This is a genomic window from Streptomyces sp. NPDC049585 (assembly GCF_040675615.1).
GTDB classification, from domain to species: Bacteria; Actinomycetota; Actinomycetes; order Streptomycetales; family Streptomycetaceae; genus Streptomyces; species Streptomyces luteosporeus.
The window spans coordinates 57672-114286 of sequence record NZ_JBFAPE010000017.1 but is presented as its reverse complement, the minus strand read 5'-3'; the positions used below and the strand labels follow the sequence as shown (position 1 = coordinate 114286).

Annotated in this window: 48 protein-coding genes and 1 riboswitch; of the genes, 33 read left to right on the top strand and 15 right to left on the bottom strand. The window is 72.7% G+C overall.

Annotated elements, in window-relative coordinates; translation table 11 throughout:
* Window positions 1-17 precede the first annotated feature (17 nt).
* From AB0K17_RS19110 to AB0K17_RS19085, 6 genes are all read left to right on the top strand, one after another.
* Window positions 18-326, top strand: coding sequence for a DUF2469 domain-containing protein (locus tag AB0K17_RS19110; protein ID WP_126916304.1), 309 nt, complete (start codon window positions 18-20; stop codon window positions 324-326).
* A gap of 94 nt (window positions 327-420) precedes the next feature.
* Window positions 421-822, top strand: a complete 402-nt coding sequence (locus AB0K17_RS19105) for a YraN family protein (RefSeq protein ID WP_365969170.1) — start codon at window positions 421-423, stop codon at window positions 820-822.
* Complete coding sequence (locus AB0K17_RS19100; protein WP_365983612.1) at window positions 822-2435, top strand: YifB family Mg chelatase-like AAA ATPase; 1614 nt, start codon at window positions 822-824, stop codon at window positions 2433-2435. Before AB0K17_RS19105 ends, AB0K17_RS19100 begins: the two co-directional genes overlap by 1 nt.
* The gene (dprA, locus tag AB0K17_RS19095; protein ID WP_365983611.1) at window positions 2432-3613 is read left to right on the top strand and encodes a DNA-processing protein DprA; all 1182 of its coding nucleotides are present in this window, start codon (window positions 2432-2434) and stop codon (window positions 3611-3613) included. Before AB0K17_RS19100 ends, dprA begins: the two co-directional genes overlap by 4 nt.
* 276 nt (window positions 3614-3889) lie before the next feature.
* On the top strand, window positions 3890-4726 hold the full coding sequence (whiG, locus tag AB0K17_RS19090) for an RNA polymerase sigma factor WhiG (RefSeq protein WP_365969173.1): 837 nt from the start codon (window positions 3890-3892) through the stop codon (window positions 4724-4726).
* Window positions 4727-4842: 116 nt separating this feature from the next.
* Window positions 4843-5382: a helix-turn-helix domain-containing protein gene (locus AB0K17_RS19085; RefSeq protein ID WP_365969185.1), complete on the top strand. Its 540-nt coding sequence runs from the start codon at window positions 4843-4845 to the stop codon at window positions 5380-5382.
* A gap of 188 nt (window positions 5383-5570) precedes the next feature.
* Here AB0K17_RS19085 and AB0K17_RS19080 read toward each other — a convergent pair whose 3' ends face one another.
* Entirely contained in the window at window positions 5571-6098 is a 528-nt protein-coding gene (locus AB0K17_RS19080; protein WP_365983610.1) for a M23 family metallopeptidase, read from the bottom strand.
* Between the two features lie 316 nt (window positions 6099-6414).
* On the opposite strand from AB0K17_RS19080, the gene rpsB reads away from it, so the two are divergent.
* The 9 genes from rpsB to AB0K17_RS19035 all read left to right on the top strand — a co-directional run bounded on the left by rpsB (window position 6415) and on the right by AB0K17_RS19035 (window position 16294).
* Complete coding sequence (gene rpsB, locus AB0K17_RS19075) at window positions 6415-7287, top strand: 30S ribosomal protein S2 (RefSeq protein ID WP_365983609.1); 873 nt, start codon at window positions 6415-6417, stop codon at window positions 7285-7287.
* 179 nt (window positions 7288-7466) lie between these two features.
* Window positions 7467-8303 (top strand): translation elongation factor Ts, encoded by an 837-nt coding sequence (gene tsf / locus AB0K17_RS19070; protein WP_365969176.1) that lies wholly within the window; start codon window positions 7467-7469, stop codon window positions 8301-8303.
* Between the two features lie 162 nt (window positions 8304-8465).
* Entirely contained in the window at window positions 8466-9245 is a 780-nt protein-coding gene (gene pyrH, locus AB0K17_RS19065) for a UMP kinase (RefSeq protein ID WP_365969177.1), read from the top strand.
* Between the two features lie 167 nt (window positions 9246-9412).
* A complete protein-coding gene (gene frr, locus AB0K17_RS19060; RefSeq protein ID WP_365969178.1) occupies window positions 9413-9970 on the top strand; it encodes a ribosome recycling factor in 558 nt (185 codons plus the stop codon).
* Window positions 9970-11097, top strand: coding sequence for a phosphatidate cytidylyltransferase (locus AB0K17_RS19055; RefSeq protein WP_365969179.1), 1128 nt, complete (start codon window positions 9970-9972; stop codon window positions 11095-11097). The genes frr and AB0K17_RS19055 overlap by 1 nt, the downstream gene beginning before the upstream one ends.
* 98 nt (window positions 11098-11195) lie before the next feature.
* Window positions 11196-12302 (top strand): 23S rRNA (adenine(2503)-C(2))-methyltransferase RlmN, encoded by a 1107-nt coding sequence (rlmN, locus tag AB0K17_RS19050; protein ID WP_344435943.1) that lies wholly within the window; start codon window positions 11196-11198, stop codon window positions 12300-12302.
* Window positions 12303-12384: 82 nt separating this feature from the next.
* Window positions 12385-12490: riboswitch (TPP riboswitch) on the top strand.
* The gene (locus AB0K17_RS19045; protein WP_365983608.1) at window positions 12486-13589 is read left to right on the top strand and encodes a thiamine ABC transporter substrate-binding protein; all 1104 of its coding nucleotides are present in this window, start codon (window positions 12486-12488) and stop codon (window positions 13587-13589) included. It overlaps the preceding riboswitch by 5 nt.
* Before the next feature lie 65 nt (window positions 13590-13654).
* Window positions 13655-15268 (top strand): iron ABC transporter permease, encoded by a 1614-nt coding sequence (locus AB0K17_RS19040; RefSeq protein WP_365983628.1) that lies wholly within the window; start codon window positions 13655-13657, stop codon window positions 15266-15268.
* Window positions 15269-16294, top strand: coding sequence for an ABC transporter ATP-binding protein (locus AB0K17_RS19035; protein ID WP_365969182.1), 1026 nt, complete (start codon window positions 15269-15271; stop codon window positions 16292-16294). It abuts the gene before it with no gap.
* 178 nt (window positions 16295-16472) lie between these two features.
* Here AB0K17_RS19035 and AB0K17_RS19030 read toward each other — a convergent pair whose 3' ends face one another.
* From AB0K17_RS19030 to AB0K17_RS19010, 5 genes are all read right to left on the bottom strand, one after another.
* Window positions 16473-17396 carry a hypothetical protein gene (locus tag AB0K17_RS19030; RefSeq protein ID WP_365983607.1) on the bottom strand — a complete coding sequence of 308 codons (924 nt, stop codon included), beginning with the start codon at window positions 17394-17396 and terminating at the stop codon, window positions 16473-16475.
* An 84-nt stretch (window positions 17397-17480) separates the two neighbouring features.
* A complete protein-coding gene (locus AB0K17_RS19025; protein WP_365983606.1) occupies window positions 17481-18695 on the bottom strand; it encodes a hypothetical protein in 1215 nt (404 codons plus the stop codon).
* Window positions 18677-19411, bottom strand: coding sequence for an ATP-binding cassette domain-containing protein (locus AB0K17_RS19020; RefSeq protein ID WP_365967463.1), 735 nt, complete (start codon window positions 19409-19411; stop codon window positions 18677-18679). Before AB0K17_RS19020 ends, AB0K17_RS19025 begins: the two co-directional genes overlap by 19 nt.
* Before the next feature lie 199 nt (window positions 19412-19610).
* Complete coding sequence (locus tag AB0K17_RS19015; protein ID WP_365967464.1) at window positions 19611-20993, bottom strand: aspartate aminotransferase family protein; 1383 nt, start codon at window positions 20991-20993, stop codon at window positions 19611-19613.
* The gene (locus AB0K17_RS19010; RefSeq protein WP_344435951.1) at window positions 20978-21466 is read right to left on the bottom strand and encodes an Lrp/AsnC family transcriptional regulator; all 489 of its coding nucleotides are present in this window, start codon (window positions 21464-21466) and stop codon (window positions 20978-20980) included. The genes AB0K17_RS19015 and AB0K17_RS19010 overlap by 16 nt, the downstream gene beginning before the upstream one ends.
* 183 nt (window positions 21467-21649) lie before the next feature.
* On the opposite strand from AB0K17_RS19010, the gene AB0K17_RS19005 reads away from it, so the two are divergent.
* On the top strand, window positions 21650-23101 hold the full coding sequence (locus AB0K17_RS19005) for a gamma-aminobutyraldehyde dehydrogenase (protein WP_365967465.1): 1452 nt from the start codon (window positions 21650-21652) through the stop codon (window positions 23099-23101).
* A gap of 88 nt (window positions 23102-23189) precedes the next feature.
* A complete protein-coding gene (locus tag AB0K17_RS19000; protein WP_365967466.1) occupies window positions 23190-24359 on the top strand; it encodes a spermidine/putrescine ABC transporter substrate-binding protein in 1170 nt (389 codons plus the stop codon).
* A gap of 10 nt (window positions 24360-24369) precedes the next feature.
* Here the strand turns inward: AB0K17_RS19000 and AB0K17_RS18995 are convergent, their stop codons facing one another.
* Together AB0K17_RS18995 and AB0K17_RS18990 are read right to left on the bottom strand one after the other, a co-directional pair.
* Window positions 24370-25059: a glycerophosphodiester phosphodiesterase gene (locus tag AB0K17_RS18995; RefSeq protein ID WP_365967468.1), complete on the bottom strand. Its 690-nt coding sequence runs from the start codon at window positions 25057-25059 to the stop codon at window positions 24370-24372.
* A gap of 7 nt (window positions 25060-25066) precedes the next feature.
* Window positions 25067-26089, bottom strand: a complete 1023-nt coding sequence (locus AB0K17_RS18990; RefSeq protein WP_365967469.1) for an adenosine deaminase — start codon at window positions 26087-26089, stop codon at window positions 25067-25069.
* Between the two features lie 116 nt (window positions 26090-26205).
* Between AB0K17_RS18990 and AB0K17_RS18985 the strand changes: the two genes are divergently transcribed.
* Window positions 26206-26958, top strand: a complete 753-nt coding sequence (locus AB0K17_RS18985) for a DUF4190 domain-containing protein (protein WP_365983605.1) — start codon at window positions 26206-26208, stop codon at window positions 26956-26958.
* On the opposite strand, the gene AB0K17_RS18980 is transcribed toward AB0K17_RS18985, so the two are convergent.
* Window positions 26907-27542 (bottom strand): NADAR family protein, encoded by a 636-nt coding sequence (locus AB0K17_RS18980; protein ID WP_365983604.1) that lies wholly within the window; start codon window positions 27540-27542, stop codon window positions 26907-26909. The two genes, AB0K17_RS18985 and AB0K17_RS18980, sit on opposite strands and share 52 nt — an antisense overlap.
* A 104-nt stretch (window positions 27543-27646) precedes the next feature.
* On the opposite strand from AB0K17_RS18980, the gene AB0K17_RS18975 reads away from it, so the two are divergent.
* The 5 genes from AB0K17_RS18975 (at window position 27647) to AB0K17_RS18955 (ending at window position 32680) form a co-directional block, all read left to right on the top strand.
* Window positions 27647-28096 carry a DUF4190 domain-containing protein gene (locus AB0K17_RS18975; protein WP_365967472.1) on the top strand — a complete coding sequence of 150 codons (450 nt, stop codon included), beginning with the start codon at window positions 27647-27649 and terminating at the stop codon, window positions 28094-28096.
* A 261-nt stretch (window positions 28097-28357) separates the two neighbouring features.
* Entirely contained in the window at window positions 28358-29539 is a 1182-nt protein-coding gene (locus AB0K17_RS18970) for an ABC transporter ATP-binding protein (RefSeq protein WP_365983603.1), read from the top strand.
* Between the two features lie 2 nt (window positions 29540-29541).
* A complete protein-coding gene (locus AB0K17_RS18965; RefSeq protein ID WP_365967535.1) occupies window positions 29542-30480 on the top strand; it encodes an ABC transporter permease in 939 nt (312 codons plus the stop codon).
* Window positions 30480-31265 (top strand): ABC transporter permease, encoded by a 786-nt coding sequence (locus AB0K17_RS18960; protein ID WP_344435960.1) that lies wholly within the window; start codon window positions 30480-30482, stop codon window positions 31263-31265. Before AB0K17_RS18965 ends, AB0K17_RS18960 begins: the two co-directional genes overlap by 1 nt.
* A gap of 5 nt (window positions 31266-31270) precedes the next feature.
* Window positions 31271-32680 carry an FAD-dependent oxidoreductase gene (locus tag AB0K17_RS18955; protein ID WP_365983601.1) on the top strand — a complete coding sequence of 470 codons (1410 nt, stop codon included), beginning with the start codon at window positions 31271-31273 and terminating at the stop codon, window positions 32678-32680.
* A 47-nt stretch (window positions 32681-32727) separates the two neighbouring features.
* On the opposite strand, the gene AB0K17_RS18950 is transcribed toward AB0K17_RS18955, so the two are convergent.
* Together AB0K17_RS18950 and gabT are read right to left on the bottom strand one after the other, a co-directional pair.
* Window positions 32728-33294, bottom strand: coding sequence for a phosphatase PAP2 family protein (locus tag AB0K17_RS18950; protein WP_365983600.1), 567 nt, complete (start codon window positions 33292-33294; stop codon window positions 32728-32730).
* Window positions 33295-33606: 312 nt separating this feature from the next.
* A complete protein-coding gene (gene gabT / locus AB0K17_RS18945; RefSeq protein ID WP_344435964.1) occupies window positions 33607-34959 on the bottom strand; it encodes a 4-aminobutyrate--2-oxoglutarate transaminase in 1353 nt (450 codons plus the stop codon).
* Window positions 34960-35179: 220 nt separating this feature from the next.
* On the opposite strand from gabT, the gene AB0K17_RS18940 reads away from it, so the two are divergent.
* Window positions 35180-37507, top strand: coding sequence for an ATP-binding protein (locus AB0K17_RS18940; protein WP_365983599.1), 2328 nt, complete (start codon window positions 35180-35182; stop codon window positions 37505-37507).
* Window positions 37508-37592: 85 nt separating this feature from the next.
* The gene (locus AB0K17_RS18935; protein ID WP_365967478.1) at window positions 37593-39185 is read left to right on the top strand and encodes a PucR family transcriptional regulator; all 1593 of its coding nucleotides are present in this window, start codon (window positions 37593-37595) and stop codon (window positions 39183-39185) included.
* 46 nt (window positions 39186-39231) lie between these two features.
* Here the strand turns inward: AB0K17_RS18935 and AB0K17_RS18930 are convergent, their stop codons facing one another.
* Genes AB0K17_RS18930 through AB0K17_RS18915 form a run of 4 tightly spaced genes read right to left on the bottom strand, consistent with a single transcriptional unit; the run spans window position 39232 to window position 45225 of the window.
* Window positions 39232-40416 (bottom strand): cytochrome P450, encoded by a 1185-nt coding sequence (locus AB0K17_RS18930; protein WP_365983598.1) that lies wholly within the window; start codon window positions 40414-40416, stop codon window positions 39232-39234.
* A 26-nt stretch (window positions 40417-40442) separates the two neighbouring features.
* On the bottom strand, window positions 40443-41666 hold the full coding sequence (locus tag AB0K17_RS18925) for a cytochrome P450 (RefSeq protein ID WP_365983597.1): 1224 nt from the start codon (window positions 41664-41666) through the stop codon (window positions 40443-40445).
* Complete coding sequence (locus AB0K17_RS18920) at window positions 41663-44770, bottom strand: amino acid adenylation domain-containing protein (protein WP_365983596.1); 3108 nt, start codon at window positions 44768-44770, stop codon at window positions 41663-41665. The genes AB0K17_RS18925 and AB0K17_RS18920 overlap by 4 nt, the downstream gene beginning before the upstream one ends.
* Window positions 44770-45225 carry a pyridoxamine 5'-phosphate oxidase family protein gene (locus AB0K17_RS18915; RefSeq protein WP_365983595.1) on the bottom strand — a complete coding sequence of 152 codons (456 nt, stop codon included), beginning with the start codon at window positions 45223-45225 and terminating at the stop codon, window positions 44770-44772. Before AB0K17_RS18915 ends, AB0K17_RS18920 begins: the two co-directional genes overlap by 1 nt.
* 339 nt (window positions 45226-45564) lie before the next feature.
* On the opposite strand from AB0K17_RS18915, the gene AB0K17_RS18910 reads away from it, so the two are divergent.
* The 8 genes from AB0K17_RS18910 (at window position 45565) to AB0K17_RS18875 (ending at window position 56442) form a co-directional block, all read left to right on the top strand.
* Window positions 45565-47010, top strand: coding sequence for an aldehyde dehydrogenase family protein (locus AB0K17_RS18910; RefSeq protein WP_365967483.1), 1446 nt, complete (start codon window positions 45565-45567; stop codon window positions 47008-47010).
* A gap of 175 nt (window positions 47011-47185) precedes the next feature.
* Window positions 47186-49120: an acyl-CoA dehydrogenase family protein gene (locus AB0K17_RS18905; protein WP_365983594.1), complete on the top strand. Its 1935-nt coding sequence runs from the start codon at window positions 47186-47188 to the stop codon at window positions 49118-49120.
* Window positions 49121-49219: 99 nt separating this feature from the next.
* The gene (gene dxr, locus AB0K17_RS18900; protein ID WP_365983593.1) at window positions 49220-50470 is read left to right on the top strand and encodes a 1-deoxy-D-xylulose-5-phosphate reductoisomerase; all 1251 of its coding nucleotides are present in this window, start codon (window positions 49220-49222) and stop codon (window positions 50468-50470) included.
* A complete protein-coding gene (locus AB0K17_RS18895) occupies window positions 50467-51768 on the top strand; it encodes a site-2 protease family protein (RefSeq protein WP_365983592.1) in 1302 nt (433 codons plus the stop codon). Before dxr ends, AB0K17_RS18895 begins: the two co-directional genes overlap by 4 nt.
* Window positions 51769-51942: 174 nt before the next feature.
* Complete coding sequence (ispG, locus tag AB0K17_RS18890) at window positions 51943-53100, top strand: flavodoxin-dependent (E)-4-hydroxy-3-methylbut-2-enyl-diphosphate synthase (protein ID WP_365967487.1); 1158 nt, start codon at window positions 51943-51945, stop codon at window positions 53098-53100.
* Window positions 53101-53226: 126 nt separating this feature from the next.
* Entirely contained in the window at window positions 53227-54072 is an 846-nt protein-coding gene (locus AB0K17_RS18885; RefSeq protein WP_365983591.1) for a GNAT family N-acetyltransferase, read from the top strand.
* 56 nt (window positions 54073-54128) lie between these two features.
* Window positions 54129-54698, top strand: a complete 570-nt coding sequence (locus AB0K17_RS18880) for a GNAT family N-acetyltransferase (protein ID WP_365967489.1) — start codon at window positions 54129-54131, stop codon at window positions 54696-54698.
* 43 nt (window positions 54699-54741) lie between these two features.
* A complete protein-coding gene (locus AB0K17_RS18875; RefSeq protein WP_365983590.1) occupies window positions 54742-56442 on the top strand; it encodes a proline--tRNA ligase in 1701 nt (566 codons plus the stop codon).
* Window positions 56443-56615: the final 173 nt, after the last annotated feature.

Genomic DNA, 56615 nt, shown 5'->3' with positions numbered 1-56615 from the left:
CTGAAGGGGAACATGCCATGAGCGCCGAGGACCTCGAGAAGTACGAAACCGAGATGGAGCTGAAGCTCTACCGGGAGTACCGCGACGTCGTCGGTCTGTTCAAATACGTGATCGAGACCGAGCGGCGCTTCTACCTGACGAACGACTACGAGATGCAGGTCCACTCCGTGCAGGGGGAGGTCTTCTTCGAGGTGTCGATGGCGGACGCGTGGGTCTGGGACATGTACCGGCCGGCACGCTTCGTGAAGCAGGTGCGGGTGCTCACGTTCAAGGACGTGAACATCGAGGAGCTCAACAAGACGGACCTGGACCTTCCGGGCACCTGATCGGGTCACCGGGTTTTCCCCAGGCGCGGGGTTATCCACCAAGATCCAACAGGTGCGGGCCGGGGCGGCACAGTCGGTGCCGGAGGTGGTGCCGATGTCCCGGAACCCGGCTGGAAAAGAGTGCGAGCGGACGTCCGCAGGGGCGCGCAGGGCCCTTGGGCGGTACGGCGAGGAGCTGGCGGCCCGCAGGCTCGCCGAGGCGGGCATGCGCGTCCTCGCCCGCAACTGGCGGTGCCGGTTCGGCGAGCTCGACATCGTCGCCGCCGACGGCGACGCCCTGGTGATCTGCGAGGTCAAGGCCCGCCGTGCGGGCCCCTACGAACACCCGATGGCGGCGGTCACCCCCGCCAAGGCCGAGCGGCTGCGCACCCTGGCCGCCCACTGGCTCCACCGGCACGGCGGGGCACCGGCGGGCGGGGTGCGCATCGACCTGGTGGGCGTCGTCGTGCCCGACCGGGGCGCGCCCCTGGTCGAGCACGTCCGGGGGGTGGCCTGATGGCCTTCGCACGGACGTGTTCGGTGGCCCTGGCGGGAGTCGAGGGCGTGGTGGTCGAGGTCCAGGCCGACCTGGAGCCGGGCGTCGCCGCCTTCACCCTGGTGGGCCTGCCCGACAAGAGCCTGACGGAGAGCCGCGACCGGGTGCGGGCCGCGGTGGCCAACTCCGGGGCCGAGTGGCCGCAGAAGAAGCTCACGGTGGGGCTGAGCCCCGCCTCGGTGCCCAAGGGTGGCAGCGGCTTCGACCTGGCCGTGGCCTGCGCGGTCCTGGGAGCGGCCGAGCGCATCGACCCCCGGTCCATCGCCGACCTGGTGATGATCGGCGAGCTGGGCCTCGACGGCCGCGTCCGCCCGGTGCGCGGCGTCCTGCCCGCCGTCCTGGCGGCCGCCGACGCCGGGTACCGCCAGGTCGTGGTGCCCGAGCGGACGGCGGCGGAGGCCGCCCTCGTGCCCGGGGTCTCGGTGCTGGGCGTGCGCAGCCTGCGCCAGCTGATCGCGGTGCTGACGGACGCGCCGGTGCCCGAGGAGGACGAGGAGCCGGCGAGGCAGGGCCTGCCGGATCCGGTGTCCGCCGGGCTCGCCCTGCCGGGCACCGGCATTCCCGCGGTCGCGCCGGACGGGATGGGCCGGCCCGACCTCGCCGAGGTCGCCGGGCAGGCCCGGGCCCGCCGGGCACTGGAGGTCGCCGCCGCGGGCAGGCATCACCTGCTCTTCCTGGGCCCGCCCGGGGCCGGAAAGACGATGCTGGCCGAGCGGCTGCCGGGCCTGCTGCCGCCCCTCACGCCGCACGAGTCGCTGGAGGTCACCGCGGTGCACTCGGTGGCCGGCGTGCTGCCCGCCGGGCAGCCGCTGATCGCCCGCGCGCCGTACTGCGCGCCGCACCACTCGGCGTCCATGCCCTCCCTCATCGGCGGAGGCTCGGGCCTTCCCCGCCCAGGGGCGGTGTCCCTGGCTCACCATGGGGTGCTTTTTCTGGACGAAGCGCCCGAATTCTCCAGCCGTGTCCTGGACACCCTCCGCCAGCCCCTGGAGTCCGGGCACGTGGTCGTGGCCCGCTCGGGCGGGGTCATGCGGCTGCCGGCATCCTTCCTGCTGGTGCTCGCGGCCAACCCCTGCCCCTGCGGGCGGCACGGGATGACGGGGGACGGCTGCGACTGCCCGCCGAGCGCAGTGCGGCGCTACCTGGGCCGGCTCTCCGGGCCGCTGATGGACCGCGTGGATCTCAGAGTGACCGTCGAGCCCGTGACCCGCTCGGAGCTGACCGGGCCCGGGGCCCGGCCCGAGTCGACCGCGGACGTCGCCGAGCGGGTGCGGGCCGCCCGCGAGCGCGCCGCCACCCGGCTGGCCGGCACCCCCTGGCACACCAACAGCCAGGTGCCCGGGCACGAGCTGCGCACCCGCTGGAGCGTCGTGCCCGGGGCACTGGCCGAGGCCGAGCGGGACATGGAGCGCGGGCTGCTGACCGCGCGCGGGCTCGACCGGGTGCTGCGGGTCGCCTGGACGGTGGCCGACCTCGCCGGGCACGAGCGGCCGGACGCCGACGACGTGATCCAGGCACTGGAGCTGCGCACGGGCGTCCGGCGTGGCGCGGTGCGGGCGGGCGGCTGGGAATGAGCGGCCCGGACGCAGCCGAGCGGCTGGCCCGGGCCGCCCTGACCCGCCTGACCGAGCCCGGCGACGAGCAGGTGGGGCGGTGGCTGCGGAAGCTGGGCGCCCACGAGCTGGTGCAGGCCCTGACCGGGGCCGGGCCACCGCCGCCCGGTGCCCGGGCGGACCGCCTCGCGGCATGCGCGGCCCGGGCCGCCGCCCTGGACGCGCGGCGCGACCTGGAGGCCGTGGCGCGGCTCGGAGGGCGCTTCCTGATTCCCGGCGACCTGCAGTGGCCCAGCCAACTGGACGACCTGGCGGACGCCCGGCCCGTCGGGCTGTGGGTGCGCGGCAGCCCGGACGTGCGGCTGTGGGCGCTGCGCTCGGTGGCGGTGGTCGGCGCCCGGGCCTGCACCGACTACGGCTCCCACGTGGCCTCCCTGCTGGGCGCGGGGCTGGCCGAGCGCGGCTGGGTGGTGGTCTCCGGCGCGGCCTTCGGGGTGGACGGCGCGGCGCACCGCGGCGCGCTGGCCGCGAGCGGGGCCACGGTCGCCGTGCTCGCCTCCGGCATCGACGTCCCCTACCCGCGCGGCCACGCCGAGCTGATCGACCGGATCGGGGAACAGGGCCTGGTGCTGGCGGAGCTGCCACCGGGCGGGCACCCCACGAGGGCCCGGTTCGTGCTGCGCAACCGCGTCATCGCTGCCCTGACCCGGGGCACGGTCGTCGTCGAGGCGCAGTACCGCAGCGGGTCACTGGTGACCGCGCGCCGGGCGCGGGCGCTGGGGCGGCACACGATGGGCGTGCCGGGGCCGGTCACCTCCGGCCTGTCGGCGGGCGTGCACGAACTCCTGCGCGAGGGGGCGTGTCTGGTCACCGATGCCGACGAAATCGCCGAGCTGGTCGGCACCATGGGGGAGCTCGCACCCGCCCGGCGCGGCCCCGTCCTCGCCCGGGACCTGCTGGCCCCGGCCGCCGCCGCGGTACTGGAGGCCGTGCCCGCCCGGGGCGGCGCGGATCTCGCCCTCGTCGCCCGGGAGGCGGGCCTCGGCACCGAACGGGCACTCGCCAGCCTGTACGAACTCCGGGCGCTGGGGTTCGTGGAACGGCTGGGCGATCGCTGGCAATTGGCTGACGAGCCGTCAACAGACGACGGTTCCAAGCCCCTCCAACGGCGCCCCCCTGCGCGGCGAGGCGGTTCTTGACCTGGGGTGATCGGGTGAAAGGGTTAAGAAGACGACCCGGCCGGCCGATACGGCGGGCGCCGAGCGGCCCCGTGCCCCGCGTCCCGGCCGCCGTCCCGCGGCGCGCCGCCGCCGGCGGACCGCATCTCCACCCACCGAAGGGAGTCCATCGCTCACCGCAGCGTCCCGGTCACGCTACGCTCACGGAAATCATCCCTTCGTACCGCCCGATCTCCCATCGACCGATCGTCACACCACCTGACCAACGTCCACGGCAGAACGGCTGAAGAACGACGAATGCCCCAGCACACCTCCGGGTCCGACCGCGCGGCGGTACCGCCCGCAGCGCGCGGCGCCGTGCGCCCTCCCGCACCCACGACGCTCGACGAGCTGTGGCGGTCGTACAAGGCCACGGGCGACGAGCGGCTGCGGGAGCAGCTGATCCTGCACTACTCGCCCCTGGTGAAGTACGTGGCGGGCCGCGTCAGCGTCGGGCTGCCGCCCAACGTCGAACAGGCCGACTTCGTCTCCTCCGGGATCTTCGGGCTGATCGATGCCATCGAGAAGTTCGACCCGGGCCGGTCCATCAAGTTCGAGACCTACGCCATCACCCGCATCCGCGGTGCGATGATCGACGAGCTGCGCGCGCTCGACTGGATCCCGCGCTCGGTGCGCCAGAAGGCGCGCGCGGTGGAGCGTGCGTACGCCACCTTGGAGGCGGCCCTGCGCCGCACGCCCACCGAGGCCGAGGTGGCGGCCGAGATGGAGATCTCCCTGGAGGAACTGCACGCCGTCTTCAGTCAGTTGTCCCTCGCCAACGTGGTGGCCCTGGAGGAGCTGCTGCACGTCGGCGGCGAGGGCGGCGAGCGGCTGAGCCTGATGGACACCCTGGAGGACACCGCGGCCGACGACCCGGTCGAGGTCGCCGAGGACCACGAGCTGCGCCGGCTCCTGGCCCGGGCGATCAACACCCTCCCCGACCGGGAGAAGACCGTCGTCACCCTCTACTACTACGAGGGCCTCACCCTCGCCGAGATCGGTCAGGTGCTGGGCGTCACCGAGAGCAGGGTCAGCCAGATCCACACCAAGTCCGTCCTGCAGCTGCGGGCCAAGCTCGCGGACGTCGGGCGCTGAGCCCGCCGGGGCCGACGTCGCTGAATCGTCCCTCCACCGTCGTCCGGGCCCGCTCCTGTCCGTAAAGTGGGAGCGTGCCCAGGATTCGAGCGGCCTCAGTGGCCGAGCACCGGACGATGCAGCGCAGCGCCCTGCTGGACGCCGCCCGCACCCTGCTGTCCGAAGGCGGGACGGAAGCGCTGACCTTCCCCGCGCTCGCCGAGCGCACGGGCCTCGCACGGTCCTCGGTCTACGAGTACTTCCGCTCGCGCGCCGCCGTCGTCGAAGAGCTGTGCGCCGTCGACTTCCCGGTCTGGGCCGCCGAGGTGGAGGCCGCGATGGCAGCCGCCGGCACCCCCGAGGACAAGATCGAGGCGTATGTGCGCCGGCAGCTGGCACTCGTCGGCGACCGCCGCCACCGGGCCGTGGTGGCGATCTCCGCCGGCGAGCTCGACGCGGGCGCCCGCGAGAAGATCCGCGCCGCGCACGGCGGCCTGATCGCGATGGTCGTCGAGGCGCTGGAGGCGCTCGGCCACGAGCAGCCGCGGCTGGCGGCGATGCTGCTGCAGGGCGTCGTCGACGCGGCGGTCCGCCGCATCGAGCTGGGCGCGGCGGAGGACCCCGCGACGATCACCGAGGCCGCGGTCGGCATGACCCTGCGGGGCGTGCGCGGCTAGCGCCCGACCGGCGGATCGTCGTCATGCGGCACCACGGCGCCCCGTGGGGGCGCGTGGCTGTGCCGATCTTGCGGTTGCCGCCGCGTGGGTGCGACACGGCACCCCGTCTGCGGGTGCGTCGTGGCTTGTCGCGCAGTTCCCCGCGCCCCTGACGGGGCACTGCACCAGCCCACGGCGCCCCGCGCCCCTCACGGTGCGCTCACCACCAGCGGCAGCAGTCGCGACGGTGGGCGTCGGAGGAGCCATGGGGGCAGCAGGCTCAGGGGATCGCGGTACTCCTGTCCGTCCCGCAGGCCCCAGTGCACGCACCCCGCCCCGCAATGCCATCCCGGCCCCGGCGCCACGAAACCGATCACCTGGCCTGCCCGCACTGGCTCTCCCTCCCGCACCACCGCCCGCACCGGCTCGTACGTCGTGCGCAGCCCCGGCGTGAGCTCCACCGCCACCACCCCCCGCCCCGCCACCTCGCCCGCGTAGGACACCCGCCCCGGCGTGGCCGCCCGCACCGGCGTGCCCGGGGCCGCCGCCAGGTCCACTCCGCGGTGGCCGGCGGCCCACCGCTGCGGGGGCGGCACCCAGGCCCGCAGCACCAGGGGCCGGGCCCCGTGGGCCCCGGGGACGGGCCAGGCCCGGTCACCGCCCGGCGGCTCGGCGGCAGCCGCCGGCGCCCATGCCAGCAGCACCGCCACCAGGACAAGAAGCAGTCGTCGTCGCATGCCATGACCATGGCCCCGATCACCGACTCGTGGGGATCTTGGCGAGGATCTGTGGACTACTCGGGGGTTGTGGACAACGCCGTCACCCGCGCCTTCTGCCGTCCCGTACACTTCTCATGGCGATCCGGGTCACCGGATCGACTTCGCACGCCCCGCCACCGGCGCTTATCGCCCTTTCGGGCAGCACGGTGGCCGTGTCCCTCGGTCCTCGGAACGGCTCCCCGCACGGGGCGCCGACCGCGGCGGACGCACCGGGGCGTCAGGCGCGGCGACCGCCCGGTCGTCGTGGAAACCGAATACCTCAAGGAGCACGGCCATGGCCGTCGTCACGATGCGGGAGCTGCTGGAGAGCGGCGTCCACTTCGGTCACCAGACCCGTCGTTGGAACCCGAAGATGAAGCGTTTCATCTTCACCGAGCGCAACGGCATCTACATCATCGACCTGCTCCAGTCGCTGTCGTACATCGACCGCGCCTACGAGTTCGTCAAGGAGACCGTCGCGCACGGCGGCTCCATCATGTTCGTCGGTACGAAGAAGCAGGCCCAGGAGGCCATCGCCGAGCAGGCGACCCGCGTCGGCATGCCCTACGTCAACCAGCGCTGGCTGGGCGGCATGCTCACCAACTTCTCGACCGTCTACAAGCGCCTGCAGCGCCTGAAGGAGCTCGAGCTCATCGACTTCGAGGACGTGGCCGCCTCCGGCCTGACCAAGAAGGAGCTCCTGGTCCTCTCCCGCGAGAAGGCCAAGCTGGAGAAGACCCTCGGCGGCATCCGCGAGATGCAGAAGGTGCCGAGCGCCATCTGGGTCGTCGACACCAAGAAGGAGCACATCGCCGTCGGTGAGGCGCGCAAGCTCCGCATCCCGGTCGTCGCCATCCTCGACACCAACTGCGACCCCGACGAGGTCGACTACAAGATCCCGGGCAACGACGACGCGATCCGTTCCGTCACCCTGCTCACCCGCGTGATCGCCGACGCCGTCGCCGAGGGCCTGATCGCCCGCTCCGGCGGTGCCGGTGAGGGCAAGGGCGAGAAGGCCGCCGGCGAGCCGCTGGCCGAGTGGGAGCGCGACCTGCTCGAGGGCGAGAAGAAGGCCGACGAGCCGGCTGCCGCCGAGGCCGAGGCCGCCCCCGAGGCCGACGCCGCCCCCGAGGCCGAGAAGCCGGCCGCGGACGCCGAGCAGGCCTAAGGCTCTGCCGCACCGGGCGTACGGCGGGGGCTCGCACCCCCGCCGTCGCCCGGCGGATCCACTGTCGGACCCCGTCAGCGGGACGGGAGCCGACAGGTGTGGTGACCTCAAGACGGACCAGCCTGCCCGAGGCCCCGCGTGGGGCCCGGCAAGGCCCAGTGCACGAGAAGGATTGAAGGATGGCGAACTACACCGCCGCTGACGTCAAGAAGCTCCGTGAGCAGACCGGCGCCGGCATGATGGACTGCAAGAAGGCGCTCGACGAGGCCGAGGGCAACCTCGAGAAGGCCATCGAGATCGTCCGCGTCAAGGGCCTGAAGGGTGTGGCCAAGCGCGAGAGCCGCACCACCGAGAACGGCGCCGTCGCCTCCCTCATCGCCGACGACAACACCTCCGGTGTCATCGTCGAGCTGAAGTGCGAGACGGACTTCGTGGCCAAGGGCGAGAAGTTCGTCACCGTGGCCGACGCCCTGGCCGCCCACATCGCCAAGACCGCTCCGGCCGACGCCGAGGCCCTCATGGCCTCCGAGATCGAGGCCGGCAAGACCGTCCAGGCGTTCGTGGACGAGGCCAACGCCACCCTCGGCGAGAAGATCGTCGTGGACCGCTTCGCGCACTTCGCCGACGGCAAGGTCTACGCCTACATGCACCGCACGGCCGCCGACCTGCCGCCGCAGGTGGGTGTCCTCGTCGAGCTCGACAAGGACAACGCCGAGGTCGCCAAGGACGTCGCGCAGCACATCGCCGCCTTCGCGCCGAAGTTCCTCTCCCGCGAGGAGATCCCGGCCGACGTCGTCGAGAACGAGCGCCGCATCGCCGAGGAGACCGCTCGCGAGGAGGGCAAGCCCGAGGCCGCCCTGCCGAAGATCGTCGAGGGCCGCGTCACCGGCTTCTTCAAGGAGCAGGTCCTGCTGGACCAGGCCTTCGCGAAGGACAACAAGAAGACCGTCCAGAAGGTCCTGGACGAGGCCGGCGTCACGCTCAAGCGCTTCGCCCGCATCCGCGTCGGCGCCTGAGCCGTCCGCGGGGCAGCGAATGACCCGCGACCCGCTAGGGTCGTATGCAGTCGGCCGCCCACCGGCCGACCGCTGATGTGACGAGGAGGCCATTGCCGCTGAGGGAACCGCAAGGATCCATCCGGCAATGGCCTTCTTGGTATGTGCACGAGGAGAACTCCAATGAACCAGGGTGCGGACGCCACACAGGCCGCCGACGACACACACGCCGAGCCGGGCACACGCCGTCGGTTCCTGCTGAAACTGTCAGGTGAGGCCTTCGCCGGCGGCGGTGGGCTCGGCGTCGACCCCGATGTCGTGCACGCCATCGCCCGGGAGATCGCGGCCGTCGTCCGCGAGGGCTACGAGATCGCCGTGGTCATCGGCGGCGGCAACTTCTTCCGCGGCGCCGAGCTGCAGCAGCGCGGCATGGACCGGGCCCGGTCCGACTACATGGGCATGCTCGGCACCGTGATGAACAGCCTCGCCCTGCAGGACTTCCTCGCCAAGGAGGGGGTCGAGACCCGGGTCCAGACCGGCATCACCATGGGCCAGGTCGCCGAGCCGTTCATCCCGCTGCGCGCCGTGCGGCACCTGGAGAAGGGCCGTGTCGTGATCTTCGGCGCGGGCATGGGCATGCCCTACTTCTCCACCGACACCACCGCCGCCCAGCGCGCCCTGGAGATCCATGCCGAGGCGATTCTCATGGGCAAGAACGGCGTCGACGGGGTCTACGACTCCGACCCGAAGAAGAACCCCGACGCCGTGAAGTTCGACGCCCTCGAGTACGGCGAGGTGCTCGCCCGCGGCCTGAAGGTCGCCGACGCCACCGCCATCAGCCTGTGCATGGACAACAAGCTGCCGATCCTGGTCTTCGAGCTCCTCGCCGAGGGCAACATCGCCCGTGCGGTGAAGGGTGAGAAGATCGGCACGCTCGTGAGCGACCAGGCCACGCGGGACTGACGACCCGCAGCCGTCCGCCTTGGCCGCCGAAATGAGGCGGACGGCAACTCCGCGCCGGGGGAAGACCTCGGCACGGGGATGGACAACTGCCTGCCGGTCGGACACCGTGCAGGAGAAGACGCGCGCAGGGGCGAGGCTCTGCTTACTGATAACACCAGGAGCAAGTGGTGATCGAAGAGATCCTCCTCGAGGCCGAGGAGAAGATGGAGAAGGCCGTCGTGGTCGCCAAGGAGGACTTCGCGGCGATCCGCACCGGGCGTGCGCACCCGGCGATGTTCAACAAGATCGTGGCCGACTACTACGGTGCGCTGACGCCCATCAACCAGCTGGCGTCGTTCTCGGTGCCGGAGCCGCGCATGGCCGTCGTCACCCCGTTCGACAAGACCGCGCTGCGCAACATCGAGCAGGCGATCCGCGACTCGGACCTCGGCGTCAACCCGAGCAACGACGGCAACATCATCCGAGTGACGTTCCCCGAGCTCACGGAGGAGCGCCGCCGGGATTACGTCAAGGTCGCCAAGACCAAGGCCGAGGACTCCAAGGTCTCGATCCGTTCCGTGCGCCGCAAGGCCAAGGACGCCCTCGACAAGCTGGTCAAGGACAAGGAGTCCGGCGAGGACGACGTCCGCCGTGCCGAGAAGGAGCTCGACGACACCACCGCGAAGTACGTCGCGCAGGTGGACGAGCTGCTCAAGCACAAGGAAGCCGAGCTCCTCGAGGTCTGATGAACGACGCATCCTGGGGAGCCCCGCCGCGCCCCGGTCACTGGGGGGCCACCGACGCCGGACCCCCTCCCGGCACCCGCTGGGAGGACGGTCTCCCGGCGGGTCCTGTGCACGACATGGGCGCCGCGGCGCAGACTCGCCCCATGCCCATTGTGCCCGGAGAAGGCGGATACCAGGACGACGATGCCGACCGTGATCAGGGGGCCCCGCACCTCGGCGGCCCCCTGTTCCGCGACGAACGCGATCACCGTGACACAGGGGAGCACGCCATCCGGCCGCACGAGCCCGCCCCCCAGGCACCCAAGGCGAAGAAGAGCGCCGGCCGGGACCTGCGCGCGGCGATAGGGGTGGGCGTCGGCCTCGGTGCTGTCATCCTCGCCTCCCTGTTCATCTACAAGCCCGTCTTCCTCGGCGTCGTCGTGATCGCCGTGGTGGTCGGGCTGTGGGAGCTGACCTCCCGCCTCGCCGAGCGCAAGGGCATCCGGGCCCCCCTGGTGCCGCTGGCGATCGGCGGCACCGCGATGACCGTGGCGGGGTACGTGAGCGGCGCGGAGGGCGCGTGGGTGGCCATGGCCTTCACCGCGCTCGCCGTGCTGGTGTGGCGGATGACGGAGACGCCGGACGACTACCTCAAGGACGTCACCGCCGGCATCTTCGCGGCGTTCTACGTGCCCTTCCTCGCCACCTTCGTGGCGTTGATGCTGGCCGCGCAGGACGGCGCCTGGCGGGTGCTGACCTTCCTGATCCTGACCGTCGTCAGCGACACCGGGGCGTACGCGGTGGGCTGGCGGTTCGGCAAGCACAAGCTCGCCCCGCGCATCAGCCCCGGCAAGACCCGCGAGGGCCTTCTCGGCGCGGTGCTCTTCGCCATGGTGGCGGGCGCGCTGTGCATGCAGTTCCTCATCGACGACGGCGTCTGGTGGCAGGGCCTGCTGCTGGGCCTGGCGGTCGCCGTCAGCGCCACCCTGGGCGATCTCGGCGAATCCATGATCAAGCGGGACCTGGGCATCAAGGACATGGGCGCCCTGCTCCCCGGCCACGGCGGGATCATGGACCGGCTGGACTCGCTCCTGCCGACCGCTCCGGTGGTCTGGCTGCTGATGGTGGCCTTCGTCGGGGCCGGCTGATCCTTTAAGGCCGCTCTGACCTGCGTCTTCACTGCGAGGGGGCCCGTCGTCCACAGGACGGCGGGCCCCCTCGCCGCGTCTGCGACACTGGTAGGACCATGCCTAAGCCCGGAGAACTCACTTTCGTCGCCCCGCGCGGAGCCAAGCTGCCGCCGCGGCACCTCGCCGACCTCTCGCCCGCCGAGCGCCGCGAGGCCGTGGCCGCGATCGGCGAGAAGCCGTTCCGCGCCAAGCAGCTGTCCCAGCACTACTTCGCGCGGTACGCGCACCAGCCCGAGGCGTGGACGGACATTCCGGCCGCGGCCCGCACCAAGCTGGCCGAGGAGCTGCTGCCGGAGCTGATGAGCGTGGTGCGCCACGTCTCGTGCGACGACGACACCACCCGCAAGACCCTGTGGCGCCTGCACGACGGCAAGCTCGTCGAGTCGGTGCTGATGCGCTACCCGGACCGGGTGACGATGTGCATCAGCTCCCAGGCCGGCTGCGGCATGAACTGCCCGTTCTGCGCCACCGGCCAGGCCGGTCTGGAGCGCAACCTGTCGACGGCCGAGATCGTGCACCAGATCGTCGACGGCATGCGCGCGCTGCGCGACGGCGAGGTGCCGGGAGGCCCTGCGCGCCTGTCCAACATCGTCTTCATGGGCATGGGCGAGCCGCTGGCCAACTACAAGCGCGTCGTCGGCGCCATCCGCCGGCTGACCGACCCCGAGCCGGACGGCCTGGGCCTGTCCCAGCGCGGCATCACGGTCTCAACCGTGGGCCTGGTCCCGGCGATGCTGCGATTCGCGGACGAGGGCTTCAAGTGCCGTCTCGCGGTCTCGCTGCATGCCCCCGACGACGAGCTGCGCGACACCCTGGTGCCGGTCAACACCCGCTGGAAGGTCCGCGAGGTCCTCGACGCCGCCTGGGAGTACGCGGAGAAGTCCGGGCGCCGGATCTCCATCGAGTACGCCCTCATCCGGGACATCAACGACCAGGCCTGGCGCGGTGACCTGCTGGGCCGGCTGCTCAAGGGCCGGCGGGTGCACGTCAACCTCATCCCGCTCAACCCCACCCCGGGCTCGAAGTGGACGGCCTCCCGCCCGGAGGACGAGCGGGCCTTCGTCGAGGCGATCGCCGCCCACGGCGTGCCCGTCACCATCCGCGACACCCGCGGCCAGGAGATCGACGGAGCCTGCGGCCAGCTGGCCGCCGCCGAGCGCTGAGCGGCCGCCGCGGGCCCGCAGGGGCCCGCGGCCGCCCTGGTACGGTTCCTTCGCGCAATGTCGCGTGACTTCGCACAAATGAACATTCCGACAGGGGAGCGCAGCGAGCGCTGAGAGTGCGGCACGGCCCGCAGACCCTCGGACCTGATCCGGTTAGTACCGGCGTAGGGAGTCAGCACCACCATGAACACCATCCTTCGGCGTGCCGTCGTGGCGACGGCCGCCGTGGCCCTCGGCCTGCCCGTCCTCGCCGCCTGCGGCAGCTCGGACTCCGGCTCCGGGTCGGGCTCCGGCAGCAGCGGTTCCGGCGACAAGACCGTCCGGCTCGTCTCCCACGACTCGTTCGTGGCCTCCGATGCGGTCCTGAAGCAGTTCACCGCGCAGACCGGCTACAAGGTCCAGGTGATCAAGGGCGGTGACGCCGGTGCGGCCGTCAACCAGGCCATCCTCTCCAAGAGCCACCCCCAGGGCGACGTCTTCTTCGGCGTCGACAACACCCTGCTCTCGCGTGCGCTCGACAAGGGCCTGTTCACGCCCTACCGGGCCAAGGGCGCGGACCGCGTCCCCGCCGAGCTGCGCAGCGACACCAAGGACCGCGTTACCCCGATCGACTACGGCGACATCTGCGTCAACTACGACCGCGCCTACTTCGCCGACAAGAAGCTCGCGCCGCCGCAGACCTTCGCCGACCTGGTCAAGCCGGAGTACAAGAACCTCCTGGTGACCGAGAACGTCGCCACCTCCTCGCCCGGCCTCGCCTTCCAGCTCGGCACCGTCGCCGCCTTCGGCGAGAACGGCTGGCAGGACTACTGGAAGAAGCTCAAGGACAACGGCGTCGAGGTCGTCGACGGCTGGGAGCAGGCGTACAACACCCGCTTCTCCGGCTCCGCCGCCGGCAGGAAGGCCAAGGGCGACCGGCCGCTCGTCGTCTCCTACGCCTCCAGCCCGCCCGCCGAGGTGATGGGCGTCACGCCCGAGCCGGCCGAGGCGCCCACCGGCGTGGCGACCGGCACCTGCTTCCGGCAGGTCGAGTACGCCGGCCTGCTGAGCGGGGCGAAGAACACCGAGGGCGGCAAGGCCCTGATCGACTTCCTGGTCGGCAAGACCTTCCAGGAGGACATGCCGCTGCAGATGTTCGTCAACCCCGCCAACCGGGACGCGCGCGTCCCCGAGCTGTTCACCAAGTACGGCGCGAAGATCACGCAGCCGGCGACGCTCGACCCCCAGCGCATCGCGCAGCACCGTGACCAGTGGATCAAGACGTGGTCCTCGCTCGTCCTGAAGTGACCGACGCACCCCCGGGTGCCGCCCCGCGCGGCGGCGCCCGGCGGACGGCGACGCGCCTGGCCCTGATGGCCGGGCCGCTCGCCTTCTTCGGGATCTTCTTCGCCTACCCCGTCGCCGCCATCGTCGTCCGTGGCCTGAAGGACGGCGACCAGTGGCAGCTCGCCCGCATCGGCGAGGTGCTCGGCGACCCCGCCACCGGCCACGTCCTGTGGTTCACCACCTGGCAGGCCGCCGCCTCCACGGCGCTCACGCTGCTGCTCGCGCTCCCCGGCGCGTACGTCTTCGCACGCTTCGACTTCCCCGGTAAACGGCTGCTGCGCGCCGTGGTCACCATCCCCTTCGTCCTGCCGACCGTCGTCGCCGGCTCCGCCTTCCTCGCCCTGCTCGGCCGCGGCGGACTGCTGGACGAGCTGTGGGGCGTCCGCCTGGACACCACGGTCTGGGCGATCCTGCTCGCCCACGTCTTCTTCAACTACGCCGTCGTCGTCCGCACCGTCGGCGGACTGTGGGCCCAGCTCGACCCGCGCCAGGAAGAAGCCGCCCGTGTCCTCGGCGCCGGCCGCTTCACCGCCTGGCGGCGGAGCACCCTGCCCGCCCTCGCCCCGGCCGTGGCCGCCGCGGCGCTCATGGTCTTCCTGTTCACCTTCACCTCCTTCGGCGTCGTGCAGATCCTCGGCGGCCCGCGCTACGCCACGCTGGAAGTGGAGATCTACCAGCAGACGGCGCAGCTGCTCGACCTGCCCACCGCCGCCGTGCTCACGCTGCTGCAGTTCCTGGCCGTCGCCGTGCTGCTCCTCGTGCACGCGCGCACCGTACGGCGGCGTGAGGCCACCCTGCGGCTCGTCGACGCCGCCCGCACCGCCCGCCGCCCCCGCGGCGCCGCCCAGTGGATCCTGCTCGCCTCCGTCCTGGCCGTCATCGCCCTGCTGCTGGTCCTGCCGCTCGGCGTCCTCGTCGAACGCTCCCTCGACGGCCCCGACGGATACGGCCTGACCTACTACCGCGCACTCGCCTCCGCCGGCGGCACCGCGGGCACCTTCGTCGTCGCGCCCCTCGAAGCCATCGGCAACTCCCTTGCCTACGCGGCCGCGGCCACCGCCGTCGCCGTCGTCATCGGCTCCCTCGCCGCGGCCGCGCTCACGCGCCGCGAGGGCAGGCTCGTCCGCGGCTTCGACGCGCTGCTGATGCTGCCCCTCGGCACCTCGGCCGTCACCGTCGGCTTCGGCTTCCTGATCGCCCTGGACGAGCCCCCGCTGGACCTGCGCACCTCCTGGATCCTCGTCCCGCTCGCCCAGGCCCTGGTCGGTGTGCCCTTCGTCGTCCGCACCGTGCTGCCCGTGCTGCGCGCCGTCGACGTCCGCCTGCGGGAGGCCGCCGCCGTGCTCGGCGCCTCCCCGCTGCGGGCCTGGCGCGAAGTGGACCTGCCCATGGTCGGCCGGGCCCTGGCCGTCGCCGCCGGCTTCGCCTTCGCCGTCTCCCTCGGCGAGTTCGGTGCCACCGTCTTCATCGCCCGCCCCGACAGCCCCACCCTGCCCGTGGCCGTCGCCCGGCTGCTCGGCCGGCCCGGCGCACTGAACTACGGGCAGGCCATGGCCCTGAGCACGATCCTGATGCTGGTCTGCGCGGCCGCGCTGCTGGTCCTGGAACGCGTGCGCACCGACCGTACGGGAGAGTTCTAGATGTCCATGCTCCGGCTGGAGGACGTCACCGTCCGCTTCGGCGCCCGCACGGCACTCGACGCCGTCGACCTGACCGTCGCCGCACACGAGACCGTCTGCGTGCTCGGCCCCAGCGGCAGCGGCAAGTCCACCCTGCTGCGCGTGGTGGCCGGCCTGCAGCCCGCCGACGAGGGCCGCGTGCACCTCGACGGCCGCGACCAGAGCGGCGTACCGGTGCACCGGCGCGGCGTGGGCCTGATGTTCCAGGACCACCAGCTCTTCCCCCAGCGCGACGTCGCCGGCAACGTCGCCTTCGGACTGCGCATGCGCGGCACGGGCCGCGCCGAGACCGAGCGGCGCGTCGCCGAACTCCTGGAACTCGTCGGTCTGCCCGGTGCGCAGCGGCGGGCCGTGGGTGCGCTGTCCGGCGGCGAACAGCAACGCGTCGCCCTCGCCCGGGCCCTGGCCCCCCGGCCGCGGCTGCTCATGCTCGACGAACCCCTGGGCCAGCTCGACCGCGGCCTGCGCGAACGGCTCGTCGTCGAACTGCGCGAACTCTTCGGGCGCCTGGGCACGACGGTACTGGCCGTCACGCACGACCAGGGCGAGGCCTTCGCCCTCGCGGACCGGGTCGTGGTCATGCAGGAAGGCGGACGGGTCGCGCAGACCGGCACGCCGCTGGAGGTGTGGCAGCGGCCGGCGTCGGAATTCGTGGCGCGGTTCCTGGGATTCCGCAACGTGGTTCCGGCGACGGTGAACGGCTCTGCGGCACGGACGCCATGGGGCGAGCTGCCGGTGCCGGAGGGTACGGCGGCGGGGGAACGGCAGGTGCTGGTGCGGCCGGCGGGCGTACGGATCGCTTCCGCGGGGGAGGGGCTGCGGTGTGTGGTGGGGGCGCGCACGTTCCGCGGGGACCACGTGGTGCTCGGGCTCCGGCCGGAGACCGGGCCGGAGCTGGAGGCGGCGTGTCCGCTGGGCGCGGCGCCGGAGGTGGGTGCGCACGTAGGCGTCGTCTTCGCTGCCGACGAGGTCGTGGTTCTCCCCTGACCCGCCCTTTCACCGTTTCCGAGCGGGGCTCCGCCCCCTCGCACCCCCGGCCCGCGCTTCGCGCGGTGTCCTCAGACGCCGGACGGGCTGCACATGCAGCCCGTCCGGCGTCTGAGGACCGCGGGGGTCCGGGGGCGGAGCCCCGGGAGACGGGGAGAGGGCGGGACCGGGGCGCCCCTCAGCCCACGGGTGACGGCACCCTGTCCTCGGTTTCCGGCGCCGCCGCGCCGTGCGCGTCCGGTTCGCCGAACCAGGCCACTGCCACGGCGCCGGCGACGGCGAGGAGGAAGCCGAGGACGGCGACCCATGCGAAGCCGTCCCGCGACGTGTCGCCGAGCCACATCACGCCGATGATGCCCGGCAGTACCGTCTCGCCGACGACCAGTGCCGCCGTTGCGCCGTTCACGGAGCCGATCTGCAGGGCCACGGTGTGCAGGTACATGCCGACGGAGCCGGAGATGAGGATGGCGTAGAGCGCGGGGTCCGCGAGGAGGGTCGGCAGGTCGAAGGGGTCGATGCCGTCGAGGATGCGCACGCCCACGCCGATGGCGCCGAAGCCGAGGCCGGAGAGCAGGCCGGCCAGGATCGCGGCCCGGGCGCCCAGCAGTCGTACGGCCACCGTGCCGCCGCCCATGAGGACGACGGAGATGGCGAGGAGCCACCAGTGCGTGGACATGGCGGTGGCGCCGCTGCCCTCGTGCCCGGCGGCGGTCGCCAGGAGCACCAGGGCCGAGCAGACGACGCCGATGGAGATCCATTCCCTGCCGCCCAGCCGTATGCCGAGGAGCTTGATGCTCAGCAGCGCGGTGACGATGAGGTTGGCGCTGATGACGGTCTGGGAGAGGAAGAGCGGCAGCATGCGCGCGGCGAGCGCGCCGAGGCCGAAGCCGAGGAAGTCCAGGACGGTGCCGACCATGAACTCCCACGTCACGGCGGCCTTGGCGGTGGAGGAGAGGCTGGGGCCGCCGTGCTGGGTGGTGCCCGTGGTGGAGGCCTTGGCGGCCTCCCTGCGGGCCGACTTGCGCGACCCCACGGCTTGCAGGACCGATCCTGTGCCGTAACACACCGAGGCCGCGACAGCCGTGACAAGGCCGATGATCACCAAGAGCTCCGTTCGCCTGAATTCCAGTCGCTCTTGAAGCAGACGTGGTTTCGGGCCGCGGAGTTGCCTTGGGTCAAGAAGTGGTCAAGAACGGGTCAGGGGCAGGGCGGTCAGCTCGGCGATCACCCAGGTGAGCGGTGCCAGGACGGCCACCAGGGCGCCCGTGCGCACGGCGGCGGCGCCGCGCAGCAGGGAGGCCGGGATGCCGAGGCGGGCCAGTGCGGCCGAGGTCTCCGCACGGGAGGTGCGGGTGTCGGCCGCCGCGGTGACCGCGGTGGCACTCACGCAGGCGATCACCACGCCCGCGCCCAGCCAGGTCAGCGGCCCGAACGGGCCGGGCCCGGTGGGGCGCCACATCGCGCCGTACAGCTCGACGGCCGCCACGGTCCCCGCGGCGACGGCGCACAGCACGCCGAGGGGACGTCCGACCCGCGTCGCCGCGTCCTGCAGTATCCGGCCGGCCAGCAGCCGTACGGGCCGCGGCCGGCCGGACGACAACAGGGCGCCGCACCAGTGGGTGAGCCCGGGGCCGGCCAGCACCAGGCCGACGAAGGTGAGCAGCCAGCCACCGATCAGGGCGGGGGAGGCGCCGCCGTCCTGGCCGGGCAGGGCCAGCAGGGCCTCGGGGGCGGGCGCCGGGGCGTGCCCGACGTACGCCTCCAGGGCCAGGCCGCAGGCGATGACGGCGATGCCCCAGGGCAGTCCGATGTAGGCGGGGCGGTCCTCGCGAGGCGTGGAGGGCGCGGGGTCGTCGGCGGGTGCGGCGTGGGCGCCGCGCGCCCTGCGCTCGCGGCTCGGGCGCAGCAGGAGGGCGCAGGCACCGGCGCCGAGCGCCGGCAGCAGGCCGAGCAGGGTCACGGCGGCCCCCCAGGGCAGGCCGGCCTGCCCGTCGAGGGCGTGGGCGGCCGCGCCGCTGAGCGGGGTGCCGCCCAGGTCGCCGCGCAGCTCCAGGTAGGCCAGCAGGGCCAGGACGCTGCCGGTGCCGCAGGACAGGGCGGTGGAGGTGGCGGCGAGCACCGACAGTCGTACGGGGCCGAAGCCGATGGCGTCCATGCCGTCCCGCGGCCGCGTCGCGGGGTCGTTGCGGGCCACGGCGACGGCGAACTGCACGACGGCGGCCAGCGGTGCCAGGCACCACAGCAGCCGCACGAGCGAGTCCTGCGGCGTGTCCGGGTGGGCCGCGGCGTACCCGAGTGCGCACAGCAGCAGGAAACCGGCCCCGGCCGCGGCGAGGACCACCAGCAGCCGGCGCAGCAGGACGAGCGGGTGGGCGCCGCGCGCTAGGCGGAGACTGAGCACGCGGCCCTGCCCTCCCCTTCGGACGCCTCGGGCGTGGGGATCGAGCCGCGGCGGCCGTCGACGAGGCCGACGGTGCGGTCGGCGAGCGAGGCGCTCTCCTCGTCCAGGGTGGCGAGCACGACGGTGATGTGGTGCGAGCGGGCCGCGGTGGTCAGGGTGCGCAGCACCTGCGCGCGGTCGGTGGCGTGCAGGGGCGCGGTCGGCTCGTCGGCGAAGACCACCGTCGGGTCGGCGGCCAGCGCCCGGGCGATGGCGATGCGCTGGCGCTGGGCCTGGGTGAGCGCCCCGGGCCGCTTGCGGGCGCAGTCGCCGACGTCGAGGCGTTCGAGCCACTCGGTGGCGGTCTGCTTGGCGGCGCGGTGGCCGGTGCCGCGCACGAGCAGCGGCAGTGCGGCGTTCTCCCAGCCGGTCAGTTCGGGCACGAGGTGCGGCCGGCTGTCGATCCAGCCGAACCGGTCGCGGCGCAGCCGCTCCCGCGCGGCGCGCGAGAGGGTGTGCACGGGGCCGCTGTTGAACCACACCTCGCCCGGGTCGGCCAGCAGCTGTCCGGACAGGCATTTCAGGAGCGTGGTCTTGCCGGAGCCGCGCGGTCCGGTGACGGCGAGGATCTCGCCCTCGCGGACACCGATGGACACCCCGGTCAGGGCGGGGGAGCCGTTGTAGGAGTAGTGGAGTCCGCGTGCCCAGAGCACGTCGTTGTCCGGCGGGGCCACCATATCGAGCACCTCGGGTCGCTTGAGAGGGTTCGTTCCCCCGACCGGGTGAACGAACCGGAGGCCATTGGGTCACTGGCACCGTACGGAACCGGGATCCTAGCCTCCGCCCAGGCTCGGCGCTGGGGTGCCTCATTTCCTCCCATCGGGCTCATCCGCCCTCGAGGCACCCCTGACGACGTCGAATCTTCGGCGGTCTCCGTCAGATCTTCGTCCACGCCTCCGTGAGGACACCGCGGATGATCTGCTCGATCTCGTCGAACGTGCCCTGGTCGGCGATCAGTGGCGGCGCCAGCTGGACGACCGGGTCGCCGCGGTCGTCGGCGCGGCAGTACAGGCCGGATTCGAAGAGCTTCTTCGACACGAAGCCGTACAGCAGCCGCTCGCACTCCTGCGGCGTGAACGACTCCTTGGTGGCCTTGTCCTTCACCAGCTCGATGCCGTAGAAGAAGCCGTTGCCGCGCACGTCGCCGACGATCGGCAGGTCGTGCAGCTTCGCGAGGGTGGCGTGGAAGGCGGCTTCGTTGTCGAGCACGTGCTGGTTGAGGCCCTCGCGTTCGAAGATGTCGAGGTTGGCCAGGGCCACGGCGGCCGAGACCGGGTGCCCGCCGAAGGTGTAGCCGTGCAGGAAGGTGTTCCCGCCCCGGAAGAACGGCTCGGCGATCCGGTCGGAGACGATCGCGGCGCCGATGGGGGAGTAGCCGGAGGTCATCCCCTTGGCACAGGTGATGATGTCGGGCACGTAGCCGAACTTGTCGCAGGCGAACATCGTGCCCAGGCGGCCGAAGGCGCAGATGACCTCGTCGGAGACCAGCAGCACGTCGTACCGGTCGCAGATCTCGCGCACCCGCTGGAAGTAGCCGGGCGGCGGCGGGAAGCAGCCGCCGGCGTTCTGCACCGGCTCCAGGAAGACGGCCGCGACGGTGTCGGCGCCCTCGAAGAGGATCTGCTGCTCGATCTGGTCGGCGGCCCACCGGCCGAACGCCTCGGGGTCGTCGCCGAAGAGGGGTGCGCGGTAGATGTTGGTGTTGGGCACCTTGTGCGCGCCGGGGACCAGTGGCTCGAAGGGGGCCTTCAGCGCGGGCAGTCCGGTGATGGACAGGGCGCCCTGCGGGGTGCCGTGGTAGGCCACGGCCCGCGATATCACCTTGTACTTGGTGGGGTTGCCGGTGAGCTTGTGGTACTGCTTGGCCAGCTTCCACGCCGTCTCGACGGCCTCGCCGCCGCCGGTGGTGAAGAAGACCTTGTTCAGGTCGCCGGGCGCGTAGTGCGCCAGGCGCTCGGCCAGCTCGACCGCCTTGGGGTGGGCGTAGCTCCACACCGGGAAGAAGGCGAGCTCCTGCGCCTGCTTGGCGGCCGCCTCGGCCAGCTCGGCGCGGCCGTGGCCGGCCTGGACCACGAACAGCCCGGCCAGGCCGTCGAGGTAGCGCCGGCCCTGGTCGTCGTAGATGTAGGTGCCCTCGCCGCGCACGATGACGGGCACGGGCGCGTTCTCGTACGACGACATCCGGGTGAAGTGCATCCACAGATGGTCGTACGCCGTCCTGCTGAGGTCCTTGCTGCTCACGGCTATCGAGTTCCCCATGTATAGGTCTGCTTGCGGAGCTTGAGGTAGACGAAGCTCTCCGTGGAGCGCACCCCGGGCAGCGTCCGGATCCGCTTGTTGATCGTGTCGAGGAGATGGTCGTCGTCCTCGCAGACGATCTCGATCAGCAGGTCGAACGAGCCCGCGGTCACCACCACGTACTCCACCTCGTCCATCGCGGTCAGGGCGTCCGCGACCGGGTCGAGGTCGCCCTCGACGTTGATGCCGACCATCGCCTGCCGCCGGAATCCCACGGTGAGGGGGTCGGTGACGGCGACGATCTGCATCACGCCCTGGTCGAGCAGCTTCTGCACGCGTTGCCGGACGGCGGCCTCGGAGAGGCCGACGGCCTTGCCGATCGCCGCATAGGGGCGGCGGCCGTCCTCCTGGAGCTGCTCGATGATCGCCAGGGAGACGGCGTCGATCGGCTGGGTGCCGGTCGTGCTCTTGGGGTCTGCGCTACGAGTGGCCACGCGTCCCACCATGCAACAGGACTCGGCTGTGCGGCAAGCCTTTGACGATGAAATTCGTCGTTCAGCGAGCGAGGAAGCACTGATTCCGTTGTTCTTGCTCTGCGGGTATGTCGAAAGCGCGGCCCCCCTGACTAGGCTGTGCGTCTCAGCCATTGGACGTCCGACACGAAGGGGTGGCACGACGTGACCACCGAGCTGCGCCGCCTGCGCAATTTCATCGACGGGGAGTTCCGGGACGCCGCCGACGGGCGGACCACCGAGGTGGTCAATCCCGTCACGGGCGAGGCGTACGCGACCGCCCCGCTCTCCGGTGCCGCCGACGTGGACGCCGCCATGGCCGCCGCCGAGGCCGCCTTCCCCGCCTGGCGCGACCTGGTCCCCGCCGAGCGCCAGAAGGTGCTCCTGAAGATCGCCGACGCCTTCGAGGCCCGCGCCGACGAGCTCGTCGCGGCCGAGGTCGAGAACACCGGCAAGCCGGTGGCCCTGACCGCCAGCGAAGAGGTCCCGCCGATGGTGGACCAGATCCGCTTCTTCGCCGGCGCCGCGCGCATGCTGGAGGGCCGCTCGGCCGGCGAGTACATGGCGGGGATGACCTCCATCATCCGCCGTGAGCCGGTCGGCGTCTGCGCCCAGGTCGCGCCGTGGAACTACCCGATGATGATGGCGGTGTGGAAGTTCGCCCCGGCGCTCGCCGCGGGCAACACCGTCGTCCTCAAGCCCTCGGACACCACCCCCGCCTCCACCGTGCTCATCGCCGAGATCATCGGCGGGGTGCTGGAGGAGCTGGGCCACCCCAAGGGCGTCTTCAACGTCATCTGCGGCGACCGCGAGACCGGCCGTCTGATGGTCGAGCACAAGGTGCCGGCCATGGCCTCCATCACCGGCTCCGTGCGCGCCGGCATGCAGGTCGCCGAGTCCGCCTCCCGCGACCTCAAGCGCGTCCACCTGGAGCTCGGCGGCAAGGCCCCGGTCGTCGTCTTCGAGGACGCCGACATCGCCAAGGCCGTCGAGGACATCGCCGTCGCCGGCTTCTTCAACGCCGGCCAGGACTGTACGGCCGCCACCCGCGTGCTGGTCCACGAGTCGATCCACGACGACTTCGTCACCGCCCTCGCCCAGGCCGCCGCCGAGACGAAGACCGGCCGGCCGGACGACGAGGACGTGCTCTACGGCCCGCTGAACAACGCGAACCAGCTCAAGCAGGTCGCCGGCTTCATCGAGCGCCTGCCCGGCCACGCCAAGGTCCACACCGGCGGCCACCGCGTCGGCGAGAAGGGCTTCTTCTTCGCCCCGACCGTCGTCTCCGGCCTCCAGCAGGACGACGAGATCATCCAGAACGAGGTCTTCGGCCCCGTCATCACCGTCCAGTCCTTCACCGACGAGACGCAGGCCGTGGAGTACGCCAACGGCGTCGAGTTCGCCCTGGCCTCCTCGGTGTGGACCAAGGACCACGCCCGCGCGATGCGCATGTCCAAGGCGCTCGACTTCGGCTGCGTGTGGATCAACACCCACATCCCGCTGGTCGCCGAGATGCCGCACGGCGGCTTCAAGAAGTCCGGCTACGGCAAGGACCTCTCCGCCTACGGCTTCGAGGACTACACGCGCGTCAAGCACGTCATGACCTCGCTGGGCTGACCTGCGGTTGACGGGGGCGGGCGGCACCTTCCCGCCCCCGGTATCATCGACCGCCGCCCCGCCCCGCCGGTCCGATTGCGAGACGCCCGTGAAGCCCCTTTCCCGCCGTACCCTGCTGCGCGCGCTGGGCGCCGGTGCCGGGGCCGCGGCCCTCGCCGGCTGCGGGGTGCCCGCGGCGTACGTCGCCCCGGGCGAGCGGGCCGCCGCCGACCGCTCGGGCGAGAAGAAGCTCGTCTTCGCCAACTGGCCGCTGTACATCGACGTGGACGAGAAGGACCCGCAGAAGCGGCCCACCCTTCAGGAGTTCGAGCAGCGCACCGGCATCTCGGTGAAGTACACCGAGGAGATCAACGACAACGACGAGTTCTTCGGCAAGATCAGCCCTGCCCTGATGAACCATCAGGACACCGGTCGCGACATCATCGTCGTCAGCGACTGGATGGCCTCCCGCTACGTCCGGCTCGGGTGGGTCCAGAAGATGGACCGCGCCGCCCAGCCCCACGTCGACCGCCACCTCGACCCGCTGCTGCGCAAGCCCTCCTTCGATGCGGGCCGGCTGCACACCGTGCCCTGGCAGTCCGGCATCACCGGCATCGCCTACAACCGCAGGAAGCTCGGCCGCGAGATACGCCACACCTCCGACCTGTGGCGCGACGACCTGCGCGGCCGCGTCACCCTGCTCTCCGGCATGGACGAGGCCTTCGCCCTGCTGATGATGGGCAACGGCGCGGACGTCACCCGCTGGACGGCCGACGACTTCCACACCATGACCGACCAGCTGCGCCGCCTGGTCCGCAGGCGCCACATCCGCCGCTTCACCGGCAACGACTACATCAAGGACCTCTCCTCCGGCGACGTCCTGGCCTGCCAGGCCTACTCCGGCGACATCATCCAGCTCCAGGCCGACAACCCCGACATCGAGTTCGTCGTCCCCGAGGAGGGCGCCGAGCTGTGGGCGGAGAGCCTGATGATCCCCGACCTCGCCCGCCACAAGCGCAACGCCGAGGCGCTGATCGACCACTACTACCGGCCCGAGGTCGCCGCCGAGCTCGCCGCCTCCGTCAATTACGTCTGCCCGGTGCCGGCCGCCCGCGACGTCCTGGCCTCCTCCGGGGAGAAGGAGACCGCCGCACTGGCGGAGAACCCGCTGATCTTCCCCACCGACGACATGCGCAAGCGGCTCGCCACCGCCCGCGACATGACCGCCCGGGAGCGGCCGGCCTTCGCCAAGGAGTGGAACGAGATCGTCGGCCTGTGACGGCCGGCGCTCACGCCGCCAGCAGGGAGCGCAGCGCGCCGATGCGGTTGGTGGTGATCGAGTCGACGCCGGCCCCCAGCAGCCGGCGCATCGTGCGCCGGGTGTCGGCGGTCCACGCGGAGACCAGCAGGCCGTCGGCGTGGTTGCGCGCGACGAGCTCGGGTGTGACCAGCCCGAAGCAGTAGTTGAGCCAGTGCGGCCGCACCGCGGCCAGCAGCGTCGCCCGCGGCGGCGCCAGTGTCGTCCACGTCAGCGCGATCTCCGCGTCCGCGTCCGCCCGGCGCACGGCGAGCATCGAGGCCGGCCCGCCGCAGTAGTACACATGCGCCCCCGCCGCGCTCTCGCGCACCGCGGCGACGGCCGCCGGGGCCGCCGCCGCGTCGGGCAGGTCCACGAACAGCCGCACGCCCTCGGCGATCTCCGCGAGCGCCTCGCGCAGCGTCGGCACGCCGCCCGCGGTGGCCTCGCGCACCTCGGCGGCCGTCAGCGCGGCCAGGGGCCGGTCCAGGCCCCACAGCCGCCTCAGCGTCGCGTCGTGCAGCAGGACGGGCACGCCGTCCCGGGTCAGCCGTACGTCGATCTCCACCGCCGCGGCCCCCGCCCGCAGCGCCGACCGGATCGAGGGCAGGGTGTTCTCGCGGTGGACGTAGGGGTCCCCGCGGTGGGCGACGGCGACGCAGGCGGGCGGCGGCAGGCTCATGGCGCCGTCAGCCCCGCCACGCGGCGGTGTACGCGTCGATCTCGGCGTTCAGGGCGGCCTTGCCCGCCGCGTCCATGAACGACGCCTCCACCGCGTTCTTCGCCAGCGCGGCGACGCCCCGGGCGTCGAGGTCCAGCAGCCGCGCGGCCACCGCGTACTCGGTGTTGAGGTCGGTGCCGAACATCGGCGGGTCGTCGCTGTTGATCGTCACCAGCACCCCGGCCGCGACCATCTCCTTGACCGGGTGCCGCTCGATGTCGGTCACCGCCCGCGTGGCCAGGTTGGAGGTGGGGCAGACCTCCAGCGGGATGCGGTGCTCGGCCAGGTGCGCCAGCAGCCGCGGGTCCTGGGTGGCGCTGGTGCCGTGCCCGATGCGCTCGGCCCGCAGCTCCGTCAGGGCGTCCCAGATCGTCTGCGGCCCGGTCGTCTCGCCGGCATGCGGCACGCTGTGCAGGCCCGCGGCGATCGCCCGGTCGAAGTACGGCTTGAACTGCGGCCGCGGCACGCCGATCTCGGGGCCGCCCAGACCGAAGGAGACCAGGCCGTCGGGGCGCAGGTCGCAGGCGATGCGCGCGGTCTCCTCGGCGGAGGCGAGCCCCGCCTCGCCGGGGATGTCGAAGCACCAGCGCAGCACCACGCCCAGCTCCGACTCCGCCGCCTTGCGCGCGTCCTCGATGGCCTCGACGAACGCCACGTCCGGGATGCCGCGCCTGGTGGAGCTGTAGGGCGTCACCGTCAGCTCGGCGTAGCGGATGTTCTGCCGGGCCATGTCGCGGGCGACCTCGTAGGTCAGCAGCCGCACGTCCTCGGCGTCGCGGATGAGGTCGACCACGGAGAGGTAGACCTCGATGAAGTGCGCGAAGTCGCGGAAGGTGAAGAAGTCCGCGAGCGCCTCGGGGTCGGTGGGCACGGGGGAGTCGGGGTGCCGGGCGGCCAGCTCGGCGACGATGCGGGGGGAGGCCGATCCCACGTGGTGCACGTGCAGTTCGGCCTTCGGCAGCCCTGCGATGAACGAGTCGAGTCCTGACATGCGGGCCTCCATGGCTGCTGGGCTTCGGGGCGACGGCGTGCCGATCATCGTATGCGCGATGGCCGCCGGGGCATCGCCCAGGGCTTAGCATGACGGGGTATCGACTGGGGAGGACCATGTCCGACAAGGACGACGCGCAGCACGACCAGCCGGGCCCGAACCCCTGGGCCCCGCCGGAGCCCGGTCGGGTGCCGCTGGAGAAGCCGGCCGCCCGGCCGACGCCCACCGTGGTCGAGCCCGCGCCCGGCCCCGCCGCAGCGGCTCCCGCGCCCGCGGCGCCCCCCGCACCCGCGCCCCCCGTCGTGCCGCCGCAGGCGGCCGCGCCCGGCGGCGCGGTGCCCCCGGTGCCGCCCGCCCCGACCGGGCCGGGCACCCCCAGCGCGTACCCGGGCGGCCCCTACGCGTTCGCCCCCGGCGCCGTCCCCCAGGGCGCGCCGTACGGGCAGACCGCCTACGGCACCGGCGCCTACGGCTACCCCGCGCCCGGCTACCCGCAGGGCTGGCCCGCACCGCCCCCGGTGCCCAACAACGGGCTCGGCACGGCCGGCATGGTGCTCGGCATCGTCGGCACGATCCTGGCGCCCAGCGTCGTCTTCAGCGTCATCCTCGGCGTCCTCGCGGTCGTCTTCGGGGCGATAGGCCGGGGCAAGGCCCGCACCGGCGAGGCGACCAACGGCGGTCAGGCGCTGACCGGGCTCATCCTGGGCCCCGTGGCCATCGTCGCCTCGGTGCTGATGCTCCTGCTGTACATCTACTCCAACGCCACCAGCAACGACTACAACGACAACGAGGACCCGGACGAGGCCACCTACGGCGCCTACATGCCGGCCCCGCCCGGCCCCGCACCGCTGGTGGCCGCCAGGCGCTGACGCGCCTCCATCAGCGCGAAGCCCAGCAGGTTCAGCCCGCACCAGCGGGCCGGGTCCTGCGCCCGCTCGTCGTCGGCGGCCAGCCCGATCCCCCAGATCCGGTCCACGGGGCTGGCCTCGACGAGCACCCTGCTCCCGGTGCCCAGCAGATACGCCCTCAGCTCGGGATGCTGCGCGAACTTGTGCACGCTGCCCTCGACCACGAGCCCGTAGCGGTGGCGCACCCACTCCTGCTCGTCGAAGCCGCGCACCGAACGCCCGGCGCCCTTGGCCTGCTTGGGGTGGCCCGCCGCCAGCGCCCGCGCCTCGGCCTCGGCGTCGCCGAACAGCCGGGCCTTGCCGGCCATCATCCAGTGCTCGGCCGTCGCGTACTGCACGCCCCCGACCGTGAACGGGGAGGGCCACCACTGGCTGAAGCAGCCGGACCCCACGCCACCGCCGCGCGGCGGCCGGTGCCCCCAGAAGAACACGTACTTCAGGCGCTCCCCGCCCGCAACGGCCTCCACGAGCTCCGCCACCGACCGCGGGCCGTCCGCCCCGTCGCCGGCCCGCGCCGCCCCCGCGCTCGCTTCGATCTTCGACATGCACGAAGTGTGGCATGCCGGACCGACAGCCGAATCGGGCTGCCCCGGCGGGTGATCTCCCCCTACGCTTGCCCGGCACCATTGACAGGAGGGGACTTTTCGCAATGTCGAACTACCAGAACAATCCGTACGCCGGTCAGCCGCCCTACCCGCCCCAGCAGCCGCAGCAGCCCCCGGCCGGTTACGGCTACCCAGGGCCGGCCGGGCCGGGCACCCCGCCCGCCTACCCCGCGGCGCCGCCCGTGCAGCCCTACCCGATGCCCGGCTACGGCGGCGGCATGCCGCCGCAGCCCAGCAACGGCATGGGCACCGCCGGCCTGGTGCTGGGCATCATCGGCGTCGTCTTCAGCCTGACCTTCGTCTTCTGGTTCCTGGGCGTCATCCTCGGCATCCTCGCGATCATCTTCGGTGCCGTCGGCCGTCACAAGGCCACCAAGGGGGAGGCCACCAACAAGGGCGCCGCCACGGCAGGACTGGTGTGCGGCATCGTCGCCACGGTCCTGCTCCCGCTGCTCGGCGTGCTCTTCGCGGCCAGCCTGTTCGGCCTGAGCTGACGCCCGCCGGTGACGGGGACGGCAGCCGACTCGGGCCGCCCCCGTCACCGAATCCGTTGCACGACCGAAAACTGCCGACGGAATCCCTTGTTGGAAGCGGAGGTCTCTGCCAGGATCGGCAAACCAATCCGGTGGAGCGGCCTGTGGGCACAGGTGCGCGAACGGCGGAGGAGTAGGCATGCGACACGGCCCGTTTCGTAACCAGGCCGCACCGTGTGTCACCCTTTCCTGTTTGCGTTCCCCGAACCCCTGGACCAGACCATGACGGCAACCGCCACCACCGGCACCAGCGGCACCGATGTGCGCCTCGCCGGCATCAGCAAGACCTACGGCGACTTCACCGCCGTGCACCCGCTCGACCTCGCCGTCCCCGCGGGCTCCTTCTTCGCCCTGCTGGGCGCCTCCGGCTGCGGCAAGACCACCACGCTGCGCATGATCGCCGGCCTGGACGAGCCCACCACCGGCACCGTCGCCCTCGGGGGGCGCGACGTGACCGCCCTGCCCGCCTACAAGCGGCCCGTCAACACGGTCTTCCAGAACTACGCGCTCTTCCCGCACCTGGACATCCACGAGAACGTCGCCTTCGGCCTGCGCCGCCGCGGCGTGAAGTCCGTCAAGAAGCAGGTCGCGGAGATGCTCGACCTCGTCCAGCTCGGCGACCAGGCCCGCCGCCGCCCGCACCAGCTCTCCGGCGGCCAGCAGCAGCGCGTCGCCGTCGCCCGCGCCCTGATCAACCACCCCGACGTCCTGCTCCTCGACGAGCCCTTGGGCGCCCTCGACCTCAAGCTGCGTCGTCAGATGCAGCTGGAGCTCAAGCGCATCCAGACCGAGGTCGGCATCACCTTCATCCACGTCACCCACGACCAGGAGGAGGCCATGACCATGGCCGACACGGTCGCGGTGATGAACGCCGGCCGGGTCGAGCAGCTCGGCACCCCCACCGAGCTCTACGAGACCCCGCGCACCACCTTCGTCGCCAACTTCCTCGGCACCTCCAACCTCATCACCACCGACGTCCTCGACGCCTCCGGCGACGACATCGTCCTGCGCGCCGGTGATACCAAACTCGGTCTGCCCCGGGCACGATGTACAGCCGGCGCCCGGCCGGGCGAGAAGCTCCTGCTCGGCATAAGGCCGGAGAAGATCACCCTCACCCACGCCGACGACGCCGCCGGCGTTGCCGCCGGCCGCAACGTCGTGCCCGGCCGCATCGCCCAGGCGAGCTTCACCGGTGTCTGCACCCAGTACCTCGTCGACAGCCCCGTGGGCACCGGTCTGTCCGTCTACGAGCAGAACGTCGAGCGCGACGCCCGCCTCGCCCCCGGCGCCGAGGTCGTCCTGCACTGGAACCCCGCGCACAGCTTCGGCCTGGACGCGTCCCAGGCTGTGTCCGCCGGAACGACGGGCGAGGCCGGCACCGACGCGCGAGAGGCAGGTACGTGACGATGACGACCGCCACCGACCACCCTCCCGCACCACCCGCCGCCCCCGCCGCCGACAGCGCCCTGCACAAGGCCGTCCGCCGCAGGAAGCGCGTCCCCTACTGGCTGCTCCTGCCGGGCATCGCCTGGCTCCTCGTCTTCTTCGCCGCCCCCCTCGTCTACCAGGCCTCGACCTCCCTGCAGACCGGCTCCCTCGAAGAAGGCTTCCGCGTCACCTGGCACTTCGCCACCTACTCCGACGCCCTCGCCGAGTACTACCCGCAGTTCCTGCGCTCCGTCGCCTACGCCGCCACCGCCACCGCGCTGTGCCTCGTGCTGGGCTACCCCCTGGCGTACCTGATCGCCTTCCGCGCCGGCCGCTGGCGCAACCTGCTGATGGTGCTCGTCATCGCACCCTTCTTCACCAGCTTCCTGATCCGCACCCTCGCCTGGAAGACGATCCTCGCCGACAGCGGCCCCGTCGTCCGCACCCTGGACTCGCTGCACGTGCTGACCGTCACCAACGCGCTCGGCATCACCGAGGGCCACCGCGTGCTCGCCACGCCGCTGGCCGTCGTGTGCGGACTGACCTACAACTTCCTGCCGTTCATGATCCTGCCGCTCTACACCTCGCTCGAACGCATCGACAGCCGCCTGCTGGAGGCCGCCGGCGACCTGTACGCCCGGCCCCTGACCACCTTCCGCAAGGTCACCCTGCCGCTGTCCATGCCGGGCGTCGTCGCCGGTACCCTGCTCACCTTCATCCCCGCCGCCGGCGACTACATCAACGCGGAACTGCTCGGCTCCGCCGACCAGAAGATGATCGGCAACGTCATCCAGTCCCAGTTCCTGCGCGTGCTCGACTACCCGACCGCGGCCGCACTCTCCTTCATCCTCATGGCGTCCATCCTCGCCATGGTCACGCTCTACATCCGCAAGTCCGGCACGGAGGAGGTCGTCTGATGCGCTGGCTGCGCCGCAACCTGGTCGTCATCGCGGGCCTGCTCACCCTCGCGTTCCTGATCCTGCCCAACGCCGTCGTGACGGTGTTCTCCTTCAACAAGCCCAACGGCCGCTTCAACTACGAGTGGCAGCACTTCTCCACCGACGCCTGGACCCACCCCTGCGGCGTCGCCGACCTGTGCGGCTCCCTCTCGCTGAGCCTGCAGATCGCCCTGTGGGCCACCCTCGGCGCCACCGTCCTCGGCACCCTGATCGCCTTCGCCGTCGCCCGCTACCGCTTCCGCGCCCGCGGCACCGTCGGCACGCTGATCTTCCTGCCCATGGCCATGCCCGAGGTCGTCATGGCCGCCTCACTGGCCACCCTCTTCCTCAACATGGGCGTCAGCTTCGGCTTCTGGACCATCCTCATCGCCCACATCACCTTCTGCCTCAGCTTCGTGGTGACCGCCGTCAAGGCCCGCGTGATGAGCATGGACCCCCGCCTCGAACAGGCCGCCCAGGACCTCTACGCCACCCCCCTGCAGACGTTCCTGCGCATCACCCTGCCGATCGCCGCCCCCGGCATCGTCGCCGGCGCGCTGCTGTCCTTCGCGCTGTCCTTCGACGACTTCATCATCACCAACTTCAACGCCGGATCGACCGTGACCTTCCCCATGTACGTCTGGGGATCCGCCCAAAGGGGCACGCCCGTTCAGATCAATGTCATCGGGACGGCGATGTTCGCCGTCGCCGTGCTGTGCGTCCTCGCCGGACAACTGGTCGGGAGACGCCGACAAAGGAGCTGAGAACCATGGCCACCGGCGCCATGACCCATGTGAAAGCACTCTCCGACGCAACTCCCCGCCCCTACTGGCTCGACGACCCCTCCCGGCCGGACCCCCTGCCGGCCCTCGTCGGCGACGAGCACTGCGACCTGCTCGTCGTCGGCGGCGGCTACAGCGGACTGTGGACCGCCCTCAACGCCAAGGAACGCGACCCCCGCCGGGACGTCGTCCTCATCGAGGGCCAGGAGGCCGGCTGGGCCGCCTCCGGCCGCAACGGCGGCTTCTGCGCCGCCTCCCTCACCCACGGCTGGGCCAACGGACACGCCCGCTGGCCCGCCGAACTGACCACCCTCGAAGACCTCGGCCGCCGCAACCTCGACGGCATCGAGGCCGCCCTCGCCCGCCACGGCATCGACTGCGACTTCGAACGCACCGGCGAGATCGACGTCGCCACCACCCCCCACCAGGCCCACGAACTGCGCCTCGCCGCCGACGAGGCCACGAAGCTCGGCATCACCGGCCACACCTTCCTCGACCGCGACGCCGTCCGGGCCGAGATCGACTCCCCGACCTTCCTCGCCGGCCTGTGGAACCGCACCGGCGTCGCCATGCTCCACCCCGCCAAGCTCGCCTGGGGCCTCAAACGCGCCTGCCGGAGCCTGGGCGTACGCCTCTACGAGCACACACCCGGCACCGAACTGTCCGTACGCCGCACCGGCGTCGCCGTGCGCACCCCCTACGGCCGCGTCTTCGCCCGCCAGGCCGCCCTCGCCACCAACGCCTTCTCCTCCCTGGTCAAGCGCCTGCGCCCGTACATCGCCCCGGTCTACGACTACGCCCTGATGACCGAGCCCCTCACCGACGGACAGCTCGCCGACATCGGCTGGCGGCGCCGCCAGGGCCTGAGCGACAGCGCCAACCACTTCCACTACTTCCGGCTCACCGCCGACAACCGCATCCTGTGGGGCGGCTACGACATCGTCTACCGCTACGGCGGCGGCGTCCGCGCCGAGTACGACCACCACCCGCCCACCTACCAGCGCCTGGCGGAGCACTTCTTCCGCTGCTTCCCGCAGCTGGAGGGCGTGCGCTTCACCCACACCTGGGGCGGCGCCATCGACACCTGCTCCCGCTTCTCCGCCTTCTTCGGCACCGCCCACCGCGGCCGCGTCGCCTACGCCCTCGGCTTCACCGGCCTCGGCGTCGGCGCATCGCGCTTCGGCGCGGACGTCATGCTCGACCTGCTGGCGGGCAGCCGCACGGAGCGCACGGAACTGCAGATGGTCCGCAGCAAGCCCCTGCCCTTCCCACCGGAACCGGTCCGCTCGATGGGCATCGGCATCACCCAGTGGGCGATGACGCGGGCGGACGAGAACGGCCGAAGAAACCTCTGGCTCCGCACCATGGACCGCCTGGGCCTGGGCTTCGACAGCTGACGCCCGGTGGTTTGCGGGCAATCGTCCCGCTTGGGGGCCCTCCGGCGTCAGCCGGGGGAGGGACGGGTGGGCACGAACCACCCACCGGCCCGCACCCGGGCAACGCACATCAGTAGTGCACCGGACAGCGCCCACGCCCCGACGACGTCGAGCGGCCAGTGATACCCGCACCGCACGAGGCCGAAGCCGACGGCAACGTTGAGGAGGGCGACAGCCCACAGCCACACCCGCCGGCGGCACAGGAGCAGCGCCGCCGCCCCGTACGCCACCGCCGCCGTGGCCGCGTGCCCCGAAGGAAAGAACTCGTGCGGCGCACCGGCCATGGCCGGCGGCCCCACCCGCCCGACGAGTGCCTTGAACGGCACGACGACGGCCGGTACGGCGGCCAGGGCCAGGGCGGCGGCAGCCGCCGTACGCCACTGCCGCCGCCACAGGGCGAAGCCCACCGCCACCGCAAGCACCGGCACGGCCACCGACGCATTGCCGAGGTCGGCGAAGAAGCGGGCCGCGCCGGACGGTGCGTACGCCGCCCGCCCCAGCCGCTCGTCGAGCGCCCGCAGCGGTCCGTGCGCGGCGACCTGCCAGGTCGTGACGACGAGCAGGACGAGAAACACGAGCGGCGGCCCCGGAACCGGGGGGATGGTTCCGAGGCCGCCGAACCGGCCGGTGCGCCGCGCGCCCCGGGGGGTGTGGGGCGGGCGGCCGTCCGATCGGTGAGAAGCGTGCGCGAAGGCACGGCCGTGCCCGTACTGGGGAGGTACCGGCACGGCGTCGCCCGCAGTCCCCTGCGGACGGGGTGTTTCATTCATCTGCAGAAACCGTACGGCAGCTACGGCCGATCCGATAGCCGGATCACCCGTCCGCCACCCGCCCCGCACAGGTTCTTCACCGGCTCACAGCAGGCGCACAGCCGGCGCGCAGGTGGCTCACAGGCGGCCGAGCGCACCCTCGATGATGTCGAGGCCCTCGTTCAGCAGGTCCTCGCCGATGACCAGCGGCGGCAGGAAGCGCAGCACGTTGCCGTAGGTGCCGCAGGTCAGCACCAGCAGGCCCTCCGCGTGGCACGCCTTGGCCAGCGTGCCGGCGGCCTCCGCGTTCGGCTCCTTGGTCGCCGGGTCCTTGACCAGCTCGATCGCGATCATGGCGCCGCGGCCGCGGATGTCGCCGATGACCGGGAACTTCTCCTGCATGGCGGCGAGGCGGGTCTTCATGACCTCCTCGATGCGCTTGGCCTTGCCGTTGAGGTCCAGCTCGCGCATGGTCTCGATGGCGCCGAGCGCACCGGCGCAGGCCACCGGGTTGCCGCCGTAGGTGCCGCCGAGGCCGCCCGCGTGGGCCGCGTCCATGATCTCCGCGCGGCCGGTGACCGCGGCCAGCGGCAGACCGCCGGCGATGCCCTTGGCGGTGGTGATCAGGTCGGGGACGATGCCCTCGTCCTCACAGGCGAACCACTGGCCGGTGCGGCAGAAGCCGGACTGGATCTCGTCGGCGACGAAGACGATGCCGTTGTCGTTGGCGAACTTCACGATCGCCGGCAGGAAGCCCTTGGCCGGCTCGATGAAGCCGCCCTCGCCCAGGACCGGCTCGATGATGATGGCGGCGACGTTCTCCGCGCCGACCTGCTTGGTGATCTGGTCGATGGCCTGGGCGGCGGCCTCCGGGCCGCAGTTCTCCGGGCCGGTGGGCCAGCGGTAGCCGTACGCCACCGGCACGCGGTAGACCTCGGGCGCGAACGGGCCGAAGCCGTGCTTGTACGGCATGTTCTTGGCGGTGAGCGCCATCGTCAGGTTCGTGCGGCCGTGGTAGCCGTGGTCGAAGACGACGACGGCCTGGCGCTTGGTGTACGCACGGGCGATCTTGACGGCGTTCTCGACGGCCTCGGCGCCCGAGTTGAACAGCGCCGACTTCTTCGCGTGGTCGCCCGGGGTCAGCTCGGCGAGCTGCTCGCAGACCTCCACGTAACCCTCGTAGGGGGTCACCATGAAGCAGGTGTGGGTGAAGTCGGCCAGCTGCGCGGAGGCGCGGCGCACGACGGCCTCGGCGCTGGCGCCGACCGAGGTGACGGCGATGCCGGAGCCGAAGTCGATCAGACGGTTGCCGTCGACGTCCTCGATGACGCCCCCGCCGGCCCGCGCGGTGAACACCGGCAGCACGGAGCCCACGCCGCCCGCGACAGCGGCGAGACGGCGAGCCTGGAGCTCCTGCGACTTGGGGCCGGGGATCGCGGTGACGACGCGGCGCTCCTGGGGGAGGGCGGCGCCTCCGGACAGTTCGGTCATGGAAGAGCTCCAGGGGAAAGTACGGGCTTTTGGTCGCAGGCTAGGGGCGGTGGGCGGGGCGTGGCATGTTCCGTTCGGGAGAAGTGCACGCGTCCGGTTGTCCGTATCGGACATGGTGGCCCACTAGATTGGGCCGGTCGGACAGTTCACACACGCGGGCGGGCGCGAGGGCCGGCTGGGGGCGAGGGCAACGATGGACACCGAAGGAATGACGGGCGACATGCCGGCGCCACCCGGTGGGCTGCCGCCCGGGCCCGGCCCGGCCGGTGCGCGGGGCACGCCCCCGGCCGTCCCCCCGGCTCCGCCCGGGGCTGCGCCCCCGGTCGCGCCGCTGCCCCGGCAGTCCGCACCCGCGCCCCGGCCGGGCCCCGACCCGGCGGGCCCGGACAGCGCGGCGGCGCCGCCGCCGCTGTACAAGACGGCCCGTGCCGCAGACGTGCCGTCGGTCCCGTCGCCGCCGGGCGCGCCGGCCGGTGCAGCGGCCAGCGGTTCGCCGGCCGCCCCGCCGTCGCTGCCGCGGGCGGCCGACCCCTACGGCACGGACGCTCATGCCTCGTCCTTCCTGACCTGGCTGCGGGCGCCGCGGGCGGACGCCGGGCCCGGGATCTGGGCCTTCGGGCACCGGCCCAAGCCGCCGGAGGAGCCCGATCGCATTCCGAGCCGCCAGTTGCTCAGCGGGGCCGTCATCGCGTTGCTGTGCGGCTGGCTGCTGTGGTCGCTGCTGTGGAACGGCTACCTGGGGCACTACTGGATCTGGCCGCTGTTCGCGCTGACCCCCGACTCCTGGCGGCAGGGCGGCATGCTGGCCGTCTGGGTCGTCTACGCCTACTACACGCTGTGCGCCCTCGTCCTCGTCGTCGTCTTCGGGCGCCTGGGCCGCTGGGGGCAGGTGTGGCGCCGCTGGGTGACGCCGGCGCTGCGCCGGCTGTGGGACGACGGCGGGGAACCCGCCCCCGAGACGCCGGGCACGGCGCACGACCCCGCCGCATGGCCGCACCTGCGCGCGGCAGGAGCGCACGCCGCCGCCGACCGGCTCGCGGCCGACGCGCGCGCCGGGATCATGAACGACGTGGACCACGCGCGCATCGAGCGCGCCTGGGAGGCGGCGCGCGCCCGGCCCGACCGGCTCGCCGCGTTCACCGACGCCGTGCTCGAACAGGGCGCCGCCGCCTGCGCCCACCCCTCCGGCGCCCGCGACCTGCCCGCGCGCACCGCGCGCCACGACCTCCTGGCCGGCCAGGTGCGCCTGGGCACCGCCGTCGACGACGAGCGCAACCCGTACGAGCACCGGGGCGCCGGCTGCGCCCTCGACGCCGGTCTGCTCGCCACCTCCCTCCTCGCCGTCGGCCCGCCCGGCTGCGGCAAGACCGAACGCCTGGTGCGGCCGGTCCTGGAATCGCTGTGCCTGCAGGCCCTGGCCGGGCGCGCCGCGGTCGTCGCCGTCGGGGCCTCCGGCGCCGCCCTGGCCCCGGACGACGCCTTCGACGTCGTCGTCCGCATCGGCCGCCCCGACTCCGCCTACGACCTCGACCTCTACGGCACCGACGACCCCGACGAGGCGGCCGCCGTCCTCGCCGAAGGACTCGTCGGCGACCTGACCACCGCCCTGCCCGGCGGGGACAGCCGGCGGGCCGCCACCGCGCTCGCCCAGCTGCTGGGCCCCTTCCGGGCCGTCCACGGCCGCTTCCCGTCCGTGCCTGAGCTGCGCGAACTCCTCGACGGTTCGCCCGCCGCCCTCGGCGCCCTGCGCGAGCGCCTCGCCGCCGGCGGCCACGAGGCGCTCGGCCGCGAGCTCGACGCCCGCGAACGCCAGGCCCACCGGCCCGGCGACCCCGCCCCCGCGCTCGCCGACCGGCTCGCCCTGCTCGACCGGCCGGCCTTCGCCCCCTTCTTCGACACCACCCGCCCCGGCCGCACCTTCTCCCTACGCACCCTCGAGCACCCGCTGCGCGTACGCATCGACCTGCCCGAACGCGGGCACGCCGAGGCCTCGCGCGTGCTGGCCCGGCTGATCCTCGCCCAGTTCACCGAGTGCGCGGCGGCCCGTGCCGACCGCTCGCTGTTCGCCTGCCTCGTCCTCGACGACGCGACGCACACGGTCACCCCCGAGTCCGTACGCGGGCTGCAGCGGCTGCGCTCCGCCCGCGCCGGCGCCGTACTGACCCTGCGCACCCTCGACGACGTGCCCGAGGCGCTGCGCAGCGCGCTGCTGGGCTCGGTCGGCTGCCGCATGGCGTTCTCGGGCGTGACCACCTGGGACGGCGCCCGCTTCGCCGAGGTGTGGGGCAAGGAATGGGTCGAGACCCGCGACGTCACCGACCGCCAGGTCATCGCCCACGAGCCGATCACCCGCGTCACCCACGTCGTGCGCCGCGTGATCACCGGCCGGGCCGTGACCGCCCAGTCCGTCACCGTGCGCAAGGTCGAGCGGGAACGGTGGTCCGCCTCGGAGCTCGCCCACTCGGTGCCCGCGGGCTGCGCGGTCCTCTCCGTGACCTCGGCGAAGGGGGACAGCGCACCACCAGTGCTGGTCGAGCTGTCGAACTGAGCCGACAACCCTCCACTGAGGCAGAATCGGTCACAGCCGTTCATACGAGACGGCAAGTGTCCGGCCCGGTTCCACCGAAGGTGTCATGCCTCTCACGCTCGCCTCACTCGTCCACCACTCCGCGCTGAAGCTCTCCGTTCTCGCGGGCCGGGACCGGCTGGACACGCCCGTGCGCTGGGCGCACGTCAGCGAGCTCGCCGACCCCGTGCCCTGGATGGACGGCGGCGAGCTGCTGCTCATCACGGCCATGAAGCTCGACGCCGAGGACCCCGAGGCCATGCGCCGCTACGTGCGGCGCCTGGTCGGCGCCGGCGTGGTCGGACTCGGCTTCGCCGTCGGCGTCAACTACGACGAAGTGCCCCGCGCCCTCGTCGAAGCCGCCGAGGCCGAGGACCTGCCCCTGCTGGAGGTGCCGCGCCGCACCCCGTTCCTCGCCATCACCAAGGCCGTCTCGGCGGCCATCGCCGCCGACCAGTACCGCGCCGTCACCGCCGGCTTCGAGGCCCAGCGCGAACTGACCCGCGCCGCCCTCGCCCCCGAAGGCCCCGCCGCCCTCATCGCCCGCCTCGCCGCCCACCTCGGCGGCTGGGCCGCCCTCTACGACGCCTCCGGCGCCGTCGTCGCCGCCGCACCCGAATGGGCCGCACGCCGCGCGGCCCGGCTCGGCGCCGACGTCGACCGGCTGCGCGAGCGGCCCGCCCCCGCCAGCGCCGTCGTCGGCTCCGGCACCGACGACGAGGACGGCGACCGCGTCGAACTGCAGTCCCTCGGCTCCGGACGGCGCGCCCGCGGCGTCCTCGCCGTCGGCACCGGCGCCCCGCTCGGCACCGCCGAGCGCTACGCCGTGCACTCCGCCGTCGCCCTGCTGACCCTGACCACCGAGCGCTCCCGCGCCCTGCAGGAAGCCGAGGCCCGCCTCGGCGCCGCGGTGCTGCGCATGCTGCTGGCCGGCGAACCGGACCACGCCCGGGCCGTCGCCGGCGACCTGTACGGCTCCCTGCTCGACGCGCCCTTCCGCATCCTCGTCGCCGAAGCGGGGGAGGAGAGCGCGCTCGGCGCCCTCGCCGACGCCGCGGAGACCGCCGCCGGCCGGGCGGCCGAAGCGGTGCTCGTCGTCGCCGACGGTACGCGGGTCACCGTCCTCGCCCCCGACGGCGGCGCGGCGGTGGGGGCGTGCGAGACATACGCGCGCGCCGCGGAGGAGCGGCGCAGCGCCGCAGGGGACGGCGCCGCCGCCCCCGCCGGGCCCGTCCTCGGGCTGTCCGGCCCCGCCGGACCGGCCGGCGCCGCCGCCGCCCACCGGCAGGCCGAACAGGCCCTGTCCGTCGCCCGGCGCCGGGGGCGCGTCCTCGTCGAACACGAGGAGGTCGCCGCCGGCTCCGTCCTGCCGCTGCTCGCCGACGACGCGGTCCGCGCCTTCGCCGACGGGCTGCTGCGGGCGCTCCGCGAGCACGATGCGACCGGGCGCGGCGACCTCGTCGCATCACTGCGGGCGTGGCTGTCGCGCCACGGACAGTGGGACGCGGCCGCCGCGGACCTGGGGGTGCACCGGCACACCCTGCGGTACCGGATGCGGCGGGTGGAGGAGATCCTGGGACGGTCCCTGGACGACCCGGACGTCCGCATGGAACTGTGGCTGGCCCTCCAGGCGACGAGCGGCCCCGGCGGCCAGGGGTAGCGCCTGCGGCGGGCTGCGACACGGCCCGCCGCAGGCGCCCCGCCGCTCACCAGGTGACGGGGATCTCCGCTGCCATGATCGCCATGCGGTTCGGGTGCCAGGGCACCTCCTCCGGGGCCACGGCCAGGCGAACGCCCGGCAGGCGGTCCAGCAGGACGCGGAAGGCGATCTCCGACTGGCGGCGGACCAGGTGCGCCCCCGGGCAGTGGTGGCGGCCGTAGCCGAAGCGCAGGTGCGGGTTGGGGGAGCGGGTGGGGTCGAAGGTCTGCGGGTCGGGGAACGCGGCCGGGTCGTAGTTGGTCGCGTCCAGGGAGAGCAGGATCATCTCGCCCTGCTTCACCCGGGCCGGGCCCAGCTCGACGTCCTCGGTGACGAAGCGGGGGATCGCGTTGCCGAGGACGACGCTGCACCGCAGCAGCTCCTCCACACACTGCGGCATCGTCTCCGGCCGGGCGCGCACCGCGCTCATGACGTCCGGGTGCTGCAGCAGGTTGAAGGCCGCGACGCCGAGGAAGCTCGCGAAGTCCTCGTAGCCGCTGACGAACAGGACGGACACGATGTTCGACAGCTGCTTGTCGGTGAGCCCTTGGTGCGCCGAGTTGAGGTCGGCGAGGCGGTCCGCGAGGCCGCGGGGTGCGCCGGGGCGGCGGCCGGCCATGTGGTCGTCCATGTACACGCGGATCTCCTCCCAGTTGCGGGCGAGGTCCTCGTGGGTGGGGGTGACCATGGTGAGGTCCAGGTCGGCCCGTGCGGCGAGCCATGCGTGGTCCTCGAAGGGCAGGCCGAGGAGCCGGCACATGCACTGGGCGGCGACCCATTCGGCGAAGTGGTGCTGGAGGTCGCCGGGGGCGCCCTCCTTCACCATGGCGTCCAGGCCTTCGTGGGTGATGCCCGCGACCCAGTCGGCGGGCAGTGCGGGCTGGTCGCGGCCGAGGGCCTTGAGTACTTCGTCGCGCAGTCCGGCCTGCTGGAGGTGGTTCATGGCGTCGAGGAGTTCGGGCGCGAGGATGGGGGCGTCCTGGGCGGGGCTGTCGGCCTCGCCGAGGACGGAGCGCGCGAAGGAGCGGTCCCGCAGCACGTGCCGGGCCAGTTCGTAGTCGGTGACCAGCCACGCCTCCTCGCCGGAGTTGGTGCCGACGCGGGCGACGGGGCAGCGGCTGCGCAGCTCGTCGAGTTCGGGGGCGAGCCGGTCGCCGTCGGTGCTGAAGGGATAGTGCGGCAGTGCGGTCATGGGGTGCGAATCTCTTTCCTCGGGTGTCACCAGCGGACGGGGAGCCGGGCCGGGGCGCGCAGCGGAGTGGACTCGTCCCAGGGGAGGGTCTCCGCCGCAGCGGCCAGTTCGATGCCGGGGAGCCGCTCCAGCAGCACCTGGATGGCGATGGCGAGCTGCATGCGGGTGAGGTGGGCGCCGGTGCAGGCGTGGGGGCCGTGCCCGAACGCGACGTGCGCGTTGGGGGTCCGGGTGAGGTCCAGGCGGTCGGGGTCGGCAAAGGCCTGCGGGTCGCGGTTGGCGGACGCCGGTACGGGGACGACCGCGTCGCCTTCGCGAATGCGTTGCCCGTGGAGGGTGAAGTCCTCGGTGGCGACGAGGATGTTGATGGCGTTCATCAGCGGCACGTACCGCAGCAGCTCGTCCACCGCGGTGGGGATCCGCCGGGGTTCCTCGCGCAGCATCCGCAGCTGCTCGGGGTGGGTGAGGAGGACGAGCAGGGCGTTGCTCGTGTGCTGGATGTTGGTCTTGTAGCCGGCCATGAGCATGGTGACGACGAAGCTGACGACGTCGTCCCTGCTCAGCTCGCCGCCCGGCCGGCTGCTCTCCGCCAGCAGCAGCCGGATGTAGTCCTCGCCCTCGCCCTCGCCCTCGCCCTCCTTCTCCTTGCGGGAGATGAGGTCGCCGGCGTAGTCCTGCAGCGCGTTCAGGGCCGCGAGCACCTCGTCCATCGTCAGACCGGACGCACCCAGGAGCGCGAGCGTGTGCGGCAGGTAGACGTCGCGGTCCTCGTACGGCAGGCCCACGGTCTCGCACAGCACGCGCAGCGGCAGCGGGTCGGCATAGGAGGCGACGAGGTCCCCGGTCCCGTCGTCCGCCCCGGCGACCATGTCGTCGACGAGTTCCTCGGCCATCGACCGGATCCGGGGCGCCATGAACTCCAGCCGCTTCCGGCCGAACATCGGCAGCACGGTGCGGCGCACGCGCTCGTGGTGCTCGCCGGTCATCTCCAGGAAGGTCGGCAGGGCCGGCGGCGGGGCGTCGTCCCCCTCCCGGGGCGGCCAGGCCGACATCAGCGGCCGGACGAGCCGGTGGTCGGCGAACGCGGCGCGCACGTCCTCGTAGCGGCTGAGGAGCCAGCCCGTCTCGCCGTTGGGCAGCTGCGCCTTGACGACGGGTGCCTCCGTGCGCAGGCGGGCGTAGGCGCACGGCGGTCCGGCGGTACCGGGCTCGGGCTCCGGCACGGGGATGAGGGTCTCGGGCCGGCTCATGCGGTGTGCTCCGATTCCTTGGGGCGGGCGGTTTCCTGGGGGCGGGCGATGTAGCCGGAGGCGAAGAAGTACTCCAGGTACCGGTCGAGCAGTGCGGCGTCGACCGGCGGGCAGTGCAGGCCGCTGCCGGCCAGCGCCTCCTCGGCGTTGCGGCGCCCCAGCACGGGGAAGGTGCCCTTCAGGTACATCTCCTTCACGGACATGTCGGCGGTGCGGCTGCGGTCCACGCACAGCGACACGAACGGCGCCGTGGCGCTCGTCGGGTTCTCGGCGACATGCCGCACCAGCTCGCCCACCCACTGGTCGTACGGCAGCGTGCGCAGGGCGAAGCCCGCCGCGCGCATCCGCTCCAGGACGTCGGAGAGCATCGCCGGACGAGGGTTGGTGAGGTGGTGGACGCGTCCGTCGGCCGGCCGGTGCGTGGCGATGTGCACGAGGGACTCGGCGAGGTGGTCGACGGGGACGAAGTCCATCGGCAGCTCGATGTCGGGGGCCAGCCCGGTCTCGGTGATCACCTTGAACAGCGAGCAGATGGCCGTCTCGGTGTTGCACACGCCGTGCACCCGGTCGCCCGTCACCTCGTACGGCCGGTACACCGCCACCGGCAGGCCCTGTTCGGCCGCCCGCCGCAGCACTCCCTCGGCGACCCACTTGCTCTCCGCGTAGCCCATGGTGAGCCCGTCCGCGTGGGCCAGTGGCAGGTCCTCGTCCACCTCGCGTACGCCGGCGGTGCCGAACCCGGCGACGACGGCGACGGTCGAGACGAAGTGCACCGGCACGCGGCGGGGTGCCGCGATGCGGACGACCTCCCGGGTGCCGTCGACGTTCGCCGCGCGCAACTGCTCGTACGGGTAGAGGAAGTTGACGCGGGCGCCGTTGTGCACGATCAGGTCCAGCCGGCGGGCCAGCGCGTCGGCGTGGGCGGCCGGCAGGCCCAGCCGCGGCTGGGTGAGGTCGCCGGGGAAGCACTCCACGCGCCGCCACTCGGCCTCCTGCAGGCGCAGCCCGTAGCGGGCGAGCGCGGTGCGCACCCGCTGCTCGGCGTGGGAGGGGCTGGTCGCCCGTACGGGGCAGTGGACGCGGGCGCTGGTCGAGTGCAGCAGACGGTGCAGCAGGTGGGCGCCGACGAAGCCGGAGGCGCCGGTGAGCAGGACGTCCTGCGGATCCTGCGGGCAGGGGGCCGGGCCCTCGGCGGGCGGGAGGGCGAAGCCGAGCTCGGTCTCCCGGACGAAGTCGACGACCTCGTCCGGCCCCGCGGTCCCGAGGGAGCCGCCCCGGGCCTCGCGTACGGCCTCGGCGAAGCCCTCGGGCGTGGGCGCGGCCAGCAGGGCCCTGATCAGGGTGGAGCCCAGGGCGGCGTCGAGGCCGAGCACGGCCAGGGTGCGGGTGACGGCCTCCGAGGCGAGCAGGGAGTCGCCGCCGAGGAGGAAGAAGTCGTCGTCGGGCCGGGGCCGGACGCGCAGGACCTGCTGCCACACGTCGGTCAGGACGCCGAGCAGGCCCTCGGCCCTGGGCTCGTCCGTGGCGTCCGTCCTGCGCTCGTCCCCGTGCGCCGCGGCTGCCGCGGCCTTCAGGCGGGTGCGGTCGACCTTGCCGCCGCTGGTCACCGGGAAGTGGTCCAGGGGCACGAGGTGGGGTACGGCCTGCGGGGGCAGCCACTGGGCGCAGTACGCGCGCAACTCGGGCAGCGGCAGGGGGCGGCCGGGCGCGGCGGCGGTCAGGTAGGCGGTCAGGGCACCCGACTCGACCTCGACGACGGCCTCGCCGACCTCGGCGTGGGCCCGTAATCGGGCCTCCACCTCGTCGAGCTCGACGCGCGCGCCGCGCAGCTTGACCTGGCGGTCGAGGCGCCCGCGGTACTCCAGCAGCCCGTCGGCGGTCCGCACGGCCCGGTCGCCGGTGCGGTACAGCAGCCCGCCCGGCTCCACGGCGGGCAGCGCGACGAACCGCTCGGCGGTCAGGCGCGCATCGCCGAGGTAGCCCAGGGCCAGCCCGTCGCCGCCGACGTACAGCTCCCCCTCCTCGCCCGGCTCCGCCACCGAGCCGTCGGCGCGCAGGACGTGGCACGTGGAGGCGCCGAACGGACGGCCCAGGGGGACACTCGCGGCGTCCTCGGGCAGCGGGCGCAGCACATGGGCGGTGGAGACCACGGCGTTCTCGGTCGGACCGTAGAAGTTGACCACCGTCGTACCCGGGCAGGCCGCCAGGACCGCGTTCGCCAGGTGCGGGTCCATCGCCTCCCCGCCGGCGGAGACGAAGCGCAGCAGCGCCAGCGCCTCGGGGCGGGTCCGGGCGACGAGGTGGAAGACGCTCGTCGTCAGGTAGGCCACGGTCACGTCCGCCGTGTGGAAGAGCCGTTCCAGGGCGTCGGGGGAGAGCAGCTCCTCCCGGTCGGCGAGGACCAGGCAGGCGCCGGTCAGCAGGGCGCCCCAGATCTCGATCGTCGAGGCGTCCGAGGACAGGCCGTAGGCGTGCAGCACGCCGTCGCCCGGACCGGGCGGCGGCACCTCGGAGTCGGACAGCACCAGGCGCACGACGCCCCGGTGGGGTATCGCGACGGGCTTGGGGCGGCCGGTCGTACCGGAGGTGAAGGCCACGTAGGCGCAGTCGGTCGCGGAGCCGGTCCGGCGCGGGACGGCGGCAGGGACGGCGACGGGAGCATCGACGCTGCCGAGCTCGACCGACGCGCGTAGACCGCGCACGCGACGCGTGCTGCCCGGCAGCGTGACCGCCGCGCTCAGCCCCGCGTCCTCGGCCATGGCCCGCAACCGGGCCGGCGGCAGGTCCTCGTCCAGCGGTACGTACGCACAGCCGGCCTTGAGGATGCCCAGCAGCGCCACCAGCGCCTCCAGCGAGCGGCTGCCGCACACGCCGATCAGCTCACCCGGCCGGACACCGTGCGCGACCAGGCGCGCCGCCAGGGCGTCGGCATGGGCGTCGAGCTGCCCGTACGTCACGACACGCTCCCCGTGCCGGGCCGCGGGCGCATCAGGGCGGGCCGCGGCCTGCGCCTCGAACAGCTCCGGTATGAGGCCGTCCCGCGGGTAGCCCGGGACGAGCGTGGACGAGGTCGACGGGCGCGACGATATGCCGGTGCCGGTCATCACGCCTCCCCGGCGAAGTCCGCCGCGAACGCGGCGAAGTCGGCACTGCGCCAGTGCTCCGGTCGCATGCGGAACAGGACGTCGTCCTGTAACTGGGCCGAGGTCGCCGCCAGGTAGTCGCGGGCCTCCTGCGGATCCAGGTACCGGTGGGCCAGGGCCTCGCGCACCGCCGGATCGATCGGATCCTCGATCGAGGTGATCGGGCCCTCGACGCTCACGTAGCGGTACGGCCGTTTCTCGTCCTGCACGCAGAGGCTGAAACGCCCGGCGTCGCGCAGGAGCCGGGCCTTGATGCTCTCGCGGTTCGTGCCGACGACGACCTCGCCGCCGGGCTCGTAGTCGTACCAGAGCGGCACGACCAGCGGCCCACGACCGCCACCGCCCCGGGGGTCGGCGACACCGAGGACGCCGACGCGCGGTTCGGCGAGGAAGCGTTCGCGGTCGGGGCGCGGCATGGAAGGGAGCATGCGGGGTTCCTGTTCTGTAACTGGCTGGAGTGGCGCTGTTGCGGTGTGGTCACCGCGCGAAACAATCTTGAGAGCGAGAAGATCAATCCCCGGCCGATTGGCGAACAAACGCTGGATTCAGACGGTTTTGAGCCGCTTTTCGAGCCACGCTGGCCGAGGCTCGGCGGGGGGCTGCTCCCCGGCCCCGCCTTCTCCCCGCCTCCCGGGGAGTGCCAATGCGGCGCACACGCCCCCACCCGCGCTCCATAGCGGACAAGCGACGCACCGCCGTCCCAGACCTACCGTGGGGGAACCAACATCCACACCCCCACCTGGGAAGGGCCGATTGTGACTGCTCCCCACGCGTTCTGGCTGGCCGGCCGCGAGGCCACCGGCGAGGAGACCTTCGACGTCACGAACTCCTGGGACGGTCGTCTCGTCGGCACCGTGAGCGTGCCCACCGAGGCGCAGGTCGAGGAGGCCGTCGCCGCCGCGTACGCCGTGCGCGAGGAGTTCGCCACCACGCCCGCGCACGTGCGCACCGCCGCTCTGGACCATGTCGCCAAGCGGCTGACGGAGCGCACGGAGGAGATCGCCCAGCTGATCTCGGCGGAGAACGGCAAGCCCATCAAGTGGGCGCGCGGCGAGGTCGGCCGTGCCGTCTCGGTCTTCCGCTGGGCGGCGGAGGAGGCCCGCCGGTTCAACGCCGGTGACGCCCAGCGCCTGGACACCGACCCGGGTTCGACCGGCCGTCTGGCGCTGACCCGCCGGATCCCGCGCGGCGTCGTCCTCGGCATCGCGCCGTTCAACTTCCCGCTGAACCTGAGCGCGCACAAGGTCGCCCCGGCCATCGCGGTGGGCGCTCCGATCATCCTCAAGCCGGCTCCGGCGACCCCGATCTCCTCCCTCGTCCTGGGCGAGATCCTCGCCGAGACCGACCTGCCGGCCGGTTCGTGGAGCGTGCTGCCGGTGCCGAACGACCGCATGCCCGCCCTGGTGCAGGACGAGCGTCTGCCGGTCATCTCCTTCACCGGTTCCGGCCCGGTGGGCTGGTCGATCCTGGACTCCGTGCCGCGCAAGCACGTCACCCTGGAGCTGGGCGGCAACGCCGCGGCCGTCGTCCTGGCCGACTGGTCCTCCGAGGCGGACCTGGACTGGGCGGCGCAGCGCATCGCGACCTTCTCCAACTACCAGGGCGGCCAGTCCTGCATCTCCGTGCAGCGCGTGATCGCCGACGCCTCGCTGTACGAGCGTCTGGTGCCGAAGGTCGTGGCGGCCGTCGAGGCCCAGGTGACGGGCGACCCGTCCGACGCCGCGACCGACGTGGGCCCGCTGGTCAGCGAGGACGCGGCCAAGCGCGTGGAGTCGTGGGTGGACGAGGCCGTCGCGGCGGGCGCGAAGCTGCTGGCGGGCGGCAAGCGCGAGGGCGCCACGTACGCCCCGACCGTGCTGGCCGACGTGCCGGCGGGCGTCACCCTGGCGTGCGAGGAGGTCTTCGGCCCGGTGCTGACGCTCTCCCGCGTCGAGGGCGAGGAGGCCGCGTTCGCCGCGGTCAACGACTCCCCGTACGGCCTGCAGGCGGGCGTCTTCACGCACGACCTGCAGACCGCCTTCCGCGCCCACCGGGCGCTGGAGGTCGGCGGCGTGGTGATCGGCGACGTGCCCTCCTACCGCGCGGACCAGATGGCCTACGGCGGTGCCAAGCAGTCCGGCGTCGGCCGCGAGGGCGTGCGCTACGCGATGGACGACTACACCTACGAGCGCGTCCTCGTCCTGACGGGCCTCAGCCTGTAAGGACCACCCCCGACCACCGCGCCCCGGGCAACCGCTTCCGCCCGGGGCGCGGTCTCGTGTGCACGGGGACTGGTAGAGCCGGTGGGGATCGGGTAGGTACATGGGGGTACATACGGACGAGTAGTACCGGTCGGTAGTCGACCGGACACCTTCGACTCCAGCGGTGAGGTGCCTGATGACCGCACCATCCGTACGACCGGTCTCCGAGCGTGAGGCGCGCCAGGTCGCCGAGGCGGCCCGCGAGCAGGACTGGAAGAAGCCCAGCTTCGCCAAGGAGCTCTTCCTCGGCCGGTTCCGTCTCGATCTGATCCATCCGCACCCGACGCCCGCCCCGGACGACGTCCGGCGCGGCGAGGAGTTCCTGGCCAAGCTGCGCGACTTCTGCGAGACGCGCATCGACAGCGCCCGCATCGAGCGCGAGGCCCGCATCCCGGACGAGACGGTCGCCGGGCTCAAGGAGCTCGGCGCCTTCGGCATGAAGATCGAGCCGAAGTACGGCGGCCTCGGCCTGAACCACGTCTACTACAACAAGGCCCTGGCCCTGGTCGGCTCCGTCAGCCCCGTCGTCGGCGCGCTGCTGTCGGCCCACCAGTCGATCGGCGTACCGCAGCCGCTGAAGCTGTTCGGCACGCGGGAGCAGAAGGAGAAGTTCCTGCCGCGGTGCGCGCGCACCGACATCACCGCCTTCCTGCTCACCGAGCCGGACGTGGGCTCCGACCCGGCCCGGCTCGCGACCTCCGCCGTGCCCGACGGCGACGACTACGTCCTCGACGGCGTGAAGCTGTGGACGACCAACGGCGTCGTCGCCGACCTGCTCGTCGTCATGGCCCGCGTGCCCCGCAGCGAGGGCCACAAGGGCGGCATCACGGCCTTCGTCGTCGAGGCGACGGCCGAGGGCGTCACCGTGGAGAACCGCAACGCCTTCATGGGCCTGCGCGGCATCGAGAACGGCGTCACCCGCTTCCACCAGGTGCGGGTGCCCGCCTCCCACCGCATCGGCCCCGAGGGCGCCGGCCTGAAGATCGCGCTGACCACGCTCAACACCGGGCGGCTGTCGATCCCCGCCATGTGCGCCGCGAGCGGCAAGTGGGCGCTCAAGATCGCCCGCGAGTGGTCCTCGGCCCGTGAGCAGTGGGGCAAGCCCATCGCCAAGCACGAGGCCGTCGGCTCGAAGATCTCCTACATCGCCGCGACGACCTTCGCCCTGGAGGCGATCGTCGACCTCTCCAGCCAGATGGCCGACGAGGACCGCAACGACATCCGCATCGAGGCCGCCCTCGCCAAGCTCTACGCCAGCGAGGCGGCCTGGCTGATGATGGACGAGCTGGTGCAGATCCGCGGCGGCCGCGGCTACGAGAGCGCCGCCTCCCTGGCCGCCCGCGGCGAGCGCGCCGTCCCCGCCGAGCAGATGCTGCGCGACGCGCGCATCAACCGGATCTTCGAGGGCTCCACGGAGATCATGCACCTGCTCATCGCCCGCGAGGCCGTCGACGCCCATCTGTCGGTCGCCGGCGACCTGATCGACCCGGAGAAGTCCCTGGGCGACAAGGCCCGTGCCGGCGCCCGTGCCGGCGGCTTCTACGCCCGCTGGCTGCCCAAGCTGGTCGCCGGCCCCGGGCAGCTGCCGCGGACGTACGCCGAGTTCCACCCGACCGGCCACCGCGACCTCTCGCGCCACCTGCGTTACGTCGAACGGTCCTCGCGCAAGCTGGCGCGCTCCACCTTCTACGCCATGTCCCGCTGGCAGGGCCGCATGGAGACCAAGCAGGGCTTCCTCGGCCGCATCGTCGACATCGGCGCCGAGCTGTTCGCCATGAGCGCCGCCTGCGTGCGCGCCGAGCACCTGCGCTCCCGCGGCGAGCACGGTACCGAGGCGTACCAGCTGGCCGACGCCTTCTGCCGGCAGTCCCGCATCCGCGTCGAGGAGCTCTTCGGGCGGCTGTGGACCAACACCGACGACCTCGACCGCAAGGTCGTCTCCGGCGTCATGGGCGGGGCGTACGCGTGGCTGGAGGCCGGCATCGTCGACCCCAGCGGCGAGGGCCCCTGGATCGCGGACGCCACCCCCGGCCCGTCCAAGGCCGAGAACGTCCACCGGCCGATCCGGTGAGCCGAAGAACCCCCGATCCGATGAACCGGTGAACCCCACCGGGTCGTACTGCCGGGACGCGCTGTCGGGCCGGACCGGCGGTACGGCCACAATGGGGGGATGACGGACTCCCTCGCTGACCCCCACCTGCGCTACTCCGCCGCCGTGCCCGGAGGCGGCCCGCGCGAGATCGTGATCCTCGGCTCGACCGGTTCGGTCGGCACCCAGGCCATCGACCTGGTCCTGCGCAACCCCGAGCGGTTCACGGTCACCGCCCTGTCCGCCGCCGGCGGCCGGGTGGAGCTGCTCGCCGAGCAGGCGCACCGACTGGGGGTCCGCACGGTCGCCGTCGCGCAGGCGGACAAGGAGCCCGCCCTGCGCGAGGCCCTGGCCGCCCGCTACGGCCGCGAGCCGCTGCCCGAGGTCCTCGCCGGCCCCGACGCGGCCACCGAGCTCGCCCGCAGCCGGTGCCACACCGTCCTCAACGGCATCACCGGCTCCATCGGCCTGGCCCCCACCCTCGCCGCCCTGGAGGCCGGCCGCACCCTGGCCCTGGCCAACAAGGAATCGCTGATCGTCGGCGGGCCCCTGGTCAAGGCCGTCGCCAAGCCCGGACAGATCATCCCCGTCGACTCCGAGCACGCCGCCCTCTTCCAGGCCCTCCTCGGCGGCACCCGCTCCGAGGTGCGCAAGCTCGTCGTCACCGCCTCCGGCGGCCCCTTCCGCGGCCGCACCAAGGCGGAGCTGGCCTCCGTGACCCCCCGGGACGCGCTGGCCCACCCCACCTGGTCCATGGGCCCGGTCATCACGATCAACTCGGCCACCCTGGTGAACAAGGGACTCGAGGTCATCGAGGCCCACCTGCTCTACGACATCCCCTTCGAGCGCATCGAGGTCGTCGTCCACCCCCAGTCGTACGTCCACTCGATGGTGGAATTCACCGACGGCTCCACCCTCGCCCAGGCCACCCCGCCGGACATGCGCGGCCCCATCGCCATCGGCCTCGGCTGGCCCGAGCGGGTGCCCGACGCCGCCCCCGCCTTCGACTGGTCCCAGGCCTCCACCTGGGAATTCTTCCCCCTCGACACCGAGGCCTTCCCCTCCGTCGACCTCGCCCGGCACGTCGGCACCCTCGGCGGCACCGCCCCCGCCGTCTTCAACGCCGCCAACGAGGAGTGCGTCGATGCGTTCCTGAGCGGGCAGCTGCCGTTCAATGGGATCGTGGACACCGTCGCCGAGGTGGTGGCGGAACACGGCACCCCCGCCGCGGGAACCCGCCTGACCCTCTCGGACGTCCTGCAGGCGGAGACCTGGGCCCGCGCCCGGGCCCGCGAACTGGCGGCTCGTACGACCTCGGAGGCCCGCGCATGACAGCACTGATGACCGTCCTCGGGATAGTCGTCTTCGTGGTGGGCCTGCTCTTCTCCATCGCCTGGCACGAGCTGGGCCACCTGTCGACCGCCAAGATGTTCGGCATCCGGGTGCCGCAGTACATGGTCGGCTTCGGGCCGACCCTGTGGTCGCGGAAGAAGGGCGAGACCGAGTACGGCATCAAGGCCGTCCCGCTCGGCGGCTACATCCGCATGATCGGCATGTTCCCGCCCGGCGAGGACGGCCGCATCAGCGCCCGCTCCACCTCCCCGTGGCGCGGCATGATCGAGGACGCCCGCTCCGCCGCCTACGAGGAGCTGCGCCCCGGCGACGAGACCCGCATGTTCTACACGCGCAAGCCGTGGAAGCGCGTGATCGTCATGTTCGCCGGGCCCTTCATGAACCTCGTCCTGGCCGTCGTGGTCTTCCTCGGCGTCATGATGACCTTCGGCGTCTCCACGCAGACCACGACCGTCTCCCAGGTCTCCGACTGCGTCGTCAAGGCCAGCAGCCCCGCCGACAAGTGCCCCACTGGCGCCAAGGACTCCCCGGCCAAGGCGGCCGGCCTCCAGCCCAAGGACCGCATCGTCGCCTTCAACGGCCACCGCGTCGGCGACTGGAGCACCCTCCAGAAGGAGATCCGCCGCACCACCGGCCCGGCGACGATCACGGTCTCGCGCGACGGCACCGAGAAGACGCTGCACGCCGACCTGATCTCCAACCAGGTCCAGAAGTACGACGGCAAGGGCGCCCCCATCAAGGGCGAGTACGTCACCGCCGGCTTCCTCGGCTTCACGCCCGCCACCGGAGTCGTCCAGCAGTCCTTCGGGCAGTCCGTCGACCGCATGGGCGACATGGTCCAGTCCGGCATCGAATCCCTGATCGACCTGCCCGGCAAGATCCCCGACCTGTGGAACGCCGCCTTCGACGGCGGCGAGCGCAAGGCCGACTCCCCGATGGGCGTCGTGGGCGCGGCACGCGTGGGCGGTGAGGTGTTCAACCTCGACATCCCGCCGTCGCAGCAGATCGCCACCATGCTCTTCCTGGTGGCGGGCTTCAACCTGTCGCTGTTCCTGTTCAACATGCTGCCGCTGCTGCCGCTGGACGGCGGGCACATCGCGGGCGCCCTGTGGGAGTCCGTACGCCGCACGGTCGCCAAGGTCTTCCGGCGCCCGGACCCGGGCCCCTTCGACGTGGCGAAGCTGATGCCGGTGGCGTACGTGGTGGCGGGCATCTTCGTGTGCTTCACGCTGCTGGTGCTCATCGCGGACGTGGTGAACCCGGTACGACTGACGTAGCGGCGGTCGTCGTCCTCGCACGCCGGAGAGGCTGCACTGCAGCCTCTCCGGCGTGCGAGCAGGGGCCCCCGCCGGGGACCGGCAATGTGCTCCCACGGCACCGCTTGCCGTAACCTCGGAGTCGGAGCCCGCCGATCTCGGGACCTTGATTCATACCTTGGGGTTGCTCGCCAGATGACAGCGATTTCGCTTGGAATGCCTTCCGTTCCGACCAAGCTCGCCGACCGCAGGGTCAGCCGCAAGATCCAGGTCGGATCCGTGGCCGTCGGCGGCGACGCCCCCGTCTCGGTGCAGTCCATGACGACGACGCGCACCTCCGACATCGGCGCCACCCTGCAGCAGATCGCCGAGCTGACGGCCTCCGGCTGCCAGATCGTCCGCGTCGCCTGCCCGACCCAGGACGACGCCGACGCGCTGCCGATCATCGCCAGGAAGTCGCAGATCCCGGTGATCGCGGACATCCACTTCCAGCCGAAGTACGTCTTCGCCGCGATCGACGCCGGCTGTGCCGCCGTCCGCGTCAACCCCGGCAACATCAAGCAGTTCGACGACAAGGTCAAGGAGATCGCGAAGGCGGCCGGCGACGCCGGTGTGCCGATCCGCATCGGCGTGAACGCCGGCTCCCTCGACCGCCGCCTGCTGCAGAAGTACGGCAAGGCGACGCCGGAGGCCCTCGTCGAGTCCGCCCTGTGGGAGGCGTCGCTCTTCGAGGAGCACGGCTTCCGGGACATCAAGATCTCGGTCAAGCACAACGACCCGGTCGTGATGGTCAACGCCTACCGCCAGCTGGCCGCCCAGTGCGACTACCCCCTCCACCTGGGCGTGACCGAGGCCGGTCCGGCCTTCCAGGGCACCATCAAGTCCGCCGTCGCCTTCGGCGCCCTGCTCTCCGAGGGCATCGGCGACACCATCCGCGTCTCCCTCTCCGCCCCGCCGGCGGAGGAGATCAAGGTCGGCATCCAGATCCTGGAGTCCCTGGGGCTGCGCCAGCGCCGGCTGGAGATCGTCTCCTGCCCGTCCTGCGGCCGCGCCCAGGTGGACGTGTACAAGCTCGCCGACGAGGTCACCGCGGGCCTGGAGGGCATGGAGGTCCCGCTGCGCGTGGCCGTCATGGGCTGTGTGGTCAACGGCCCCGGCGAGGCCCGCGAGGCCGACCTGGGCGTCGCCTCCGGCAATGGCAAGGGCCAGATCTTCGTCAAGGGCGAGGTCATCAAGACCGTTCCCGAGTCGAAGATCGTGGAGACGCTCATCGAGGAGGCCATGAAGCTCGCCGAGAAGATGGAGGCCGAGGGCGTCGCCTCCGGCGAGCCCTCGGTCAGCGTCGCCGGCTGACGCACCCCCGCCTCTGCCCGCCCCGCCCGGCCTCCGCCGGGCGGGGCGGCGGCGCAAGCGGGGAGGTACAGTGCCAGGATCCACTTCCCCGGCCTGCGGCCCCGCCACGGTGAGGCAATCCGACACGTGCTGACGACGACCACCACCAAGGTCCTGGGCCCCGCCGATCTGGACGCGGCCCTCGGCGTCCTCGACCGCGATCCCGTGGCCAACGCCTTCGTCGCCGCGCGCGTCCGTGTCGCCGGCCTCGACCCCTGGCGGCTCGGCGGCGAGATGTGGGGCTGGTACGCGGAGGGCCGGCTGGAGTCCCTGTGCTACGCCGGCGCCAACCTGGTGCCGGTGTGCGCCGGCCCCGAGGCCGTACGCGCCTTCGCCGACCGGGCCCGGCGCACCGGCCGCCGCTGCTCCTCGATCGTCGGCCCGGCCGAGGCCACCGCCCAGCTGTGGTCCCTGCTCGAACCGCACTGGGGCCCGGCCCGCGAGGTCCGCGCCCACCAGCCGCTGATGGTCACCCGCTCCATGCCCGCGGGCCTCGCCCCGGACCCGCTGGTGCGGCGCATCCGCAAGGACGAGATGGACCTGATCCTGCCCGCGTGCGTGGCCATGTTCACCGAGGAGGTCGGCGTCTCGCCGCTGGCCGGCGACGGCGGACTGCTCTACCAGGCCCGCGTCGCCGAGCTCGTCGGCTCCGGCCGGTCCTTCGCCCGCATCGAGGACGGGCGCGTGGTCTTCAAGGCGGAGATCGGCGCCGCCACCGACCTCGCCTGCCAGATCCAGGGCGTGTGGGTGGCCCCCGAGTACCGCGGCAGGGGTCTGTCCGTCGCCGGCATGACCGCCGTCCTGGGCTACGCGCTGCGCGAGGTCGCCCCGGTGGTCAGCCTGTACGTCAACGACTACAACACCGCCGCCCGCGCCGCCTACCGCCGCGTCGGCTTCCAGGAGGTCGGCGCGTTCATGAGCGTCCTGTTCTGACGAGGTCGCATCCGATGCGGTCGGGCCACGGGCGGACGGCCGGGTAGCCTCGCGCCATGGATGACATCACGGTCGGACCGCTCGACCTCGCCGCGCGGGTGGACGAGGCACTGGCCGTGCAGGCCGTCGCCTTCGGGCTGACCCCCGAGGAGGTCGGGGTCCGGCGGCACATCGTGCTGCGGCACCTCACCAGCCCGGGAGCGCGCGCCCTGGGCGCCACCACGGCCGACGGCCGGCTCGTCGGCTTCGTCTACGGGATGCCCAACGACCGCAGCCACTGGTGGTCCATGGTCGTCGAGCCGTACCTGCGGGCCAACGGGCACGACCGCTGGCTCGACGACTCCTTCGTCATCACCGAACTGCACGTCCACCCCGAATTCCAGAACCGCCGCATCGGCCGCACCCTCATCACCGCCATCACCTCCACGGCGGACGAGCCGCGCTCCATCCTGTCCGCCATCGACAAGGACAGCCCGGCCCGCGCCCTGTACCGCAAGCTCGGCTACCGCGACCTGGCCCGGCACGTCGTCTTCCCCAGCGCCGCGAGCCCGTACGCCGTGATGGGCGCGCAACTGCCGCTGCTCGCCCCGGAAAACCGGTACGTGCACGACGCCCCGCGCCGCTAGTCTCCGGGCCAACACCGCACGTCACGCACCCGGGAGACGACCCATGGCCCCCTTGCAACGCATGTCCACGACCCTGCTCAGGACGCTGCGCGAGGACCCGGCCGACGCCGAGACCGCGAGCCACCGGCTGCTGGTCCGCGCCGGATACGTCCGCCGCACCTCCGCGGGCATGTGGACGTGGCTGCCGCTGGGCAAGAAGGTCCTCGACAACGTCGCCCGCATCGTGCGCGAGGAGATGGACGCCATCGGCGGCCAGGAAGTGCTGCTGCCCGCCCTGCTGCCCAAGGAGCCCTACGAGACCAGCGGGCGCTGGAAGGAGTACGGCGACGAACTCTTCCGGCTCACGGACCGCAAGGGCGCCGACTACCTCCTCGGGCCCACCCACGAGGAGATCTTCACCCTCACGGTCAAGGACCAGTGCGCGTCCTACAAGGACCTGCCCGTGATCCTGTATCAGATCCAGACGAAGTACCGCGACGAGGCCCGGCCCCGCTCCGGCGTGCTGCGCGCCCGCGAGTTCCAGATGAAGGACTCCTACTCCTTCGACATCGACGACGAAGGCCTCGCCGCCTCCTACCGCCTCCACCGCACCGCGTACCAGCGCATCTTCGCCCGCCTCGGCCTGGACCACCGGATCGTCTCCGCCGTCTCCGGCGCCATGGGCGGCTCGGCGTCCGAGGAGTTCCTCGCCCCGGCCGCGGCCGGCGAGGACACCTTCGTCGACTGCCCGCACTGCGACTACGCCGCCAACACCGAGGCCGTGACCACGGTCGTCGCCCCCGGCGACCCCGCCGCCCACGCGCCGGCCGAGGAACTCCCCACGCCCGACACCCCCACCATCGACACGCTCGCCGCGCACCTGGGCGTACCCGCGTCCGCCACCCTGAAGAACCTCCTGGTGAAGGTCGACGGCGAGATCACGGCCGTCGGCGTGCCGGGCGACCGCGAGGTCGACCTCGGCAAGCTCGCCGAACACCTGGCGCCGGCCGTCGTCGAACTCGTCACCGCCGAGGACTTCACCGGCCGCCCCGACCTCGTCCGCGGCTATGTCGGCCCCCAGGGCCTGGGCATCCCCTACCTCGCCGACCCCCGGGTCGCCCCCGGCACCGCCTGGATCACCGGCGCCAACAAGCCCGGCACGCACGCCCGCAACGTCGTGTGCGGCCGCGACTTCACCGTCGACCGCTACCTGGACGTCGTCGTGGTCCGACCCGGCGACCCCTGCCCCCGCTGCGGGGCCGGCCTGGAGGTCGGGCGGGCGATCGAGATCGGCCACATCTTCCAGCTCGGACGCAAGTACGCCGACGCCTTCGCCCTGGACGTCCTCGGCCCCGAGGGCAAACCCGTCCGCGTCACGATGGGCTCCTACGGCATCGGCGTCTCCCGCGTCGTGGCCGCCCTGGCCGAACAGACCCACGACGAGGCCGGCCTGTGCTGGCCCCGCGAGATCGCCCCGGCGGACGTCCACGTCGTGGCGGCCGGCAAGGCGGTGCAACCGGAGCTGGCGGAGACGATCGCGAAACGGCTCGCGGGGGACGGGGTGCGGGTGCTTCTCGACGACCGCACGGGGGTGTCGGCGGGAGTGAAGTTCGCGGATGCGGAGCTGATCGGGGTGCCGACGATCCTGGTGGTCGGGCGCCGGGCCCCCGACGGGGTGGTCGAACTCAAGGACCGCCGCACGGGGGAGCGGGAGGAACTGCCGGTGGACGAGGCGATGGCCCGAGTACGGGCCGCCGGCGCCTGACGCCGCCCGGAACCGCCCGGCCCAGGGCCGTCCGGCGGATCATGCAGTGCCCCGTAAGGGGCGCGGGGCAGCGTTCGATCTGCGGCTGCCGCCGCGTGGGCGCGATCGGCCACGGACGGCCCGCAGTCGACGCGCCGGCCCGAGGCCCGGGCGATGCACGGCACCCTGCCTGC

Excerpts from the sequence above, each read along its gene's own strand:
- AB0K17_RS18940 (WP_365983599.1), top strand. The coding sequence starts at position 35,180 with ATGCCGGCGCCACCCGGTGGGCTGCCGCCCGGGCCCGGCCCGGCCGGT.
- AB0K17_RS19080 (WP_365983610.1), bottom strand. The coding sequence starts at position 6,098 with ATGCGACGACGACTGCTTCTTGTCCTGGTGGCGGTGCTGCTGGCATGG.
- AB0K17_RS18955 (WP_365983601.1), top strand. The coding sequence starts at position 31,271 with ATGGCCACCGGCGCCATGACCCATGTGAAAGCACTCTCCGACGCAACT.
- AB0K17_RS19085 (WP_365969185.1), top strand. The coding sequence starts at position 4,843 with ATGCAGCGCAGCGCCCTGCTGGACGCCGCCCGCACCCTGCTGTCCGAA.
- AB0K17_RS19100 (WP_365983612.1), top strand. The coding sequence starts at position 822 with ATGGCCTTCGCACGGACGTGTTCGGTGGCCCTGGCGGGAGTCGAGGGC.
- AB0K17_RS18970 (WP_365983603.1), top strand. The coding sequence starts at position 28,358 with ATGACGGCAACCGCCACCACCGGCACCAGCGGCACCGATGTGCGCCTC.
- AB0K17_RS19020 (WP_365967463.1), bottom strand. The coding sequence starts at position 19,411 with ATGGTGGCCCCGCCGGACAACGACGTGCTCTGGGCACGCGGACTCCAC.
- pyrH (WP_365969177.1), top strand. The coding sequence starts at position 8,466 with ATGAACCAGGGTGCGGACGCCACACAGGCCGCCGACGACACACACGCC.
- AB0K17_RS18985 (WP_365983605.1), top strand. The coding sequence starts at position 26,206 with ATGTCCGACAAGGACGACGCGCAGCACGACCAGCCGGGCCCGAACCCC.
- AB0K17_RS18930 (WP_365983598.1), bottom strand. The coding sequence starts at position 40,416 with ATGACCGCACTGCCGCACTATCCCTTCAGCACCGACGGCGACCGGCTC.
- AB0K17_RS18880 (WP_365967489.1), top strand. The coding sequence starts at position 54,129 with ATGGATGACATCACGGTCGGACCGCTCGACCTCGCCGCGCGGGTGGAC.
- AB0K17_RS18960 (WP_344435960.1), top strand. The coding sequence starts at position 30,480 with ATGCGCTGGCTGCGCCGCAACCTGGTCGTCATCGCGGGCCTGCTCACC.
- AB0K17_RS18905 (WP_365983594.1), top strand. The coding sequence starts at position 47,186 with ATGACCGCACCATCCGTACGACCGGTCTCCGAGCGTGAGGCGCGCCAG.
- AB0K17_RS18895 (WP_365983592.1), top strand. The coding sequence starts at position 50,467 with ATGACAGCACTGATGACCGTCCTCGGGATAGTCGTCTTCGTGGTGGGC.
- dxr (WP_365983593.1), top strand. The coding sequence starts at position 49,220 with ATGACGGACTCCCTCGCTGACCCCCACCTGCGCTACTCCGCCGCCGTG.
- rpsB (WP_365983609.1), top strand. The coding sequence starts at position 6,415 with ATGGCCGTCGTCACGATGCGGGAGCTGCTGGAGAGCGGCGTCCACTTC.
- gabT (WP_344435964.1), bottom strand. The coding sequence starts at position 34,959 with ATGACCGAACTGTCCGGAGGCGCCGCCCTCCCCCAGGAGCGCCGCGTC.
- AB0K17_RS19035 (WP_365969182.1), top strand. The coding sequence starts at position 15,269 with ATGTCCATGCTCCGGCTGGAGGACGTCACCGTCCGCTTCGGCGCCCGC.
- rlmN (WP_344435943.1), top strand. The coding sequence starts at position 11,196 with ATGCCTAAGCCCGGAGAACTCACTTTCGTCGCCCCGCGCGGAGCCAAG.
- AB0K17_RS18875 (WP_365983590.1), top strand. The coding sequence starts at position 54,742 with ATGGCCCCCTTGCAACGCATGTCCACGACCCTGCTCAGGACGCTGCGC.
- AB0K17_RS18920 (WP_365983596.1), bottom strand. The coding sequence starts at position 44,770 with ATGACCGGCACCGGCATATCGTCGCGCCCGTCGACCTCGTCCACGCTC.
- AB0K17_RS18935 (WP_365967478.1), top strand. The coding sequence starts at position 37,593 with ATGCCTCTCACGCTCGCCTCACTCGTCCACCACTCCGCGCTGAAGCTC.
- AB0K17_RS19045 (WP_365983608.1), top strand. The coding sequence starts at position 12,486 with ATGAACACCATCCTTCGGCGTGCCGTCGTGGCGACGGCCGCCGTGGCC.
- AB0K17_RS19040 (WP_365983628.1), top strand. The coding sequence starts at position 13,655 with ATGGCCGGGCCGCTCGCCTTCTTCGGGATCTTCTTCGCCTACCCCGTC.
- AB0K17_RS19105 (WP_365969170.1), top strand. The coding sequence starts at position 421 with ATGTCCCGGAACCCGGCTGGAAAAGAGTGCGAGCGGACGTCCGCAGGG.
- ispG (WP_365967487.1), top strand. The coding sequence starts at position 51,943 with ATGACAGCGATTTCGCTTGGAATGCCTTCCGTTCCGACCAAGCTCGCC.
- tsf (WP_365969176.1), top strand. The coding sequence starts at position 7,467 with ATGGCGAACTACACCGCCGCTGACGTCAAGAAGCTCCGTGAGCAGACC.
- dprA (WP_365983611.1), top strand. The coding sequence starts at position 2,432 with ATGAGCGGCCCGGACGCAGCCGAGCGGCTGGCCCGGGCCGCCCTGACC.
- whiG (WP_365969173.1), top strand. The coding sequence starts at position 3,890 with ATGCCCCAGCACACCTCCGGGTCCGACCGCGCGGCGGTACCGCCCGCA.
- AB0K17_RS18975 (WP_365967472.1), top strand. The coding sequence starts at position 27,647 with ATGTCGAACTACCAGAACAATCCGTACGCCGGTCAGCCGCCCTACCCG.
- AB0K17_RS18980 (WP_365983604.1), bottom strand. The coding sequence starts at position 27,542 with ATGTCGAAGATCGAAGCGAGCGCGGGGGCGGCGCGGGCCGGCGACGGG.
- AB0K17_RS18915 (WP_365983595.1), bottom strand. The coding sequence starts at position 45,225 with ATGCCGCGCCCCGACCGCGAACGCTTCCTCGCCGAACCGCGCGTCGGC.
- AB0K17_RS18925 (WP_365983597.1), bottom strand. The coding sequence starts at position 41,666 with ATGAGCCGGCCCGAGACCCTCATCCCCGTGCCGGAGCCCGAGCCCGGT.
- AB0K17_RS19055 (WP_365969179.1), top strand. The coding sequence starts at position 9,970 with ATGAACGACGCATCCTGGGGAGCCCCGCCGCGCCCCGGTCACTGGGGG.
- AB0K17_RS19015 (WP_365967464.1), bottom strand. The coding sequence starts at position 20,993 with ATGGGGAACTCGATAGCCGTGAGCAGCAAGGACCTCAGCAGGACGGCG.
- AB0K17_RS19110 (WP_126916304.1), top strand. The coding sequence starts at position 18 with ATGAGCGCCGAGGACCTCGAGAAGTACGAAACCGAGATGGAGCTGAAG.
- AB0K17_RS18965 (WP_365967535.1), top strand. The coding sequence starts at position 29,542 with ATGACGACCGCCACCGACCACCCTCCCGCACCACCCGCCGCCCCCGCC.
- AB0K17_RS18990 (WP_365967469.1), bottom strand. The coding sequence starts at position 26,089 with ATGTCAGGACTCGACTCGTTCATCGCAGGGCTGCCGAAGGCCGAACTG.
- AB0K17_RS18995 (WP_365967468.1), bottom strand. The coding sequence starts at position 25,059 with ATGAGCCTGCCGCCGCCCGCCTGCGTCGCCGTCGCCCACCGCGGGGAC.